Raw genomic sequence first — 57,671 nt, 5'->3', positions numbered from 1 at the left:
TTTCATGTTTTCGAACTTTTGCGTGAGCGGATGCTTTGTCATGATCGCTTTCAGCTTTACTTTGCCCCCTTGCGCGGTTGGTTCCTCCGGCTCGTTGCCGCCGCTGCTGCAGCCCGCCAGCAATGACGTTCCGAGTGTAAGCGCGAGCACGGATGCGAGTATTTTTTTCATCCTTCATCCTCCCCTTGGGTTTTATGAATCCGTTTACACAAGCTTATACTCAATCCGGAGGGGGCAAAATAGTTCAACGATCGAATTTGTGTCAAAAGGTTTGCACTTGCTGATGGTGCCTTTTGATGCGGTGTGATAATTTTAGGTTCTACCGACCCTTCAATGGGTGGAAAAAGGTTAGAAATGGTGGTGAAACTTTAGATGAATGCCCATCAGCTCCGCATCGAGCGTCCGGTCCATATGGAGCTTACCGGCAAGTTCGTTGCTCCCTCTGCGGAATGGATTCATTTAAGCCGTTACTTGATGGATTACGAGCTCATTGTCATGACACATGGAACGCTGTACATTTCCGGAGACGATGAGACCTACGAGGTCTCCCAGGGAGAGTATCTGCTGCTTCCCCCGTTCACGCGCCAGAAAGGAGCCAAGCCGTCGGATTGCAGCTTTTATTGGCTGCACTTTTCGTCTTCGCAGAACCTTCCCCAGCTGGACCTCTCCCGCTATACCCATGTTCACGAGAATGGGCGGATCGTCATTCCCCAATACGGCACCCTGCGCAATCCCGAGAAAATCGTCGTCATGATGAAGCAGCTCCAGGATTCGGTGCGCGGCTACAATGAACAGACCTTAAATGATTACATGTCTACCGTCATCCTTTGCGAGCTCTACAACCAGCTGTTCTTCGAAAAGAACAACCCCGGCAAATCGTTTAAGCAAACCCAGCTGTACAACGATATTCTCGACTACATCAAATGGAGCCGCCACGAGAATATCAAGGTCTCCCAAATCGCCTCGCACTTCGGCTACAACGAGAAGTACCTGTCCCATCTGTTTACAACCGTCTCAGGTATTTCGCTGAAACAGTACATTTTGCAGCAAAAAATGGAGCTGGCCAAATATCTGCTGACCGATACGAACCAGAACGTAAGTGAGATTTCCAGTCAGCTCGGCTACAGCGACCCCCATCACTTCATGAAATCCTTCAAAAAAATCGTGGGGTTGACCCCGACAGAATTCCGCAATGCATACTCGAAGCGGCTGCTATTTTATGAATGATTCTTCGCCGATCATTTTCCAACATTTAGCACTTTGGGGTACAATAAAATATATGAGGAGGAATGATGATGAAACGGATGCCTTTCACACGACCCACCGAGCATTACGATGAACGCCTGCTCCCCATCGACAGACAAATCTGCCAGCTGCTGCAGCAGCGCAAAGAGATTTCGGAAGGGAATCCGGGCTACCCGCCTTTCGTGTACATTGATCAATGGGCGGCTGAAACGGGTCTTTATGAGGATTTTCTAAAAATGATCTTTGGTGCCATCCGATCCGACGAGTATTTCAAACCGATCGTCGAACCTGCCGGTTTTATCAAGCATGTTCCGGTATTAGTATCGCATGAGCATGATGGGTACTTTTTCACGCTGACTTCGGTTCGGCAATACGCCAATGCCAGCGTCGTGACGCTGTATGTGGACTGGGATGTGACGATCCCGGAACGAAATTCGACCGAAATATCCAACTTCGTGTTGGATATGGGAGAGCCCTATGAATGCCGGATGGACACGGGAGGAAGCTGCTCCGGCAACGCAACTTATAATTACGTGGTATCCCCGTCACTGCCGGACAAGCTCTCCGGTCTCGAATTCGTGTTCAGGGAGGAAATCGGATCCCCCTTCGGCGGCGAGCCGACCGGAAAGGAAGTTCGATTCCGCATAGAGGAATAATCAGTCTGGTAAATGACAGGTTGTCAAATTAAGTGCGACAACTCGTCCACGAATGCTTTGCCCAATCCGTCGCAGTATGAAAATCAGGCAGAGAGCCTATATAGACTCCTCTGCCTGATTTGATACATGGGCTTATTAGGAATTGCTTAAATGACAACCCATCCCTTCTGATTCAAGGTCAAACTTGAGCCATACCGCCATCTACGAACAATTCGATGCCGTTCACATAACTGCTTTCCTCCGACGCCAGAAACATCACCGCGCTGGCAATCTCCTCCGTCTTGCCCAAGCGGCTTAGCGGAACGACATTCTTCGCCGAATCAAGAACTTGATTTAGCGCTTCGCCAAAAAGATCATTATACGCTGGCGTGTGGACCGTGCCAGGGCTCACTACATTAAGTCGTATCCCTGTGCCTTTCAAATCCATTATCCAGCTCCTAGCCATCTGACGGAGAGCCGCCTTGGTACCTCCGTAGACACTAAACGCTGCTTCGCCGATCGTACCCGCCGTCGAGCCGGTTAAGATGATGTTTCCTGTCATATTTGGAAACAGCGGCAAAGCCTTTTGGATGGTGAACAAAGTACCCTTTACGTTCACGTTGAAGGTTGTGTCGTACTGCTCTTCCGTAATCTGACCCAAGGGCAGAAAGCTGCCAAGTCCAGCGTTTGCGAATAGAATATCCAGATGTCCTTTCTCCTGCTTTACCGTATCGTACAGTTTGTCTAGGTCCTTCAAATTAGAAATATCACCTTGAACGCCGGTAACCCGGTCACCGATCAATTTTACTGCCGCGTCCAGCTCGCTTTGCCTACGGCCGGTAATGAATACGTAGGCCCCTTCCGAAACGAATCGTTGTGCCGTTGTAAGTCCGATACCGCTTGTTCCTCCGGTAACAACGACTACCTTTCCTTCAAATTTCCCCATATCTATATGCCTCCCATCAACGTCATCACGCATTCGTGATATGACTTCCCCATTCGCCCTTCGGCTGCAACCAGCTGATTCTTCTATCCACAATGAAATCGCCCAGTGTTCGTTCGTAATCCTTACGGTATGGTTTAATAAACTCTTCCGCAAGCCAGCGTTCTCTCGTGCCTTGCCATGTTTCATAAATAATCAAGTCATCCGGCTGATCCAGATCGTCCGAAACAATGGCGCTAATGAATGCCCTCTCGGATGACATCTCCTCAATAAGGGAATACAGCTCCCTGCGGAATTCTTCTTTTTTCCCTGGTTTAACTTTGAATCGAATATTCAATTGGACCCGTTGATTGGACATGCTGACTCCTCCTATAAGCTTCATATTTTGCAGTCATTTCGTTACGGCATTTATCATAACGCTAGATGAATAATTCGACAGTAATGTAGATTACGAAGTTTTTCGGGTCATGAATCAAGCCAGTTCTTTCATCGCTTTTTCGATATGAATCATGACCATTCTGCGGCTGGTCACGATGATACCATCATTGGATAGTTCCTGTAAGGTAAGCGATACCGCTTCTCTTGTGGCACCGATCATATTGGCCAATTCTTGATGAGTCAGGGGAATATCGATTTTTCGGTATCCATTTTCTTCTATGCCGAACTTTTTAGACAATCGGTTGAGAAAGTAAAGCACTTTACCACGCAGATCTCTAAAAACCAATTTTTCCACCAATTCATCCTGATCCCGCAGGCGTTTGCTTATTTCCGATAAAAATCGCAAAGACAATTCAGAATACTTGCGTAAAAGCGGTTCGAATTGTTCAGTCGGAATCGAAAAAACAATCGAGTCTTCCATCGTCTCCACATAAGTTCCTCTATTGCCCAATGAGAACGTTTCAACCTCGCCAAACATGCCGCCTTCGCTTAGGATGCAGACTGTATGTTGTTTGCCGGCCGAATTGGTTTTGTATAAGCGCAGTTTACCGGCGATTACGAAAAATAAGCCATTCCTTTCATCATCGGGCGTCTGAAGAATATAGTTTTTTGGAAGCTTATACGTATTTGATCTGGTTACCAATTGTTCGATTTCACGCATAATTTCTGCCGGAAGCGATTCAAATATCTTGATTTGTGGCAAAAATGAAGTTATGTTTTCCATCGCCTCATCATGTAACATTGTGACCCCTCCTGTCATTGCTGCAAGCGACTACCGCTCCACTCGCCGCGATCATCGTTCCTCATGTAACACCGATAACGGAGTGTTACACTCATCATAAACCACCATAGTTTCCTCTTCTGTAATGCAGATTACTAAAAAAACAAACCACCTTCAAATGAAGGTGGTTGGCTGCTCTAATCCATATCTTTTGACGTTATCGAATGTTCACCTTCAGTCTATGACTTCAAAGCGCTCAGTGCCGCATCCGTCACGTGAATAAATCTTTCGCCACGTGCGATCACATGAATACGCATTTCAGGAAAGTGGTCATATACATAGTCCACGAAATATCCCGGATGCTCAGCATTCCCCGCAAAAATATCATAATGCATCGGGATCGTCATCCCGATCCCGACGGTCTTCGCCAGCTCGGCCGCTTCCCGGTAGTCCATATTGCCGATAATGCCGCGGCTGTTCCGGAATGCGTCGCGGCCATTAATCGGGAGAAGCCCGAGGTCGATCGACTCACCCTGAAGCCGTTCCGTCAATCCTTTATAAATGACTGTATCTCCGGAATGGTATACCGTAACGCCGTTCAGTTTGATCAGGTACCCGACGTAACGATGATAACCCTGCTCATCCGTTTCCAGCTCTTCATGTGCGGCCGCGATGGGGCGTATGATCACTTCATCTCCGTAATCCTTTTCCGTATCGGCGATCACGAAGCGCTCGGGGGCTACGCCCTGCCTCAATATGTCCTCACGGCAAAATGCCGGTGCCATATAGACGGTCTGCGGGTTAGCCTTGGACATGGCCGCAATCGCCTCCAGGTCCATATGGTCCGAATGCTCATGGGTGATCAGGCAGTAATCCGCATTCGTAATATGCTCCGGTCCGATTGGCGCCGGGTAGGTACGATCCAGGTTATGGCTGACATACGGATCGATGTAAATGACCGTCTCCCCTCCCTTAATGATAAAACTGGCTTGTCCAAGCGGCCATACCGCGACCATGCCGTACGGCACGAAGGTTTCCTCGATTTCCTGAATCAGGAGCTGGCCTTGCTTCTGTGGCTGTGACTGGCTCATGCCTTCCTCTCCCTTCCGTTACTTTTCCGGTCATAATTATCATTCCATGGAGAGCCCAAGTAAGCAGCAGATCTCGCTCACCTTATCCAGGTATCTTTTAACCACCCGCTCACACGGGCTAAACGCTTCTGGATCTCTCTCTAAAAAATACCGCTTTCACCGCAAACCGGGGTAAAATCAGCTGTCTTCGCCATCTCGACGGCTGGGAAATCAGCCGGTACAGCCACTCAAGATTTAGACGCTGCCAGGCTGCCGGCGCCCGCTTCACTTTACCGCCGATGATATCCAGACTGCCGCCGACACCGATGGCAATTTTCGCATGCAGCTTGTCCTTATGGCTATGTATCCACTTTTCTGCCCGGGGTGCGCCCAGAGCCACAATCAGAAAGTCCGGCGCGGCATCAGCAATCTCCTGTACGATTCGCGGCTCATCTTCCGGCGTAAAAAAACCGTGATGTCTGCCGCGTATGACGACGCCCGGATACTGCTGGCCAATGTTGATGACGGCCTGCCTGCTCGTTTCCTCATCCGCGCCCAGAAAGTAAAACGACCATCCCTTCCGGTCGCCCTCCTCAAGCAGCTTAAACAGCAGATCGCAGCCGGTTACCCGCTCCGGCAGGCTGCCGCCCCGCACCCGGGAGACCATGACGATGCCGATGCCATCCGCAGTGACCAAACCCGCCTCATTGACGATTTTGCGCAGCTGCGCATCCTTTTGGCAGGACATCACGATCTCCGGATTGCCGGTAACGACGTGAAACAGCCGCTGCTCCTTTTGGTCAATCACGTCTTGAAGAAGCTCTACGCTCTGCTCCATCGTCAATTTCGGGAAAGGGATCCCCATAATAGGCACATGTTGATTCATCTTTCGATCACCTCTTCTGTCTCGGCGTAAACGGAATATACAAGTACTTCTTTGTTCCACTTGACGATTTGTTTTTCCATCGTCATTCCGATCCGTTCGGCCACCCGAGCGGATGGTTGGTTGTTAGCATCGGGAAGCGAAACGATTTTGCGAAGCTTCATTTGCTCAAAACCGTAGTGCTTGCAAGCCGTTGCTGCCTCAGTGGCATAACCGTTCCCCCATACGCGTCTTGCGAACAGGTAGCCGATCTCCATTTCGCGAACCCCTTCCACAATCTGTGGAACGATGCCACACTGTCCCAGAAAATCACCGTTGATCCGGTTCTCTACGATCCATAAGCCGACACCGCATTCATCATAATTTCGCAGGTTCCATTCAATCCATTCCAGCGTTTCTTGGTTGTCTTTGGTGGAGGGATAGTACTTCATGGCGACGGGGTCGGCAAAAATTTGCTGCAGTAAAGGGACATCCTCCCACCCCATTTGTCTCAGGATCAACCGGTCCGTACTCAGCACGACATCCTTCATCCAGGATCATCCCCTTATCTTTTTCACAACGCGTTATATACAACGATGATTTACAACACATTCCGCCTACTCTATACTGCGTGCAATAATGCGGGCCGGAGATGAATCCGCCCGGATGAGTAAAGGAAGTGCCGTTATTTCAAAGGACGTCAAAGATAGCAGCCGGTCGGTGTTGGTCAGGTTTTCGGCAATGAATATCCCATGTCCAAATAAAAATGTATGAACGTCGAACGGGTACTTATCCGGCGACGGCATATCCATACAGACCATCTTCGCCTGCTTGCGTTCCAGCAGCTCGGCAAACGCTTGGGTCAAGACGGGATAGTCCGTAAAGTATTCCGGCTGTCCCCACAGCCTGCCATGGCCCGTATGCAGCACCACGATTTGTCCCATTCCAATCTTCTCTTCGTACATTGGCTTATATTCAACCGACTTTTCGTGTGAGACGTCGAGGATGCACCCGTTTCCAATAAAGCGGTCTAATGAAAATTCGTGTAGATACCGGTTGGAATCCGTCAAATGCATCGGTCCGTCGATATGCGTGCCGGCGTGCATATTGATAGACAGTTGGTGGTTGGTATACGAATTGCTTATCAAATGCCTCGTCTGGGCAAGCACCGTTTCCTGATCCCCCGGGAAAACAGGCAGTCCATCATGGATCAGCCTGGTCAGATCAATCATCATCGGATTCGTCAGCTCCCTATCTCTTGCGTTTGCCTAATTTCTAGGCTTTTAAGGTACCCGATGAAGGGCGGCCAGTGCCTCCTCCCGGTCCTTCTTAAAGAACACATCTTCCCCCTGATTGCATTCGTAGATGAAATCCCGCAGGCTTTTGCTGGAGTAAGCTTCAAAATCACCAACAATGGCAATTTTAAATTGATAGGTCCGATATTTTTGCAGGATTTCCCCTGCCAGCCCGGTTTTCAGCTCAAAAAACGCATCCGGCAAATTCGACTGATTCAGCAGCAGCTTATGGCACGGCCCCGACGGGTCCCACCCAATGCCAGCCATCAGATCCAGAGCCGTCTGGACGTCGGCAATAACGGCATGAGGGTCGTCAAGAATCGCTACCTTCGAGCCGTCCTGTTCAAGTATCGTATAGTTCATACTTTTTGCCCCCTTTCCGCTATATTACCTTGTCTGAGAAGTCTGTTCCAGTCTTTTCCTACGTCTGGTCCGGCTGAACCGCTGCTTGGCGGGCGACGCGGCACACGAGTCGCATCAGTTTGCGGTGGAGCTGCGGAAACAAAGTGAATACGACATCCATGGTGCGGCGCAGCGGCATCGGGCAAACCACAGGCTCGTTCTTGTGAACGCCCTTTATCGCAATCCGGGCGAACTGCTCGGGGCTCATCATTTTCTGTTTCTGCATCTGCTTCAGAACGAGTTCCTGATCCAAATATAGCGCTTCGCCCGTCCGATGGATCGGAGTATCCACGAATGCCGGGCATAGAGCGCTGACATGAACGCCAAACGCTTCCGCTTCATAGTGAAGGGATGTGGTCAGTCCGACCACGGCATGTTTGGTTGCAGCATACGCGGCGGAGGTTGGCGATGGCCCCAGTCCGGTCGCCGACGCGGTATTCGCTATATAGCCGAAGCCCTGCTGCTTCATAACCCGATAGGCTGCCTGAGTTCCATGGATGACGCCCCACAAGTTGACCTGAATGATCCGGTTCCAATGATCAAGTGTCATGTGGTACAGCTCCCCGTAAATGCTGATGCCCGCATTGTTGAACATATAGTCAAGCCGCCCGAACTCCTCATACACACTCTCGATCAGCCCTTCAACCTGATAGGCGTCCGTCACGTTCAGGTGGACGTAACGCCCTCCCCCACCCGCAGCGGTAATTCTTCGGACCGTCTCCTCGCCGCCTGCTCGGTCCACATCGGCTGCCACAACGAAAATACGCTCCCCTGCCAACGCTTCGCAAACGGCCCGGCCAATTCCCGAAGCCCCTCCTGTGACAATAGCCACTTTACTCCATTCTGCCATATCCTTGACTCCTCCTCATCATTTTAACTTTAGAACAATTAGGACGATCGTTCTAATTTACTTAAGCGTAAAACCTCATCGTTTGAGGATTCCGCTTAGAAACAGATCGACGCTTTTTCGGAAAAGACCATGCAGCTGTTCATGTTCCATCGTGTAAATATGCTGGCACAGCGCCCCCAGCAGCGTCCCGAATATAAATGTCGTTCCTTGAAGATCGTCGATCTCAAATTCTCCGGTATCGATCCCGTATTGGAAAATGTCTGAGTATGCCTGCATCGGCGTAACCGCCAGTCCGTACAGCTGCTGGACCGTCTCCGGACTGGTCACCGGATTCGCCGCCAGCTCCTGCCCTACCTTGAGCAGAGGGGTCTGATAATTGTTCATCACGAACGAAGACATCGCATACAATTTATCTCTGGCTGTCTTATAGTTCGGAGATACACCGGCCCACTTCTCGCCCCAAGCCCGCATGCTGTCCAGCGCGAGATAAACGAACAGCTTTTCCTTATTCTCAAAATGATAGTACACATGGCCTTTGCTGAACCCGGAGGCTTTGGATATATCCGAGATCGAGGTTCCGGCGAATCCCTTTTGCGAAAAGAGCTGGGCAGCCTTCTCCGCAATAATCCGCCGCGTTTCTTCACTGTCATAATGTCGTTTCAAAGCGATCTACCTTTCCTTATTTACAGAACGATCGTTCTAAAGTCATCATAAGCGATGAGGCCTGCCGCTGACAAGAAATATTTGGAATGTTCAAAAAGAAGACAAAAAGCACGGCCTAAGCCGTGCTTTTATTCTTAGAAACAAGAACCGCCTCACTCCGCCCCAGGCACACCGTTCGGGTAGACGACAACTTTCAAGCACTCGCTTTTGTGATTTAAGGCCCGCTCCATCGCTTCCTGGGTATCCTGGAGTGAATAACGGTCCGTGACCAGCGTCATCACATCGGCAATGCCGGACTCAAGGAAGCGGATGCCTTTCGGATATGTATTGGCATACCGGAATATTCCGTAAATATCGACCTCGTTATCCGCGATAAAAGGAACATTCAGCGGAATTTCATCCTGTGCCGGCAGTCCGACAACGGCCAGCTTACCGCCCCGGCGCAGCGAGCCCAGTGCCGTTTGCAGCGCTTTGGGATTGCCTGCCGTTTCCCAAGCGACATCGACGCCCTTTCCTCCCGTCAACCGCTGAATTTCCTCCAGCGCGTCCTGTTCTGCAACGTTAATCACGTGATCCGCTCCGAGCTTCTTGGCGGCATCCAGACGCAGCGGCTCCAAATCCGTTACGATGATTTCGGCCGCACCATACGCTTTGGCCGCGACGACGGCCATCAGTCCTACCGGCCCCATCCCCATGATCGCAATGGTGGATCCCGGCGTAAGCTTGCTTCTCGCCGCCGCATGGATGCCGACGGAAAACGGCTCGATCAGCGCCGCTTCTTCATAGCTCAGCGAGTCCGGGATCCGGAACACAAAATCCTGCCGAATTTTGATGTACTGGACAAAAGCCCCGTCTACCGGCGGCGTTGCCAGAAACTGCACATCGGGACAGAGGTTATACCGCCCCTCCTTGCAGGCTTCACAGCGGCCGCAGGTTACCCCGGGCTCTACGGCTACGCGGTCTCCCACTTTGAATCCGGTTACATCTGCGCCCACGGCGGCGACATCGCCCGAGCATTCATGGCCTAGAATAATCGGCTTCTCCACAACATACTTGCCGATTCGCCCATGCGTATAATAATGGAGGTCGGATCCGCAGATGCCTACGGCCATCACTTTGATCAACACTTCGTCTGGTGAAATGTCAGGCACCGGCACCGTTTCAATCCGGATTTGGCGCGGGCTGTGCATCACAGCGGCTTGCATCGTTTGGGGAATGCTGGAGTTCATCATCTGTGTATTTCCTTCCCTTCCTGCAATCTATTATTTTCTTATCATTGTATTATAGAACCCCGCTAATATCTATGAAAACTACGTCTGATCAACAGAAAGAATCCGCTCCCTCTTCGGGAGCGGATTCTTTCTGTGCAGCGAGATGCACCACCATGCAGAAGGAACATAAGTCCCTTCACTCACGGCTATGTAATTGGATAACCGGACGGAAACATGGCAGGCAGGGGCATCAACCGCTTAGGATTCAGCAGGACCTTTGGTCCGTTTGAAGAACAATGCCAGAATCAACGCCACGATGGAGAAGCCAAATCCGATGACAAACGCGTTATGCACGCCGGCTACCATCGCTTCGGCCATTTGCCCAGGCGCGGTTGGATCCGAAGAGCCCTTCAGGAAGCTGGCTTGGCCGTTGGACATGACGCTGATAAAGAAGGCCACACCAATCGCACCCGCCACCTGCTGGAGCGTATTCAAGATCGCCGTACCGTGCGGATAATACCGGGCTGGAAGCTGGTTCATGCCGTTCGTCTGCGCCGGCATCATGATCATAGAGATGGAAATCATCATGCAGATATGCAGAATGAGCAGCGTGACTTTGCTCGTTTCGACCGATACCTGCGTAAAGAACCACATAATGATCACCAGAGCAGCCGTGCCCGGAATGATCAGCGCCCGCGGACCGAACTTATCGAACAGTTTACCGGTAATCGGTGAGATCAAGCCGTTGAGCAAGCTGCCCGGCAGCATCAGCAGACCGGAAGCAAACACCGTCATCCCGAGTGCGCCCTGAAACAGGAACGGCAGCAGCGACATGGAGGAGAACAGCGTCATCATCATAATGATCAGCATGATCGCCGTCAGGGTAAACGCCGGGAATTTGAAGGACCGGATATCCATTAATGGATCTTTCAGCCGGAGCTGACGAATCACGAACAGCAGCAGGGCAACCGCGCCGACAATAATGGTCCAATACACTTTGGGATGCGACCAGCCCGCTCCACCTTCACCCAGACTGCTGAAGCCATAGACGATTCCGCCGAATCCGATCGTTGACAGAATGATCGACAGAACGTCCACTTTGGGTTTGGTAGGCTGCGAGACATTTTTCAAATACACAAACGCGATGATGATCGAAATGATGGCAAACGGCAGAACCAAGTAGAACAGCCATCTCCATTCAAACGAATCGAGAATCAATCCCGACAACGTCGGTCCGATCGCTGGAGCGAACATAATAACGAGACCGATACTGCCCATGGCGGCTCCGCGTTTTTCCGGCGGATACAGTATCAGGATCGTATTCATCATAACCGGAAGCATCAAACCGCTACCTGCGGCCTGAAGCAAACGGCCGATCAGGAGGAATTCAAAGCCAGGGGCAAAGGCACAGACAAACGTTCCCACCGTGAAAATGATCATGGCTCCCAGGAACATTTGCCTCGTCGTAAACCACTGGACCAGCAGCGCTGATGCGGGAACCAGAACGCCGACGACCAGCATGTAGCCTGTGGCCAGCCATTGCAGCGTAGAGGCCGAGACTTTGAGCTCAACCATCAATTCTGGGAAAGCGATATTGAGCAGCGTCTCATTTAAGATGGAAAAGAACGCCCCCACAATTAATGAGACTAATATAGGCAGCTTCTTGATATGGCTGATATCAGCCGGTGCAGATGCAGCTGCGGCACCTGATGGATTCATATATTCTCCCTCCTGTTTCATGCAATATGTCTATATTTGGCATCAGCGAGCCTATTTTACCACATAACTTCATGAAAATGTTTCTTATAAATTGCTTTTTTTAAATGATTTATTATTTTAGTCATTTAAGTATTATTCCACCGATAGAAGTTACTCATAAGCCAGTACAGAATCGCGGCTGATGATCGTACCTTGATGCTTCCCTTCGCACAATTCTCTCATTGAACCCGGCTTGTCAAAGTTGAATACATGAATAGGCAGATGGTAGTCCCGGGCCAGAATAAAGGCTGATTGATCCATGATTTTCAGATCGTGCCGGATGACGTCGTCATAATGCAGCGACTTGAATTTTCTGGCGGAGGGATCCGTCTTCGGATCGGCGCTCAGCACACCGTCCACTCCCTGCTTGGCAACGAGGAGCGCGTCGCAGTTCACCTCGATCGCCCGCTGCACCGAAGGGTAGTCGGTCGTGACGTACGGCTGGCCATTCCCGCCGGCGAAAATGACGATATAGCCTTTCTCCAGATGGTGTATGGCGCGCAGTCGAATATACGGCTCGGCCACCGAAGCGATGGGGAGCGAGGTCATGACCCGGACCTCCTTGTCCGTCTTCGCTTTGAGAACGCCGCGCAGCATCAGGCTGTTGACGACGGTGGCCAGCGTGCCGATATTATCGGCCTCCGCCCTTTCGATGCCCCAGGTTTCCGCCATGTTTCCCCGGAATATGTTGCCGCCGCCAATGACCAGGGAAACCTCCACTCCCATACTTACAACGGATAAAATTTCGTCCGCAATATGCTCCAGCCGGCCCGGATCAAAGCCGAACTGGCTCGTTCCTGCCACCGCTCCGCCGCTTAGCTTAATTAACACTCTTTGGTACGCCGCCATGGATCAAACACTCCTTTCGGTTCCGAAAAAATGACTATCGTGATACGCCCACTTAGATAAATAAGCTTCCTCAGTGTTGATTTGATTTCGAAACATCCAAATTCCTTCAGCCAACACCGCTAATCAGAAGTCCAAAAAGAAAACACTAAAGCCGCTAATGCCTTAGTGTTCAACGCTTCCTACATATGCCGTTTTCTCAATAATGGGATGTATGCACCGCTTGAACACCAGGGATCCTCCTTTGAAATCCGTTTTTTACCAAGCAGATTATATCCTGAAAGGTTCGTCTGAAGCAACTATGGCTGCAGAGAGGGGGTATGGCGGAGTGGACAGACCTACCTTGTGACCAGTGAGCAGTGTATAGGTTGTACGAAAAATGGGTTTGCAGGTCGGAGATAGGTGCGGATTTTTTCGGCTTTCTATTGTGAATTTTTCATATGTTGCAATATGGGTATCAGCGGTTGTTGATTCGCTCTTTTTCCAAAGGTTGGCGTCATCGTTGACGTAAACGTTAACATTATAAGTAGATAGAATGAACTTAAGAAAATTAACGTTAAAGTGACGCATCGCGCCATTATAGGAGGAAGCTCAATGTAAAAACTCCCGAAAAACCGGCCCAAGGCGGTATTTCGGGAGCCTGACGTAAGTATCGCTATAGTTCCTTTTGCTTATGGCAAACCCATTACAATTGAAGCGATATCTGCTTAACGCCCGCGTGTGGCGTTAGAAGTACTCCCTGCCCGGTCACGGAAGAATCGGCGCCTTCGATTTGAGCGATCTGGCTTATGCCGCGCAGAAGCAGCTTCCACGGCTTGGTTCCTTCCGCCTGGACATCGATGCGCTCCCCGTTCCGGGTTACTGTTACCTTCAGATCTTCCTTGCCGTTCGTCCCGTTCACGACGCTTGTCGTTTCCGTCCCGTCCGCAAGTTCAAAGGCGTGAAGGATCACGCCGTCCGCGTAGTCGTAATCCGGGCGCTGGTCATTGTCTCCGACCGGAATGATGCTTCCGGCCCGCGCCAATAGCGGAACCGTAAAGTAGTCGACCTGCCGGCTGATCCACTTGCCTCCCTCTACACTCTCACCGGTTACAAAATCGGTCCAGCGTCCCTCCGGTACATAATACCGTGCCAGTCCCTGGTCGTTCATGACCGGTGCGACGAGAAGCGAATCCCCGAGCATATACTGGCGGTCCAGCACATGGCAGTTCGGATCTCCGGGGAATTCCAGCACCATGGCCCTCATCACGGGCACCCCTGTTGCCGCAGTCTGCACGGCGGAACGGAACAGGTATGGCATCAGCGTGCATTTCAGCTTGGTAAAATAGCGCAGCACATCCACCGCTTCCTCGTCGAAGAGCCAAGGCACCCGATACGACTGGTTCCCGTGCAGCCGGCTGTGCGTGGACAGCATTCCGAAAGCGGTCCAGCGCTTATATAGGTCGGGTGTGGCGGTATTTTCAAAGCCGCTGATATCGTGGCTCCAGAACCCGAAGCCGCTGAGCGACAAGGACAAGCCGCCGCGAAGCGACTCGGCCATCGATACGTATGAGGCGGAGCAGTCGCCGCCCCAATGCACCGGGAACTGCTGGCCGCCGGCCGTGGCGGAACGGGCAAACACCGCCGCTTCATTTTTACCGAGCGTCTCCTCCAGCACCTCAAATACCGTTTGGTTGTACAGGAACGTGTAATAGTTGTGCATTTTCACCGGATCGGAGCCGTCGTAATAAACGACGTTCGTCGGAATCCGCTCGCCGAAGTCGGTTTTGAAGCTGTCGACGCCCATGTCGAGCAGCTCCTTCAGCTTCCCCTGGTACCAGCGGACCGCTTCCGGATTGGTAAAGTCCACGAGCCCCATGCCGGACTGCCACCGGTCCCACTGCCAGACGCTGCCGTCCGGATTTTTCACCAGATAGCCGTTCTCCTTGCCTTCCTTGAACAGGTACGACTTCTGCCCGATGTACGGGTTGATCCAGACGCAGATATGAAGGCCTTTGTCTTTCAGCCGCCGCAGCATCCCCTGCGGGTCCGGGAACACGTCGGGATCCCATTTGAAATCGCACCACTGGAACTCCTTCATCCAGAAGCAGTCAAAATGGAACACATGCAGCGGAATGTCCCGCTCAAGCATGCCGTCTACAAAACTGTTGACCGTGTCCTCGTCATAGCTGGTCGTAAACGAGGTCGTCAGCCACAGGCCGAAAGACCAGGCAGGCGGAAGCGCCGGTTTCCCGGTCAATGCCGTGTAGTTTTGCAGAACCTCTTTCAGATTGGATCCGCCAATGATGTAATACTTCAGTTTTTCGCCGGGAACGCTGAACTGCACCTTCGAGACGTTCTCAGAGCCGACTTCATAAGAAACGCGCTCCGGATGATCCACAAACACGCCGTATCCTTCGCTGGAAACGTAGAACGGGATGTTCTTGTAGGCCTGCTCACTGCTGGTCCCCCCGTCTTCGTTCCATAGATCCACGACCTGACCGTTTTTCACAAAAGGCGTAAACCGTTCGCCAAGCCCATACACATATTCGCCGACCCCCAGGTCGAGCTGTTCCCTCATATATACATCCGCCGATTCGGAGGATTTGATGTAAGCCGGTCCTTTATAGCCGGTGCCGGTGAGGCGGCGTCCGTCATAAGCATACGCGACGTTCCACCCTTCGTCTGGGCGAACGGTAGCGGTCAGCTTGCCGCTGGTGAGTGTAACGGCGCCGCCGCGCTTCTCGACCTGAACTTTCAGGTCCGGCTGCTTGTAGATTTGGAAGGCTGGGCCCTTATCGTCCATGCCGTCATGATGGATGTATTCCACGCAGATGACGCTCTCCATCGGGGAAGAATAGCGGACCGTAAGCAGCGTCGTATTCAGCGTATCGCCTTTGTGGACGATTTTTTTGGTGGATGCATACACCGTCATTTCGTCTTCGCGGGTCTCGATATCCCTTACCTCAACCGGATACAATACCTGCAGCCCCTGCCGCACATGCCAATAGCCGTCTGTAAATTTCATAGTGGATCTCTCTCCTATCCATATCTTCTAATTAAAATTGTCAGTCTTTCATGGAACCGGCGGTAATGCCGCCCACGACGTAGCGCTGCAGGCCGATGAAAATGATAATGATCGGAAGTGCAGCCAGCGTGGCGACCGCCATCAGGTTGTTCCACTCCGTGCCGTACTGCCCGATAAAGCGGTACAGTCCAAGCGTCAGCGGACGTACGCTGTCCTCGGTCGTCAAGGTCAGGCCAAAGATAAAGTCGCCCCAGCCAAAAAGGAAGCAGAACACCGCGACTGTCATCATACCGGGCACAACGAGCGGCAGAATGATTCGCGTAAACGCCGTAAACTGGTTGCAGCCGTCAATCTTCGCCGCTTCCTCCAGCCCTTTGGGCAGTGCCATGAACGACGGCCGGAGGACGAGGACCGCAAACGGCAGCGCATGGATCATGTCCGCCAGGATGAGCCCGAAGTAGCTGTTCACGAGATGAACCTTCGAGAACATGATGAACAGCGGCATCGCCATCATAATACCGGGCAGCATCTGGATCGCGAGAAGCAGAATCATGATCAGTGATTTGCCTTTCAAATCCAGTCTCGCCAGTGCATACGCCGCGGGCGTGGCGAACAGCAGCGACATGATCATCGTCCCGATGGCGATAATAAAGCTGTTGCCGATATACCGGAGCATATCCGTGTTGTGAATGAAGTTGTCATAGTAAGCCGTAAAGGTTGCGTTCAGCACGCCAAAATGGGGCGGTGACGAGAACAGGTCCGTAATAGGAGTTATCGACGTTTTGACCATCCAATAGACGGGAAACAAAAACAACAGGGTGATGACGGCACCGATCACAGTCATGCCGGCGCCCTTCCATTGAGCTCGCTGGTTCATCATGCAGCCTCCCCCTTACTGGACATCCGGAGATAGATCACGGCCAGCACGGTAAGAATCGCGAACATGATCATGGATACCGATGCGCCCTGGCTGAACTGGAACTTGGTGAAAGAGAGCTGGTAGGCGTATATCGGCAGGACGTTCGACGAGTTTACCGGACCGCCCGCCGTCATGATGAAGATCATGTCAAACACCTTGAACGTGTTGATGATCCCCAGCATGAGCAAAATCAGTATCGTCGGTCGCATGAGCGGCAGCGTAATGTGGCGGAACTGCAGCATTTTCCCCGCACCGTCCAGCTTGGCCGCCTCGTACAGCTGCTCCGGCAGCCCCTGAAGTCCGGACAGCAGGATGATCATGTTGAACGGAATGCCGACCCAGATGTTGGCGACGATCGTGGAAAGCAGCGCCGTACCGTTTTCGCTGAGCCAGCTGTGCGGCTCGTGAATGATCCCGAGGCTTTGCAGGATGTAGTTAACCACCCCGTAGTCGCCGTTCAGCATCCATTGGAATACCGAAGCCGTGATGACGACCGGAAGCATCCAGGCGAGCAGCATGAGCGAGCGCATCAGTCCCCGGCCCGGGAAACTGCGGTTGAAGAACAGGGCCAGCGCAAAGCCGATCGAGAACTGAAACACGAGACTGAGAACGGTGAACAATACCGAGTTTCCAAGCGCGGTGTAAAAAACCGGATCTTTGAATGTCTTGATATAGCTCGCCAGACCCGCAAAAGCATGATGCCCCTTAAAGTTGTATACCGTCACATTTTGAAAGCTGAGAATCAGGTTGTACACGATCGGGAAAATAATGAACACCAGCAGGAACAGGATGACGGGCAGAACGAACAGATACCGGGTCCATGCTGTACTTCTTAAACGCTTGGACGTTCTCGGCGCTGCCGCAGAATAGGATTGGTCTGACATATGGTTCCTCCTCCTTCTCAATATTTAGGGTGCAAGCGGCTTGATCTTGCCGGCGGCCGTTTGAACGGCCTGTTCGGGAGAAGCCTGCCCGGTCAGTACCTGCTGAAGCATCGTCTGGATCGCTTCGGAAATTCCCGCATAATCCGGTCCGTAGGCACGTGCCTTGGCCACCTCCATCGCATCCGCAAACACCTTCATCTGCGGATCCTTCTGCCAGAACGGGTCCTGCAGCAAATCTTTGCGGCTCGGCAGACGGCCGTTGGTCTGAAGAAGCTTTTTCAGCCGGTCCGGCTCGTTGGCGAAACGAATGACGTCAAAGGCAGCATCCTTATGCTTGGAGGCTGCAGAGATCGCCCAGTTTTCTCCTCCGAGCACGGTTGCTCCCGTTTTGCCCTTCGGCAGCGGCACGACGCCCCAATTGACTTTGCCTTCCTTCTGCAGGAACGGGATCTGCCACGTTCCGTTCACCATCATCGCCACTTTGCCTGCGGCGAACTGCGTCGCGGTGTCGGATTGCTTCTGCGTGATCACTTCCTTGGACATGTAGTTGTTTTTGGCCATGTAGTCATACAGGTTGACCGCATCGAGCGTGCCCTGACTATCAAAGTCGGGAACGTCCGAGCCGGCCTGCAGGAGGAACGGCAAAAACTGAAACGTCCCTTCTTCCGTCTTCACCGCACTGACCGCGAAACCGTATACATTTTTCTTGGTGAGCAGCTTGGCGTCTTCCTTCAGCTCATCCCAGTTGGTGGGCGGCTTGATGCCCGCTTCATCAAACAACTCTTTGTTATAAAACAGAGCCAGGTTGTTGCTTCCGACCGGAACGCCGTAATTTTTGCCGTCGTACACCGTCGAGGACCATGGTCCGTCATAATATTGATCCGCCTGCCCCCACGCTTTAACCTCGGAGGTGATGTCGGCCAAAATGCCGGCAGCGGCGAACGTCTGATGGTCTGCGCTGTCGATCCATACGATATCCGGCCCCTGATTCCCGATCGAACCAAGCAAAAGCTTGTTTTTGATATCGGAAGAAGATACGTAGGTGCGTTTGATTTTCACGTTCGGATGGGCCTTCTCATATTCGCTGATGATGTTATTGATCGCGGTAACGCTGCCGTCCGTCGTCATCGTATCCCACCAGGTCAAGGTGACTTTTCCCGAATCGGTACCGGAACCTGCCGAGCAGGCGGTCAGCGCCAGGGCAAGCAGCGAAAAGGCGAGAAAGAGCGCTTTCATTTTGCCGCGCATAAGCATGTCCTCCTTACGAAATCATCTAGTATTTGGGCTTTCTTGATTATAAAAATCACAAAATGATGTACGTACATCATTTTGCTCGTGGGAAGCCCGGCATCCTATACCCTTAGATATAGTACCGTGCGTTCTCCCTCGTAACCAGTTCCAGCTTGGAGATGTTCTCCCGCAAATTCACCTTCTCGCCGCTGGCTGTATGGTTAAACAGCGTCTTGACCGCCAAATAGCCCTGGTTTACCGGGTCCTGGCAGATCGTCGCCGTGACCGTGCCGCGGTCCAGATCCTGATAAATATCCTCCGTCATGTCATGGCCGATCAGAGCCACGGTGCCGCCAAGACCCGCTTCTTCCAGGTGGCGCGCAATGACATGCAGCTTGGCGCTCGTGACATAAATGCCGTCGACCAGGCTGAAGTACTCGCCAAAGCGGTCCGGATGATCGTATTCCTCATGCTTCAGCTTCAGCGGCGGTGCCATTTCGATGTTCCCCTGCTCGGCAATGACTTCGCGGAAGCCGGTAATTTTCTGCTGCATCTGAAATGTAGTCGCCGACGGCAGGCTGCTGGCATCCGATGTAATCAGTCCGGCCCGTCCGCCGCTTCCGATCAGCTTGCACAGCATGTCCGCAGCGAGTCTTCCGGCGATCCGATAGTCGCAGCCAACGTAAAACAGACGCTTGCTGAGCGGCGCGTCGTTATTGAATGTGCATACCGCCATTCCTTTATCGATCGCCTGGTCTATGGGATCCTCCATCTGCTGGGAGTCGTTGGGAGACAAGGCCAGCGCGTCGTAGGCGCCGCTGTCCACGATCTCCTGCACGATCTGTCTCTGCTTCTCTGTGTCGTAGCTCTCCGATTTAAAAATTTCAATCCGCAGGCCGTAATCCCGCAGTTCCTCATACGCAAGGCGGATGCCGCGCTCAATCTGTGTCCAGAAATAATCCGGATGCTCCGGAAACACAATCGCAAAGGAAATTTCAGTCCCCCGTGACAAGAATCTCGCCGATTTGTTCGGCGTGTATTCCAGTTCCTCCAGCTTCTCCATAACCTTCCGGTACGTTTCCGGCTTCACATTGCCGCGATTGTTGAGGACCCGGTCCAGCGTGGCGACCGAGATACCCAATTGCTGGGCGATTCCTTTTAACGTCAGTCTTTTATGATCCTTCATAAGTATACCTCTTGTCTTATTCTGCAGAATGAAAGACGTTTGATCTTTCAGGCAGGTTTATTGTAACTCCGCGGCTTCCCGCGTGTCAACGCTTTCATGATGGATTGATGCAGAAAATGATGTTCGATAATCATTTTACCTCTTCTAGTCCTTCTCATCGCCTTCCTCTTTGCACCAGCCAGGATCATGGTTATTTAACTTTACAATCTCCAGTTGTTCCATTGCAAAAAGGGATCTCCGCATGAATCCCGGAAGTCCCTGTATGCTTACAAATTCAACTGATATAGTTAGTTAGCCGGGCTCTGCTATGGAGAACGACGTTAAGATCCGGTCGTAATCATCCAGCGGATGCCAAACTTATCTTCCAATTGGCCGAATAAAGAACCCCAAAAAGCCGGTTTGATCGGGTCGCGAACCGTTCCGCCTTCAGACAGTTTCTCAAATGCAGCATACGCTTCCGGCTCCTGTTCAAACTCCAGTACCAGGTTGATCGCTGTTCCTTGCTGCACCAGTTCGAATACCGCGTCAGACATTAGAATATTCACGCCGGCGGCAACCAGGCTCAAGTGCAACACCTTATCTTTGTATTCTTCCGTAGCGTGAGGCAATTCCCCATGGGTCTGTACCGATACAATTTCTCCTCCGAGCGCCTGAACATAAAACTCAGCCTGCGCTCTGGCATCCTCAGAAAATATGTAAGTCATGTGCTTTGCCATCGTCATTCATCCTTTCCTGAAATGGTTCATTTAGAAGCAGGATTGGTACCCTTGACATGTGACATGGCAGCGGACGATGAATTTATGCTTGTCCCTTCCAAGAAAACAAGCCGCAGCCGAAAAAGTTCGGGATTACGGAGTCCGAAAAGGCGCAACATTGTATGAATCGTTATGTACATGGATGACTTCCTGCCCCGCTGTCTCTACTATAACACCGCGATTAGGAACGGATTTCTTACCGATTGCTGAGTTGATTGTTGATATGAAGAAAATTGTTCATCAACAGCGGCAGCGATATCAGGATGGGCGGATCGTCCGGATGCGGAACCCGCATGTGTACCCGTTGAAACGGAACCGATTTATCAGGACCGACGACAATCGGGACCTTATGCTTGGCGCGAAGTGTCGTCTGCGGCACCAGAAAATCGACGGCCCTCATTCCCCACGGAACGGAAGTCGCCAGTAAATAATAGGTTCCTGGGTTTACGCCCGTGAAACGAAAGCGCCTGCTCGCAGACGATAACAACGTACCGTAAGGAGGCAGTCCTTCTGGAATAGGTTTTGAGAACAAACCGATCAGAACGACCCCTTCGAACGGAACCTCGAACGATATGGACCCCTCCACGGTTCCCATTGGCGTCATCAGTGCCGGCAGATCATCCCAGTTGTCGAGCGTTTTCAGCGAGGTCAAATGATTGTCCGCGATCTCCCTGGAATTCCGGAAAAGGGAAGGCGTAACCCCTACCTTCTCGGTAAATCGGGAAGTAAAAGTGCCCAGGCTCTGCTGTCCGATTTCCAGGCTGATGTCGCGAATGCTGAGATTCGTGTGCAGTAGCAGCTCTTTGGCCCGGTGCAGGCGGAGCGATGATACGTAATAGAGCGGCGGAAGCCCCATCCGCGCTTTGAATATCCGGGCAAAATGGTACGGGCTGTACCCTGCGTACTTCGCCAGCATGTTCAGCTCCAGCGGTTCATCCAGCCGGTTCTGAATATAAGTAATGACTCCATCCAGTTCAGGAAACTTGTTGGTCATACCTTACCTCCCTTAAGTCCCGGATGGATGAGGCACAATGAGTCTGGGCTAACCCCTGCCAAACCAGGAACAACTGTTCCCGTTCATATTACCATATTTTGCTCTTCAAATAAAAGACAAATTTCAGTTTTTGGACAAGGAAGTTTCCTCTTCTAACGCAGGTTGATCCATTTCGGTGGCGAGGCCGATGTCCTTATTGTTCAGAATGTTATCCTCCAATACGGCAAACTTGTCACCATACTCTTTAATAATGTGATTCTCCCCCCAAGAGCATAAGGAGTCCAGGATCGGTTTCAGGCTCCACCCGTATTCGCTCAGTTCGTACTCCACCTTCGGCGGAACCTGGTGATAGATGATACGGTTTACGATCCCGTCCTCCTCCAGCTCACGGAGCTGTTGGGTAAGCATTTTCTGCGTGATAGACGGCATCAGCCGCCGCAGATCGCTTGTCCGTTTCTTTCCATGCGTCAAGTGGCACAGGATCACGCACTTCCATTTGCCGCCGATCACTTCCAGCGTTGCTTCAACTGAAATGTTGTATTTCTTTTTTTCCATCCAAGACCCTCCTCGAAATCTATGGGCACTTTTTGGTGCCTATCGTACTAAAAAGTACGTACTGTTCAAATTTACTTCACGGGTACATAATAACATTCACCGGCCGGTAATGACTACCCTGTAGCTTGATCACAGCATCAAATAGATAGAACAACATATAGGAGTGAGATGATACCATGTCTTTGGATAAAAAACGCGCAACCTTTGCCTTATTAGCTTTAGCCATCAGCGCGTTCGCGATTGGTACCACTGAATTTATCAGTGTGGGGCTGCTTCCCCTGATCGCCAATGACCTGCACATTTCGGTAACCCTTGCCGGGTTGACCGTTACGTTATATGCGCTCGGTGTCACCTTTGGAGCGCCGATTCTAACCTCTTTAACGTCAGGTGTGCCGCGCAAAATTCTGCTTATCGGCATCATGATCGTATTCATTGCCGGCAACAGCCTGGCAGCCGCATCCACCGGGATCGGTCTGCTGCTTACGGCGCGCATCATTTCGGCCTTGTCCCACGGCGTGTTTATGTCGATCGGGTCAACGATTGCCGCCGATCTGGTCGCGGAAAACCGCAGAGCCAGCGCCATTTCCATCATGTTCTCCGGACTGACGGTCGCGACCGTCACCGGGGTGCCGCTGGGAACATTCATTGGTCAGCAGCTCGGCTGGAGAGCCGCGTTTGTGGCGATCGTAATCGTCGGCGTTATCGCGCTGATTGCCAACCTGATCCTTGTACCGGGCAACCTGCGCAAAGGCGTCCGGACGCCGGTCCGTGATCAAGTCAAAATCGTGGCCAACGGCCGCTTGCTGCTTGCTTTTCTGATTACTGCGCTTGGCTATGGAGGAACCTTTGTGGTATTTACCTACCTGTCGCCGCTGCTGCATGATGTTACCGGCTTTAAAGAATCAACCGTCGCCCTGATACTGCTTCTCTACGGTATCGCCATTGCCATTGGTAATGTGATCGGAGGCAAAGCGGCCAACCGCAAGCCTTTATCCGCCTTATTGTATATGTTCCTGATCCAGGCGGTCATTTTGCTTCTTCTCACATTCACGGCTCCGTTTAAGGTCGCCGGGCTGATTACGATTTTCGGCATGGGGCTCCTTGCTTTCATGAACGTGCCTGGACTTCAGGTATACGTCGTCATGCTTGCGGAACGGTTTGCGCCGAAGGCCGTCGACGTCGCTTCGTCTGTGAACATTGCCGCATTTAACGCCGGCATAGCGCTGGGTGCGTATTTGGGCGGAATCGTGACCGATCATCTCGGCTTGATTCATACCGCATGGATCGGCTCGATCATGGTTGCGGCAGCCGTTCTGCTCACCTGGTGGAGCCGTGCCCTCGAACGCAAGGATACGGCGTCATCCGATAGTGACAACAACATGCTCAGTGCGTAATCCTGATCCTTTTTTAGCTATCGTATCTAATGCGGATAAGTTCTATACAATTCCGGTAATGATAAGCGAATGGGTTTCGAATTGCGGAGGCAACACAAATTTATATCATGACAAACAACATCTAGGAGGCAATTTATAATGACTCAACATGTACAAAGCAAAACCCGATTGAATAACGGCATCGAAATGCCTTGGCTGGGCCTGGGCGTCTTCAAAGTGGAAGAAGGCAGCGAGCTCGTCGAAGCGGTAAAAGCCGCCGTGAAGCATGGTTACCGGAGCATCGACACCGCTGCAGTTTATGCCAACGAAACGAGCGTCGGTCAGGGAATCCGCGAGGCGCTGGCCGATAGCGGACTGAAGCGAGAAGACCTTTTTGTTACTTCAAAAGTGTGGAACGCAGACCTCGGTTACGATTCGACCATCGCCGCCTACGAGACAAGCCTGAAGAAGCTGGGTCTCGATTATCTGGATCTGTACTTGATCCACTGGCCGGTTGCCGGCAAATATAAAGAGGCATGGAGAGCGATGGAGCAGCTGTACAAGGATGGCCGCGTCAAATCCATCGGCGTCAGCAACTTCCAAGTACACCACCTGGAGGATTTAATGAAGGATGCGGAAATCGTACCGGTCATCAACCAGGTGGAATTCCATCCGATGCTGACCCAGAAAGAGCTTCGCGACTTCACGAAGCAGCACAACATTCAGCTCGAGGCGTGGTCTCCGCTGATGCAGGGCGAGCTGCTGAACCATCCGCTGCTGAAAGAAATCGCTGAGAAGTACGGTAAGTCCATCGCCCAGGTGATCCTCCGTTGGGATCTGCAGCATGGCGTCGTGACCATCCCTAAATCGACCAAAGAGCACCGTATCGTTGAAAATGCATCGCTGTTCGACTTTGAACTGTCCCAGGAAGACATGGACCGGATCGACGGGCTGAACGAGAACCGCCGCGTGGGTCCTGATCCGGACAACTTCGATTTCTAATTCTGCTTCATCATTCGCAATACGAAACACCATCCCTCCGGATTCGGAAGGATGGTGTTTTTTTAATTTCATCGTTTTTGAACACAGTTAAAACCGTGCTCTGGAGCTACACGCGGTCTCTAAGAATGTATCCCTGCTCCGGCTGCACCTGTATAAAACCTTCCAAACCATTGACTTCCTCTGCGGCCGGCGTTTCCGAGCCCAGGAACAACACGTTCCGTTCTGCATCCCGTTCCCCTTCTGTCAGGGCGAATGCTCGAACTGAAGCAAACACCTGCTCCATTGTGGTATGAATGGCATTTAGCACGGGGTCCCGCTGCAGCCTGCCAGCTGCGTTCATGATCAGCATCCCGCCTGCCCTCAGCTTTTGCCGGGCCAGCGCAAAAAATTCCTCGGTCGTCAAATGATGAGGCGTCCCTTCGCGAGTAAACGCGTCTAAGATCACATAATCGAAGGAGCCGTCGGCCTGCTGCTCCAGCAGGGCCCTTCCGTCTCCGATCTCGACATTGTTCCAGCCGTATTGAAAATAGCTTCGGCTCAGCTCCACGATATCCGCGTTGACCTCGGCCACGAGGCATTGGTCTTCGCGAAAATGGCCGGCAATCGTTCCAATTCCGTGTCCGATCATAAAAATTATGCCGTTTTCGGGCGTCCGCTTGCGAATCAGCCGGACAATTTCGCGCGGATACTCCAGTACGATGCGGTCCGGATCCCGAAGGTCGATGGCACCTTGAACCGCGTTGTCTCCAAATTGCAGCATACGGAAGCGGCCCGTTTGACCAAACAGCTCATGCGCTTCGTAGACGACGATTTCCTGACTTCCGTTCGATTTTCTCGCTAATTCATACAATTCCGTCTTCTCCTTTCCTACCGAAAAGAAGGCCATCGTCTTCTCAGACAATGGCCTTCTTCCGGCAAATCGCGTCACGCTGATTAATCTTCAAGCTCCACGTTGTGGTACACATTCTGGACGTCCTCCAGGTTTTCGAGCGCATCGATCATTTTCTCGAATGCCGGCTGGGACTCGGCCGGAAGCTCCACATAGTTCTGCGCGATCATGGAAACCTCGGCAACCGAAAATTCGGTTACGCCAGCGTTCTGGAAGGCTTCCTGCACGGCATGAAACTGCTCCGGATCGGCATATACGATGACGGAATCGTCTTCCTGGATGATGTCGCGAACGTCGACATCCGCTTCCATCAGCAGCTCCAGAACTTCTTCTTCCGTCTTATCTTCAACGCCGATGACTGCGGTGGAATCGAACATGTAGGCGACCGATCCGCTGACGCCAAGGTTGCCTCCGTTCTTGCTGAATGCAGCACGGACCTCAGAAGCGGTGCGGTTCACGTTATTCGTCAAGGCATCCACGATCACCATGGAACCGTTCGGCCCGAAGCCTTCGTACCGCAGCTCGTCATAGGTCTCATCAGAGTTGCCTCTCGCCTTCTCCAGCGCGCGGTCAATGATCGCCTTCGGCACATTGTACGTCTTAGCGCGTTCGAGAACGACCTTCAACGCCCGGTTGGATTCCGGATCCGGCTCGCCCTGCTTGGCGACGACATAAATTTCACGCCCGAAGCGGGCATATATACGACTAGTGTTTGCGTCTTTCGATGCTTTCTTCTCTTTAATGTTATTCCACTTACGACCCATACGATCCGCTCTCTTTCACTAATATCAGATTCTATCGTTCCTTGTAGAAGACGTGTTCTATTATATCGCAAAAACGGTCTATTGAACAAGCTTCTGCCTTACGAATCGCTCTTCTCCCGTGTCGGCAATATTCTTGGCGGCACCCCTTCAAAGGTCAGCTTCACAGGCCTAATCCGGCCTTCGGGGTCAAACTCCATCCGATCGATGCAGACTTCACGGTGATTCGCTGCGGTTTCGGTCAGCGGACGGCGGTGGTAAACGATGTACCACTCGTCTTCACCCGGAATCTGAATGACGCCGTGATGTCCCGCTCCTGTAGCCACCTCGGGATCCTGCTGCAGTATTTTGGCCTCCCGCACAAACGGTCCCAGCGGTGAATCCGAGACGGCGTAACCCACCGAATAATCCGGGCCTCCCCAACCGCCTTCGGCCCACATAAAGTAATACTTGCCTTCGCGCTTGATCATGCAGGGACCTTCCACGAAGTTCTCCGGCGTAATCTCCTTGTATACCTCCCCGTCTGAAAAGGGGGCGATGCTGACCATGTCTTCGTTCAGCTTTACGACGTTGCAGTGCTTCCATCCCCCGTAATACAAATAAGCCTGACCGTCGTCATCGATAAACACATGAGGGTCGATCGGCTGAGCGCCATGGTAAAACTGGTCGATCAGCGGCTTCCCCAGGGCATCCCGGAAAGGTCCTTCGGGCCGGTCAGCCACGGCAACACCGATGCCGCCCAGCTCATCATTACTCTGGATGTCGTTCGCCGCAAAATAATAATAGTAGCGTCCATTTCGCTCGATCGGGGAAGGGGCCCACATCGCCCGTCTTGCCCATGAAATGTCCTTCATCTCCAGAATCCGTTCAACCTTGGTCCAGTGAACCAGGTCATCGGAGTAAAACGCATCGAAAAACGTCTGGTCATCGTAAGCTGCCGAGTATGTAGGATATACCCAGTACCGGCCCTCAAAGATTCGGGGTTCGGGATCGGCATACCATCCGGAAAAAATCGGGTTGCCTGAACGGCGGTCGTTACCTTTAAGATCCACAATGCTGCTCCTCTCCACAAGTGACTTGTCCTGTACATCATTTTACCAAACTATGGAACCGTTTTCCTAGGAAAAACGTCTAACGACGTACCTTCAAAGAAGACAGACCGCGTTTAAAAGAAGTTTTTTTGCGAAATCAGGAACCAGCGGCTTTCGAAACTTATACTTTCTGATCTCTTCAAAAAAAGGCACAGGCTCGGCAGCCTGCACCTTCTTTTCTATGGTATCTGTTGAATCGCTTACTGCTGCTGCACGGCACTTGGATCCATATACATGACTTCCCACAAATGGTTGTCGAGATCCTGGAAGCTCCAGCCGTACATAAATCCGTGATCCTGTTTGTCATTGGACGGCTTGCCGCCCGCTTCCAGCGCCTTGTTCACGATTTCGTCCACCTGCTCGCGGCTGTCGGCGGACACGCACACGATAACCTCGTTTGTCTTGGAGGCGTCGGCGATTTCTTTATTGGTGAACGTTTGATAATACGGCTCAACCAGAAGCATGACATAGATATGATCACTGATGACCATGCAGGTTGCATTGTCATCCGTAAATTGAGGATTAAAGGCAAATCCGATTTTGGAGAAGAATTCGATCGAGTTTTTCAGGTTTTTAACCGGGAGATTCACGAAAATTTTGTCCAATTGCAGCGCCATTTAAAATTACCACCTTTTCTCGGAATATTCACGGTAACTTGAGCATGATCAGGCTCAACATTTGCTCCGCCAAGCGGAGATTCCTGAGTCTAGTCTGCCTTCACAGATCGTGATACCGTTTGACTTAATTGCATTCTATCATGGAAATGACGCCTGCATTTCTTATAAATTGCTATCATCTCTGATTTCTCGCAAAAAAATGAAAAAATCCGCGATAAACGCGGATTTTGCTTTAATACCAGCCCCGGTCTCCCGGTTCATCGGGCTCCCGGCCCCGCCTGCCCCTCAGGCACCGCAGGCAGCGCCGACGCTCTTCTGCGCTGGAACCGTACGTTGACGAGCACAATGCTGGCAAGAACCAGAATAAGGCCGGCTACAAGATTTATCGTCACTTGCTCGTTCAGAAAAAGCACGCTCGAAAAGATCGAAACGATCGGAATCAGAAACGTAAACGAACCGATTTTGCTCGCTTCCCCTTCGCTGATCAGTTTAAAATAGACGAACCAACCTGCCGCGATGACGAAAACGGCGATAAACAGCGTATCCCAAATGAACGTCCCGTTCCACTGGATCTTCGACCAGTCTTCCATCCCCGAACCGGCCAGCAGCAGAATGACACCGCCGATCGTAATTTGCATCGCCGTCAGCCAGGTCGAGTCGACCTTGGGTCCGATCTTCTTGACATAAGCCGTGCCAAGCGCCCAGGAGAGGGCCGTGACCAGCGCCAAAATAATACCGACGGCGGAAACGTCCCCGGTAAACCCGCCCGCGCTCATGGTGGCGACACCGGCAAAGCCGACGATCAGGCCAAGCATCTTCTGCTTCGTCATGGCCTCTCCCAGCCATAACCACGAGAACAGCCCAAGCAGCACAGGCTGGAGAAACACGATCGCCGAGAACAATCCGGCCGGCGTATACTGCAGTCCGATGGTTTGGACACCATAGTATATAACGATGCTGAGAAGCGCGGAGGTCAAATAGATCGGCCAGGTCTGACGCAGCCGCAAGTGCTTCGCTTTCGGCAGAGCCACCAGCACGAGCAGCACGCCGCCGATCAGTGCCCGCAAGCCGGCGAACAAGATTGGCGGCGCATAGTCCAGAGCTATTTTGGATAATGGCCAGTTGATTCCCCATACCAATATTAAAAAGATTAATAGAAACAATGTATTCTTCTGCATTCGCACGGAAGGTCACTCCTTGAATCATGGTCAATCACCATGATACAATACGTTGAACTATAAATAAAATGCATATTCCTCAAAGGAGGTATAACATATCCGTTATGAATGAGACGCAGATCAGATTATTCGTGGCTGTCGCGGAAACGGGAAGCTTTACGAAAGCGGGCCAGATGATGAATATGACCCAGCCGGCGGTCAGCCGCGCCATATCCAGCCTGGAGTCGGAGCTCGGAGTTACCCTCCTGAACCGCCATCCGCGAAACGGTGTCGTCCTGACCGATATCGGCAAACGGATCGTGGTCACTGGCAGGGAAATTTTGCTGCAATACGAAAAAATTTCACAGGAGGTTGCCGCCGAGAAAGGGCTCGAGACCGGAAGCATCCGTGTCGGAGCCTTTCCGGCCGCCGCATCCTTTTATTATCCGAAAATCGTCCGGGCCATCAACGACAAGTATCCGAACATTCATATTCAGATGTATGAAGGCACCGTGGAGGAAGTCCGGCATTGGCTCGATGAGCTGGTCGTGGATGTCGGCTTCCTCATTCCACCGCTGAACGATCTGGACACAAGGCTGCTGCGGAACGAAGCGCTTCACGTCGTTTTCCGTGACGATCACCCCTTCCGCAATTTCAAGGAAATCCGGATTCAGGATCTTTCCGATGAGCCGATGCTGGTCTGCAAGGGCGGCTATGAGCTGCCGGTTATGGAGCTGTTCCGCGCCGGGGGAGCGAATCTGAACGTGAAGCATATTACGACCAACTATCCGACCGCCCTGAACATGATCAACGAAGGACTTGGCATCTGCATCATGTCGGAGCTGTCCCTGCAGAGCGTGCCTGAACATGTCATGAGCCGGGAGTTGACTCCCAGAGCGTACCGCAAGCTGCATCTTGCCGTTCCGTCCTTCAAGCAGGCATCCATTGCCGTCAGATTGTTTGTGGATACAGCATTCCGGCTGTTCCCGCCTGCAGCAGCGCATCCCGACGAGCAAACTTAGGCGGCGGGATGCCGCACGGCATCCACGCCTTCAAACCGACTTTCGTCTGACCTGCTGGGGTGAGGCGTGATGCACCTTTTTGAACATTTTGGAAAAATGCGAAAAATTGTAGTATCCGAGAGACTTGGCCACATCAGAAATCGGCATGCTGGACTCCCTGATCATCTCTTTGGCGGCCTCCATCCGCTCACGAAGGATGTAATCCGTAATGGACTCTCCCGTTTCCCGCTTGAACAGACGGGACAAGTATGCCGGATTCAAATGCACACAACAGGCCAGCTGCTCCCTTGTGATCGGTTCATGGAGATGCTCGGCAATGTAGCCTTGGACACGCTGAATGACCGATGGATGGCTTTCTTTCTCGGACAACGCCGGAATAAGACGCTGGGCGGCGAGGCAGGTCTTCAGATCCCGCTCTACATCCTCAAGCTTTCCCAGCTCCAGCAGCTGTATCCAATTCCGGAGCTTGGAAGCAGGCACCTGGCCGCTCTCCGGTACGAACCCGGCCAGCCGGTACACCTCATTCGATTTGTTCAGATTGACGTACTCCATCTCAAGCAGCTTTTGATAGGTTTCGCCAATTTCGAATAATGTCGAAGGCTCCCCGATGTAGCAGGATAAGGTGCAGTGAAAATAACGCCGGCAGGACTCCAGGTAGGCCATGCAGCGGTCATACAATGTATCTTCGCGTATCTCCCCATCCTCCGGACCGTACAAAATAACAACGTTAACCCCCTGCTTGGTTTGGATCACCTCACCGCGGCCGGGATCGAGCAGTATCTCCTCCGCTGCTTTGCGGATGTTGTATTCCATCATTTCCTCATCACGGGTGCTGTACTCCCGCATCCACGATTCCACGCTGACCAGAACAGGCATGAAGGTCGTCCCCGATAAAGAAAGCAGCTCATGCTCCTGCAAAATTTTAAGCACGTTATCCGGTGTGCAATGGATGCGCCGGGTAAGGACGTCGTTCCAGAATTTCTCGGTGATCAGCCCTTTTCTCTTCTGCCAGGTTTCATTGTACCGTTCCCTCAGCTCCGTCATCTCCCGTTCCTGCCTGACTGACTCCAGCGCCCTGGCGATCGACGACTTCAGCACGTCGTACTCTATCGGCTTCAGCAGATAGTCAAATCCGTCGAGCTGAATCGCCCGCTGCATAAAATCAAAATGGGCATGAGCCGTCAAAAATATCGTTTCGGTTTCCGGCGAAATGTCATTAACGCGCTCCAGCAGCTCAATTCCGGTACCTTTCGGCATTTCAATATCACAGATCATCACGTCGATCGCCGCACGCTCGAACACTTTCAGCGCGTCCCTGAGATTATAAGCCTCGTAAATCTCTGAAACCTGCAGCGCCTCCCAATCGACACCGCTCTTGATTCCCATAACGGCATACATTTCATCATCCACGATCAGCACTTTATACATCAGGTTCCCTCCAGTTCTGTTCAAGATTAGGAAGCGAACTCCTCCACCCTCCGGTGGGGAATCGTCAGCGTGACGACGGCGCCGCCCTCAGGAGCATTCCCAAAAGACAGTCCTGCTTCGCTGCCAAAAAAATGCTTCAAGCGGTACAGGACGTTCGTCATGCCCAGATGCTCGCCGCTCCGGCTCTCCATATATGCTCCTGTCTGCAGCACTGCAGCGTCTCTTCGTCAAACCCGGCGCCGTTGTCGGCAATAACGACCGTCAGCTCTCCCGTCCCTGCGTGATCGATACGGATATCGATATGAAACGGATGGTCCATAAAATCAAAGCCGTGTTTTATCGCATTTTCGACAAACGGTTGAATGAGCAGCGGCGGAACCGCTGCCTGGGCAAGCTCCTCCGGCAAATGGCAGGCATATGTCACCTGGTCCGGAAAGCGGACCTGCTGAATCCGGATATAGCTCTCCAAATGTTCCATTTCCTCCGCCATTGTCACCGCCACCTGGTTCGTACGGGTCGCAAAGCGGAAATATTGAACGAGATTCAGGCACATCAGCTGAATGACGCCGTAATTTTGAATTTGGGCCAAATTGTATACGATATTGATGGAGTTCAGCAGAAAATGGGGATTGATCTGAAGCTGCAGATGCTTCAGCTCCGCTTTGTGCGCCTTGATCTGCTCCTCGTACACGCTGATTTTCAGTTCTTGAATTTCAGAAGCCATATTGTTAAAGGTTTCATTGATGATCATAAATTCCTTCGATTTGGAAGGCTTCAGCCGGTAAGCCAGATTGCCGTTCTTGATGCTCCGCATACCACGGATCAAGCTGTTCATCGGCTTCAAGATGATATCGTTCAAGTAGATCAAATAAATGATCAGGACGATGACCGCCAAGACGGAAATCATCAGGATCCCCCGTCTGAAATGGTATAGATTCTGCAGCATCCGGGCTTCCGGAATAAAGGCGCCCAGGCTGAGTTCCGTACTCTGGATCGGGTGCTGGACCACGATATACCGTCTTCCATCCGCCTTTACGGCCTGGTAGGTATCGGTTGTTTCTTCGAGCGGCGGGATGTCCAGCTTGGGCGAATCGGGAGACGCCGAACTGGTGATCAATTCGCCCGCTTCGTTCAAAAAGCCGGCGTAGCCGTCCTTCCCGAGATGAACCAGATCGAGCGGGATCATCAAGTTTTTCAGCTGAACGAACGCCCCTAAATAGAAACCATCACCCGCATCCACAAGCCGGATCAGGGCGTATTTGCCCTTGCTGTATGGAATCGCCTTCCACTGCATGAACACAGGGCTGTCCGGACGGGCATTTTTCACCACTTGCTGAATAGCCATTTGGATCGACTGCAGTTCGTCATAAGACTGCGTCTTGATCGGCGTATTGAACAAATCATGGTTCTGCACCGAATAGATGAACTGAAGGTCCACGCTGTTATCGAACCGGTGATAGCGCGTAAGGCTGTTCAGGATCCGGGCCTTGGCCAGAACATATTCGTCTCCATCGTTCAGCAGCTGGGACAGCGCGGCAATGTTGGGATCCTCGACGGCAAAGTTGTACAAAAACTTGATCTCCTTGTTGAGCGCCGCCTCGATCTGGCTTGAATAGAGGATGATCGAGTTTTTGTTCGAATCGGCCACCTGTTCCCGGACCGTGTTCATCGCGTAGTAATTGTTATAGAGCAAAAGCAGGAAGAGCGGAAGCGTAATGGCAATGAAGCCGATCACTAATTTGCTGCGCAGCGAACGTTTGATATTCATAGCTCTGTCGGTCCTTTTTGTCAAAATAAAGTGTTTCAGGAAGGGGAATAGGGAATCCCCATCCCCGGTTTTAAGCTATACCGGTTGGAGATTCCCTCGTAACTGCCGATGTTATGGATTCGCCTTCGCCCATTCGGCGAGCTGTTTGTCTACTTCCGCCTTGACTTTGTCAAAGCCGGCCGCCTTGCGTTTTTCCTTCCACTTGGCAATGATTTTCTCCGGATCCGCGGCACCGGAGCGGAGTGTGGCGTCAAACTCTTTTTCCACGTTGGCGATGGAGGCCAGCTCCGATTTGACCGGCTCCTGGTCAAAAGCAAATCCGAGGGCGATCGACCGTTCCGCCCGCTCGTTGAACTTCTCGAATTCCTTCCACTTGTTCGGATCCTCGTTCGCCCACAGATAAGAATTGAACTGGTTGCCGAACATCCAGCCTCCCGGATTCGGGTAGGTTTGCGTGTCCGCATTGACGCCTTCCGGATAATCGATGACCTGGTCGGATTTTTTCACGTAATGCTTGCCCTCAATGCCCCAATCCAGCATATTGAGCAGTTTCGGATCGTTGTACAGCAGATCCAGGAACATCATGGCCCGCGCCGGATCCTTGGATGTCCGGGAAATGCCGAGCATCGCCCCCTGCGCATCTCCCGTCGTCGTGAACGGCTCCGCCGTCTCGACCTGTACCAGGTCCACGCCCGTCGTGACGCTCATCTCCTTGTCTTTGCCCGGTTTCAGGGATTGGGCCACGGCGAACGCCTTGCCGGCTTTAATCATATTCATTCCCTGGTCGGCGTCAGAGGTCAGAATGTCCTTGTCGAACCAGCCGTTCTGATACCACTGATGCATCCGTTTGAAGAAGTCGATGAACTTGGGATCCTCAAGCGTATCGATCGCTTTAGGTTCCTTGCTTCCCCGCGGAACGGCCAGATTCGCCACGATCCCGTCGTAATTGGCCGCACTCCAAACATTCGTGAACTTGCTGGAGACGACCGGGGTCACGCCAGGCTCGTTGTCTTTAATCGTTTTGAACATCGCTTCCATATCTTCCAGCGACTTGACGCCATTGATATCGAATTTGTATTTGTCCACCAGCTTCTTGTCGAGCAGGAAACCGAAGCCCTGTCCGAATTCCTTCTTCGTCGGCAGCGCGTACAATTTGCCGCCGATCTTCGAGCCCTTAATGAAGTCATCTCCGAGAATTCCCGGAATGTCCTTGCCGTACTGCGCCATCAGCTCATCCAGTTCCACGAACTGGCCTTTGGCCACATCCTTGGCATACGAGAACCAGCTTGCCGTAAACAGCAGGTCGAACGGCTCGTTGGAAATTTTCATCAGGTTGGTCTTGTCATCCCATGACGCCCATTCAATCGGCCTAAGCTCGATCGTCGCGTTGATTTTTTCCGTCAGGTATTTGCTCATCTCATCCTGGACCAGCTGCAGATCCTTGGGTGCGGACGCCGGATATACCAGCGTAATTTTATAAGGCTTCAGACCGGTGCCGCTGTCCGAACCGGAGCCGCCGGCGGCCGTGCCTGAAGCTTCGCCGGAGTCACCTGCACCTCCTTTGCCGCAGCCCGTCAGGGCAAGCATTCCGCACAGCATCATGATCAGCACCAAATGGTAGGCTTTTTTCATTGTCGACGCTTCTCCTCTCAATGATTAAATGATGTAGAGTCAGCCCTTGACGGCGCCGCTCGTTATCCCGCTGATGTAATATTTCTGGAAGAACGGGTAAGCGAACAGCAGCGGGGCAATCCCGACGATGGCCAGCGCCATCCGGACCGTTTCCCGGGGCATCTTGGCCAGCAGCTCGCCCACCTGGGCGGAGCTTCCCGATTTCATCAGCAGGTATTGGATATTGGTTAACGTTTTGGTCATCAAGTACTGAATGTTGTACAGCTCAGGCTTATCAATAAACAGCATGCAGTTATACCAGTCGTTCCAATAAGACAGCGTGTTGAACAGCCCGATGGTCGCCATGATCGGCAGCGACAGGGGCAGGACGATGCTGAAAAATATCCGGATTTCGCTGGCTCCGTCAATGGTCGCCGACTCCACGACCGACTCCGGAATAGTCGATGAGAAGAAGCTTCGCATCAAGAGCACGTTGAAGGCGCTCAGCAGCAGATTGGGAATGATCATGGCGAAAATCGTATTTTTCAGGTCAAACATGTTGACATACGTCATATACCAGGGCACCATCCCCCCGCCGAACAGCATCGTAAAGAAAATATAAAAGGATAACGTACGCCGCAGGGGCAAATCCGGACGGGACAACGGATAGGCGAACAACGCGGTCATGAGCAAACTGACCACTGTTCCGATCAGTGTCGTCAGGATGGTGACGCCGTAGGCCTTAGCGATTTCCGAGAAATCGTTAAACAAAAACTGGTACGCAGCAAAGCTGATTTCCTTGGGGAACAAGGAATACCCCTTTTGCAGGATTGAATCCTCACTCGAGATCGACACCATAAAAATCAGTATAAAGGGAATCAATGATGCCAGTGTAAAAGCCCAGAAAAACAGGTGGATCAAAGAAGGGCCGATGATTTTTTTCACGCTTGCTGTCCTCATGACGTTCCTCTACCTTTCTTGGAAAAATCAATGACGCTTGCACACATCCCTTGCGACGAAAAACGCGGCTCCCTAAAACAAAGCGTCACGCTTGTTGATCCGCCGGACGGCTGCGTTAGCTGCCAGAATCAGGACAAAGCAGACGACCGATTGATAGAAGCCCGCCGCCGAGGACATCCCGATGTCGCCCGACTGCGTCATCGCCCGGTACACGAATGTATCGATCGTATTCGTGGTCGGGATAAGCGCGCCCGTGTTCATCGGCACTTGGTAGAACAAGCCGAAGTCGCTTCTGAGGATTCCGCTGACCGCAAGCAGTGTCATCGTAGTAATGACGGGCGTGATCAGCGGGATCGTAATCCGCGTCATCTGTTTCCACTTGCTGGCGCCGTCGATGGTTGCCGCCTCGTAATACTCCTTGTCAATCCCGATAATTGCGGCGAAATAGATGACCGACAAGTACCCTACGTTCTTCCACGCATTAACGATCACGAGGATATACGGCCAGTAGCGGGGCTCGCCGTACCAGGAAACGGCTTCAGCGCCGAACCATTTGGCGATAAGCCGGTTCACCAGACCGCTTTCAACATTCAGAAAGCTGTAGACCAGGTACGCCACAACGACCATGGAAATGATGTGCGGCAGCAGAAAGGTGCTCTGGTAGAACCGGGTGATGACCTTGTCCCTGATTTCGTTAATCAGCAGCGCTGCGAGGACGGCCAGCACCAGATTCAGGACGATAAACACGAAGTTGTATAGAAAGGTGTTTCTCGTAATGACATAGGCGTCCTGGGAGTTGAACAAAAATTTAAAGTTGTCCAGTCCCGCCCATTCGCTTCCCCAAATGCCGTCAACATAATTGTAATTTTTGAAAGCCAGGATGACGCCGTACATGGGGATATAGTTGTTGATGAATAAATAAATGACTCCCGGCAGTGTCATCAGCAGCAGCCATTTGTATTTCTTCAGTTGTCTCCGGAACGTGGAAACCCGCCGGATCTTTGCCGGGCTCACCGCATTCCGGTCAAGCTGCACCGCCTCTTGCATGATCTCACTCCTTTTTGTCGTTTCGTGACCTGTAACCCCTTACAATTCCGATTCTATATGGTGCAAGCAAAGACCGGCTACCACGATGATGACTTCCTGCTAACGCTCTGATGACTTGTTTGCTTATTTCCCAATCGGTGGTTGACACCCCGTACAGGAATCTTTATGCTAGGGGCGTGATCGATCCTATGAAAGCGAAATCATCTTTGGGGAGGTTGACCCATGAGCAATGCAAATGCCGTTTCGCGCGTGTTCATTCTGGGAATGGACGGCGCAGGCAGCTTTATTCAGCACACGGCTACACCGGTCATCGATGCTTTTCTGGCAAAAGGGGCCGTCACCTATGACGCCCAAGCACAGTCGCCGACAATCAGCGCGGAATGCTGGGGCTCCGTGCTCCACGGCGTCGTGCCGGAGAAGCACGGACTAACGAACGAGGTCGCTGCGAGCGAGCCTTATCCTGCCGAATCGCCTTACCCTTCCGTATTCCGGCTTGCAAGGAAGGCATGGCCCGAGGCCAAGCTCGCCTCCTTCACCAGCTGGAGCCCGATCAATGACGGGATCGTTGAGGATGGCATCGGAATACATAAGGAATCTCTGCCGGATGCCGATCTGGTTCAGGCCATCCAGAACTATCTGGAACAAAACCCGGACGTCAAACTGCTGTTCATGCAGCTGGATGAACCCGATGCAGCCGGACATAAGCATGGCTATGGACCGGACTCGCCGGAATATTTGAATGCGATTACACAAAATGACGTCCTGTTCGGTCAGGTCCTAGGTACCCTTGAGCAGCTGGGACTTCTTGAAGACAGCCTGGTGATTGTATTGACCGACCATGGCGGCGGAGGCGACGACAAATTCAGCCACGGCAGCGATCATCCAATGGACAAAAATGTGTTCTGGGGCTGCGTAGGACCGGGAATCGAGCCGGGAACAACCATCGGGGAAATCTCGATTGTGGACACCGCGGCTGTCGCCGCAGCCGCTCTAGGCCTGGATATTCCGGATGCCTGGGATGCTGTTGTCCCTGCCGGCTTGCTCCAGACCCGCACGGTGCCGGGAAACGGTTAACAGGAGGAACAGATGAGGAAAACGTTTCGATTTCGCGAGGACGGCACGTTCACCATTCTCCAATTTACGGATACGGAGTTTTGCGAGCCTGATGATGAAGAGCTTCAAATGAAGGATATGATGCGATGGATTATAGAGGCGGAACAGCCCGATCTGGTCGTCTACACCGGTGACGTGATCGCCAGCAATAAAAGCCCGAACCCGGCCGCAGCGTTCCGGGATGCGGTGTCGGTTCCGGAGCTGATGGGCATCCCCTGGGCAGCCGTCTTTGGAAACCACGACTCCGAGGCTCCCGATATGACGCGGGAACAGCTTCATGCCCTGCAGCTGTCCCACCGATACTGCTATGCGATTCCCGATCCGCCCCACGTCAAGGGCACAGGCAACTATTGTCTGGAAATCCGGGATTCACACCGGGACAACACGGAGGCCGCCCTTTACTTTTTGGATTCAGGCAGCTACTCGCCGCTGGAGCATCTGCGCGTCGGATTTTACGACTGGATCCGCCGCAGCCAGATTGAATGGTATACACAGCAGTCCTACCGTCTTACGGCAGGCAACGGCGGAGTCCCGCTGCCCTCGCTTGCCTTCTTCCATATCCCGCTGCCCGAATATAACGATATTTGGGATTTCTCGGTCTGTTATGGGAACAAGCTAGACCGCCACTGCTGCGCGCCCTGGATCAACACCGGTTTTTTTGCGAGCATGGTTGAGATGGGCGACATTCTCGGTACGTTTGTCGGCCATGATCACGGCAACGATTTTTGGGGAACGCTGCACGGTATCCGCCTGTGTTACGGACGGACCACCCGCAACGCTTATCTGGATCAGCCATTCATGCCCGGTGCCCGGGTCATCCGGCTCACGCAAGGGGAGCGGAGTTTTGACACCTGGCTGCATCTGCAGGACGGGTCCGTCATACGCGATCAGCTTGTCCATGCACCGACAGGCAGACCCGTCCAGGCGGGAATGCCGGCAGCAGCCGAATAACAGCCTAAAAAAGCCGTTCAAGCGATGCGGATTGCATCCGCTCTTGAACGGCTTTGTTTGGGTTCAACCCGTGATTTCGGCTTTCTTCTCGTAGTAGCTTGCCGGAATGATTTTAAAAACCTGAACATACAAAAGCGAGCTGAGGATCGTTGCCAGGAGGATGAAGCCGAACACGACCACCGGCGGAAACCACGACGACAGCATAATCGTGACCGGCGCGATAAACCGGCCGACCGAGAACTGCAGATTCGCCGCCCCCATGTATTGCCCTCTCGCGTGTTCAGGCGCATATTTGCTGATAAAGCTGTCGGTGACGGGGCTCCGCGAAAGCTCGCCGATCGTAAACACAAACGTAAACACCAGCAGCAGCCACACCTGCGTCGTCAAACCGATCAAGAACATTCCCCCGCCAAACAGCAAGGCCGACATGATCAGGATGTTCCGTTCGGACCAGCCTTCGAACAGCTTGGTTACGGGAAGAACGCACAGCACGAACAGCAGACCGTTCAGCCCCAGCATCAACCCGAATACCTGCGCGCTGCTCAGGTTGAACGTCCAGCCGCTGAAGGACAGCAGCGCCTGTCCCGGCACGTATTCTTTGACATACATAGCCAAATACATATCCAGCTGCATAAAAGCAATCGTCACCAGGATGCCCGCGGCAATATAGAGCGCAAATACCTTGTCCTTAAAAATGACGCCGTAACTCACCACCTGCTCCTTCAAGATAGCGGTCAGCTTGCTGCGGGTACGATTCATCCTTGCCGATGCCGGAAGCGTCTCCCTGCTGAACAATAAAATGGTCAAAAAGTACAGAAGCGTTACCGACGTGCAGGTCCACAACAGCTCGTGCCGGTACTGGAAAAAGAATACCGAACCCAGCGCCGGGCCAAAGACCGCCCCGATATTTCTGCCCGTCACGAAGGTTGCGAATACCATCCGCCGGTCCTTTTCCGGAGTCACGTCGGCTACCATGGCCGAGCTTCCCGGGGAATAGATCGCCCCTCCCAGCCCGAGTCCGATATATGCGGCATAGTCGAGCCAATGGGACGGGGATAGCGCAAAGACGGCAAACATGCAGGACTGCATGCAGGCCCCGAGCAGCATGGCAGGCCTCCGCCCGAAGCGGTCCGCCAAATACCCGCCGAACAAGCTCCCGAGCAGGCTGACCAAGGGGGGAACAGCCATCAGCATACTGGCCGCGGTCTTGCCGAATGCGTCGCTGAAAAACAGGGTGATGTAAGGAAAGTACATCCAAAACAGCAAATTGAAGAGTGTGTCGCCGATCAGCCGGATTTGCAGGTTCAAATCCCATTTAAGCCAGTTCACAACAGAGGTTCCTCCTGTTTTATGATGGGGTCGTTTCTCTTCCTGGAGAATCATTGGCGGTGAAATAGCCGGTCATGTGGAAAAAATGGAAGGAGTTTTAATATATCACAGGAATATGGAGCCGGGCAACGTTTTTTTTGCAAGCGATAACAATCCCGTTCCGATATGTGCTTGTGACACGGCGAGAACACAAAAAAAACTCCTGAAGGCATCTTTCCTTCAGGAGTGTATATCATCGCTATCGGCAGCCAGGAATGCTGACGGCAGGCCGCAGCTATTCAATCCGCGCACAGGCGATCCGGTTGCCGGAGTTCCCCGACGGGTCGGTCACGTAATCGTCCGCTTTCTCATGGATGATGATCGCGGTTCCGCCCGGCTTCAGGAGCGAATTGGCGGCTCCCTTGTTAAGCGTTACGGACTGGGTTTCCAAATCGGCGGTTACCGTCCCGTCCTGCTTCACCTGAATGTTCAGCAGGTCTCCGGCATGATAGCCCTTCGGATTATGGAAGCCGTGCTGCTTGCCGGTCGGGTTGAAATGGGCTCCAGCTGTTTTAAAGTCAGGCGGATCACACTTGCCGTTTTCGTGGAAATGAATGCCGTGCTCACCTGGCGGCAGATTCGCGGCTTCGATATGGATTTGAACTGCGGCTCCTTTTTGAGTCAGAAGCGCCGTCCCTACTTCTCCGCCTTTGGAATCCACGATTTTCACCTTCAGCTGCGGCTCTTCCGAATTGGCATAAACAGCCGGTGTTACGGCGGCGGATCCGAGCAGAAATCCGGCGCTGAGGCAGACGGACATCACCATTTTTTTCATACTTGCAATCGTCCTCCTGTATTCTGGTTTTAGGTCTCCCAAAATCAGGTTTGCCTATTTCCCGAAAAAGATAACACCTGTGCCGTACAGAAGTCCGAAAAATAAAAGCAGCCCGAAGATCCCAGAGCGGGAAATTCGGACTGCTGTAACCATGCGGGTTAAAGCAATGGACTTGGTTAGCGCGGTTACACGAGATCAGGAATATGAATCTCGACTTCCTTCTTCGTCTGCGCGGAGCGGATAATGCCGTCGATAATGGCCTGATTCCGCAAAATTTCCTCGCCCGGAATCGGAGCCGGCGTGCCTTCACGCAGCGCGCGGACAAAATCCTTGATTTTCTCCTCAAACACGTTGATTTCATGCTTGATGAGCGGAATATTGCTCTCGGTATGATGTCCCTGGATGTCATGGAACAGCGAGATGGAGCCGACATGCCCATCCCATACCCCGCTCCAAGGGCCGCTGCCTGCCGGAAGCACCTTCATGCCCGCATCCGTGCCGAGGAACATCGTCGCACCAAGCGTATCCATATGCATCGCCCAGGACGTCTTGAAGTTCAGGACCAGGTCTCCTTCGAACCGGACCATGGCCAGGCCGAAATCCTCAACGTCAAATTGTCCGGCTTCCGCGTGGTATTTCGGATTGGTGCCAAAATAGTTCGAGGTATAGGCGGAGACGGTCAGCGGCTTCGGATAGCCAAGCGTGTTGAGCGCCAGATCCAGCGAATAGCAGCCGATATCGGCCATGGCGCCTGCGCCGGCGATATCTTGGCGGATAAACGTTCCGCCCGGCATGCCGCGGCGGCGTCCGCCCCCGGTTTCCACGTAATACACTTTACCCAGTTGTCCGTTCTGGACCATGTTTTTAATGATGGCCATGTTCGGGTCGTAGCGCGGCTGGAAACCGACATTCAGCATCTTTCCGGTTTTCTTGGATACCTGCACCATTTCGACCGCTTCGTCCAGCGTGACCGACATCGGCTTCTCCAGCATGACGTTTTTGCCGGCCGACAGGGCGTCCACCGTTGTACGGTAATGCGCCACGTTCGGCGTACAGATGCTTACGCCGTCCAGATCCAGCTCGAGCAGCTTGCGGTGGTCGTCAAAGCCGGTCGCATCCGGCAGGTCCCAACGCTCAATGAATTGCTGCGCCTTGTCTGGCAGAATATCCGCTACCCCGACGATTTGAACATCCTCGATTCCTTTGTAAGCCCGGGCATGCGCTCCGGCAATGCCCCCGCTTCCGATAATGCCAATCCGAATTGTTTTTCCCACGAGATCGTAATCCTCCTATACTTTCGCGTTCTTTCTCCGGTATTCCGACGGCGTGTAGCCGTACCTCTTCCGAAAAACGGTATGCAGATAGCTTCCGCTGGAAAATCCGCCCTGAACGGCGATTTTCTCGATGGACCAGCGCGTCTCCACCAGCTGGCGGCACACTTCCTGCAGGCGGAAATCCTCCAAAATTTCGCTGAAGGACCGCCCGCCCCCCTGATCCTTAATGATCCGCTGCAGCTGCCTCGAGCTGATATGCAGCTTGTCGGCCACATCCTCCAGCACCACTTCGCCGGAAGAGTTGGCGTGGATGTACTCCAGAGCCAGCTGGTACCGGTAGGCCTTCATGTCCCGGGACGGAAGCTCCGCCTCCCGTGGTTCCGGCTCGTAAGCGCGCACGGCACGGAGCAGAATTTGAATGATGCAGTTTTTGATCGTAGTATACAGTCCTAAATATTTTTGCTGTGAGGCGTTGAAGGCCTCCAGGAAAAACGGCATCGCCCGGTACGTATCCATCACGGGCTTCAGCGGCAGCGTCCGCAGCTTCTCGATGCAGTCATGCGCCTCGGCCGCCTCCCACGGATCGGCGTATGGACGCGGCGACTGGCCGGCATCCTGGACCTGCGACAGGTCCCGGATATCCACATGCAGACACAGCTCATCCATCGATTCCTCGGGATCCGCTTCCTGGTAATGGAGCACCTCCGGCCCCGTCAGGTAGAACATGCCCTCCTGAAGAGCATAGGGTTCATCCACCAGGATCACCGTTCCCTTGCCGCGTGGTATAAAATGAAACTCAAACTCGGCATGCTTGTGAAAGGACACGATTTTCCCCGGAGGAAAAGAAGTCAAATGAAAACGTATCACCCGAATCTCATAATTTCCCCAATAGATGCGTAAATCCAGACGCTCCAAAGCATCCTGGCGTCCCTGCATAGTTTCGTATGGAAAATTATTCATCATTGCAGCAACATCCTTATGTCTGATAAGTTCTGTGATGGTTAGCCTTGCAGTTCGTTCAGTTTAACGGCGCGGCGCTCCGCGTACGACAGATTGGCCGCTTCCATGAGCTTCGTCAATTCGATCGCCATCGCGATGTTTTCGTCGGCAGTTGTGCCTTGTTCGATATGGCTGATCCACTGCTCAAATGCGCTTTCGCGGTTGGCCGGAACCGGAATCTCGACCCAGGCATCCTTGTATTCCTCATTGCGGGTCGTACGAAGCAGCAGCTTGCTGTCCGGCGTTCCGAACAGGATCGTTCCTTCGGTGCCGTGCACCTCCACGGTAAACGGCGAAAAGTTGTTCACGAATCCGGCTTCAACGACGCCTACTGCGCCTGATTTCGTAGACAAAGTCGCAACCGCGTTGTCTTCCACTTCTTTTCCGGTTATGTATCCAAATTGCGCGCTCACGTCCACAGGCTCTTCTCTCAAGAAAAGTCGCGTCAAATACATTGGATGGCAGCCGAGATCGATCAGGGCGCCGCCGAGCGTCTCTTCCTTCTTATAAAAATGCGCAGGCAGCCAATTGGCCGTCGCCCCATTGTGGGACAGCCGCACACGTACATAAGTTACCTTGCCCAGGAGCTCCTGGTCCAGAAGTTCCCGGATCGCCAGCGTATAGCCGTCGTTCAGTCGGGGAAGGGATACGGTCAGCTTCACGTTATTTTTCTCCACAGCCGCAATAATGTCGTTGACCTCGCTAAGTGTTGCGGCAATAACCTTTTCCGTAAAGATATGCTTGCCGGCTTCTGCGGCTTTGATCATGACTTCGCGGTGCATGTTCGTTGGCGCATCCACGATGACCCCATCGATATCGTCACGGCTGAGCATTTCATCCAATGATGCGTAAAAAGTCACGCCCTGCTTATCGGCGGCTTCTTGCCCACGCTCCGGATTTTCGTCCCACACAGCCACGATTTCCGCACCCGGATGAGCCTCAGCCTGTTTCGTATAGTCCCATGCATGCACATGCCAATAGCTTATTTTACCGATTCTGATCATATCCAGCGCTCCTCAGTATTTAATATTAAGACATCATGCCCTTAATCTAACACATGAAAAACCGTTAATACAGTATAATATTACGACAATTTTATATAAAATCGCGCCGCAAGAAAAACCTGGTCTAAAGACGGGTTTCCGCCCCAACCGGAGACGGTTTTGTTCCGGCAAAAATTTGCGTATCATGGGAATACAAGTTCTTCCGGACTGTTAAGAATTCGGGCAGACGGCTTAATACTTTCTTAAGCTTTCTGTTCATCCGTTCTTAATCTTTGCTAATTAAAATGGAAAGCACAAGTACAATCACGATAAGGAGATTTTTATGGATGTGCTGGGATATATCGAGCGGCTGTTCGGACAGTACGGATATTGGGTCCTGCTTCTCGGACTTCCGCTAGACGCCATCGCTTTGCCGATCCCGCCAGGCAATACGACGCTTACCTACACCGGGTATTTGTCCTATAAAGGCGTACTGGACCTGCTTCCGGCTTTAGGTGCCGCCTACCTCGGCTCCATCGTCGGGCTGACGGTTACTTACGTGCTAGGGTACAAGCTGGGTCAGCCGCTGATTGAGCGCTACGGGAAATGGCTTTTTCTCAAACCGGAGCATGTGGAAAAGACCGCCAGAGTATATCACAAATACGGCAACAAGCTGCTGCTGTTCAGTTATTTCATTCCGGGAGTCAGGCAGTTTATCGGCTACTTTACAGGGATCATCCGCGTCCCTTACCGCACCTTCGCCTTGTACGCCTACACGGGATCCGCGCTCTGGGTTACCGTCTTTGTCGGGATCGGCTACATTTTCGGCAATCAATGGCAGCTGGTCTTGACCTGGACGGAGCATTTTTTGAAATACGTCGTGGCCGCAGTGTTCGCCATTCTGGCCGTATACGTTTACCTGAAATGGCGCAAGCGTACCAAGGTTCATTCGAGGCAATGAGGCAATAGGGTTAAGCTTCGGACGCTGACGACCATTCGATGCAAAAAAAATATTTTTGAGGAGGACCGTTGCATGATCATCACCCGTTATATGGAGCAGGCGCACGGCTGGGACCGGCGCATATTCCACTGGATTAACCGCACTCAGAATCCGACCATACTCCATGCTGCGCTGCGCATGCTGACCCACCTGGGCGGCGCGCTGTTTACGATTACCCTGACGCTGTCCGTGGCGCTGTTTGCTCCCGAGCCGTGGCGGACAACGAGTCTGCAGAGCTTTGCCGCGCTGGCCATCAGCTTTTTGATTACGACCCTGATTAAACGCAAGGTCCAGCGGATTCGCCCCTACCTCGCCCTCGAAGGCGTTAGGGTTGGCAAAAACCCGCTGAAGGACCCCTCGTTCCCGTCCGGGCATTCAACGGCCATATTTTCCATCATTACGCCGTTTCTGTTTATGGGCTCTTGGGTCGCCGTCCTGCTGCTTGTTATGGCACTCATCGTCTGTATTTCCCGGATTTATCTCGGACTGCACTACCCTTCAGACTGTCTGGTCGGAAGCTTCGTCGGCGGCGTGACGGCGGTGCTCACAGTCGCCGTGATCAATCTATGAGTTTATATACAGCATAAAAAGTGCAGTCCGCTGGGGACTGCACTTTTTTGAGCTGCCGTTATGACCGCCAGCGGCGTACCGAGCCACTGCCGATTCGGCTGCTTATGCCATCAGGCGTGGAAGAATTGTCCCGAGCGGACTTCCTTCACATAACCGGCGCGGATGGTAAAATCGCCGAAATGCTCGCCGTCCCGGCGTTCCTTGGCATAATGGAAAATAATCTGCTTCAGGGAATCCAAAATTTCGGCCTCGCCGATATTTTCCTTGTAAAGCTTGTTGAGCCGTTCTCCGGCAAATCCGCCGCCGAGGTACATGTTGTATTTGCCCGGCGCCTTGCCGATAAAGGCGATTTCCGCCAGGGCCGGTCTTGCGCAGCCGTTCGGGCAGCCTGTCATACGGATGACGATTTCTTCTTCACGGAGCCCCGCTTCCTCCAGGATCGGCTCGATTTTGCCGAGCAGCGTTGGAAGGTAGCGTTCGGATTCAGCCATCGCCAGACCGCAGGTCGGCAGGGCCACGCATGCCATCGAATTACGGCGCAGCGCCGAATAATGGATGCCGTCGGTCAAACCGTACTGCTGCACCAATTCGGTGATCTTCTTCTTTTTCTGGCTGCTCACGCTGCCGATGATCAGATTCTGGTTTGGCGTGAGCCGGAAATCCCCGGTATGAACCTTGGCGATTTCGCGCAAGCCGGTCATCAGCTCATACCCTTCTTCATCCTTAATCCGTCCGTTCTGGATAAAGAGGGTCAAATGCCACTTGCCGTTGCTGCCTTTGACCCAGCCGTACCGGTCGCCGTTGCTTTCGAAATGGAACGGTCTTGCCGGCTCCAGCTCCCACCCGAGACGCGCGGTCAGCTCCTGGATAAACCAGTCGATGCCGCGGTCGTCAATCGTGTACTTGAAGCGCGCGTGTTTCCGCACGGAACGGTCGCCGTAGTCGCGTTGGATCGTCACGGTTTTCTCTGCCAGATCGATCACCTGCTCCGGCGTGCAGAATCCGATGACCTGCCCTACCTGCGGGTACGTGGCCGGATCGCCGTGGGTCATCCCCATGCCGCCGCCGACCGAAACGTTGAATCCGGCCAGACGTCCGTCCTCTACAATGGCGATCAACCCGAGGTCCTGCGAAAATACGTCGACATCGTTGGAAGGCGGGATCGCCATGCCGATCTTGAACTTACGCGGCAGGTATACCGGACCGTAGATCGGCTCCTGTTCCTCGTCATGATCGTGGCTGTCCACCACCTTTTCTTCGTCAAGCCAGATCTCATAATAGGCCCGGCTCCGCGGATCCAAATGGGCACTCAGCTTGCGGGCCCAGTCGTACACCTCCGAATGAATCTCCGACTCGTACGGATTCGGATTGCACATGACGTTCCGGTTCACGTCGCCGCAGGCGGCCAGTGTGCTGAGCAGCGATTCGTTCACCTCGCGGATCGTGTTCTTGAGGTTCCATTTCAGCACCCCGTGCAGCTGAAACGACTGGCGTGTCGTCAAGCGGATCGTCCCGTTCCCGTACTTCTGGGAAATCCGGTCCATCATCAGCCATTGCTGCGGGGTAACCACGCCGCCCGACGCGCGCACCCGGAGCATAAACTGGTAAGCCGGCTCAAGCTTCTGCTTCTGCCGTTCGTTGCGCAGGTCCCGGTCATCCTGCATGTAGCTGCCGTGATGCTTCATCAGCCGGTTATCGTCCTCGGGGATCGACCCGGTGATCGGATCCTTCAGCGTTTCCACCAGGCTTCCCCGCAAATAGTTGCTTCTGCGTTTGATATCCTCCACATCGCTGTGGGGCGCGCTGTTTGATGACATCAAATTGTTTTCAGACATGTTTGCTCTCTCCTTCTCGCTTGCCTATCGGATGCGCTTAATAGACATCCCGCTGGTAACGTTTCTCCTGCTGCATGCGAATCATATATTCGGCAGCTTCCTCAGGACTGAGACCGCCTTCCTGTTCAAGGATCGTAATCAGCGTGGAATGGACGTCATGGGCCATTCGTTTCTCGTCGCCGCACACATATACCACAGCGCCTTCCTGCAGCCACTGATACAGTTCCCTGCTCTTCTCCAGCATGCGGTGCTGGACGTAAACCTTCTGATCCGAATCCCGCGAGAATGCCACGTCCATGCGCGTCAGGACGCCGTCCTTGAGCCAGCGCTGCCATTCGATCTGGTACAGGAAGTCGGTCGCGAAGTGCTGGTCGCCGTAGAACAGCCAGCTCTTGCCTTCGGCTCCGGTCTCTTCCCGCTCGCTCAAAAATGCGCGGAACGGGGCGACGCCTGTGCCCGGGCCGATCATGATGATCGGGGTATCCGGATTTTGCGGAAGCTTAAAGTTCGGATTATGCTGGATATAGACCGGCAAAGCCGATCCGGGTTCGCTTCGTTCAGCCAACTGTACGGAGCAGACGCCGTACCGCTCTCTTCCGCGGTTCTCGTAGCGGACGGTCCGGACCGTTACATGCACCTCGTCCGGAGACGCCTTCAGGCTGCTGGCGATCGAATACAGACGGGCCGGAATTTTGCGCAAAATGGCTACAAATTCCCTGGCCGGGATACCCTTCAGAGAATAATCCTGCACCAGATCGAGCAAATCGCGTTCCTCGATGTAGGCTCTCAGCTCATCATGACCCGATGCGAGCAGTTCGTTCAAAGCACCGTTAGAAGTGAGCGCGGCTGTCTTTTCCAGCAAAGGCTTGGTGAGCACCGTGATTTCATAATGGCGGAGCAGCGCCTCGCGCAGCGCAGCCTCGTCGCCGTTTTTGTTAACCGGTACGGATTCTTCGCCGGACCAGCCCATCGCCTCGATCAATTCATCGACAAGCCGCGGATGGTTTTCCGGGTAGATGCCCAGACTGTCTCCGGGTTCATACTCCAGGTTCGATCCCTCCAGCGAAATTTCCAAGTGCCGGGTTTCGCGGTCGGAACCGCGGCCGTTCAGGTTGATATTCTCCAGAACCTCGGCCTGGAACGGATTGGTTCTGGAATATTCCGATTCCGCGGATGCGAGCAGCGAATCAGCCGTGACAGGCACGGCCTGCGGTGCAGCTCCGGCTCCTGCTCCGGCAAGCTCGGCAAACGCACTGGCCACGCTGTTGATCCATTCCGCCGCCGGCTCGTCGAAGTCCACGTCGCAATCGACGCGCGGAACGAGCCGCTTGCCGCCCAGTTCTTCCAGCCGCTTGTCAAAATCCTTGCCTGTCTGGCAGAAGAACTCATAGGAGGTGTCTCCCAGCGCCAGTACAGAGAACGGCATGCCTTCAAGCTGCGGCGCCCGCTTGCTGTGCAGAAACTCATAAAAGGATATAGCGTTGTCCGGCGGATCCCCTTCGCCATGCGTGCTGACCAGAATCAGCAGGTTTTCCACCTTTTTCAATCCGTTCGGTTTAAAATCGCTCATCGAAGATAGCTTGACCTCAAAGCCCTGATCCTGCAGTCTCTTGGTCACTTTCTTGGCCAGCGACCCGCAATTGCCGGTCTGCGACCCGTACAGGACGGTAACCTCTTTCGGCGCAGCCGGTGCCGTGCTTACCGGAGACGCAGCCGGCGCATTTGCGGCAGCCGCCATGGGGGCGGTTCCCAGCACAGCGCTACCCGTTACGGCGGCCGCTGCGATATATCCGCTCAACCAGATGCGCTGGGCATCGGTTAATGTGGGCAGCAGACGGTTGAGCAGCTCGACCTGCTCTTGGTTAAAAGGGCTGTTCGTTACTTGAAGTTCCAACAAATATCCACCTCGCGTAGCATGCATTAGTGATAATTCCTAGTAGATTACTCATATTTTCTCTCTTGAACCTATCACAGCAGGGGGGAACGGTCAATTAGAATGATCTTATAGGTTTTATCAGCTTTACTGATAAAGTGGCTTCGTGACGATTATTCCTCTTGAAACCGCCGTTCGATGACAAAAAAAGCCCGACCGTAAAACAAGCCGGGCCCTTCAAACGAAGGAATAGAATTCAATTTACGTATGACAAAGTTTCTCGCGGATCAGATCCGTTACCAGCCGATCCGGAGACCGGTCTCCCCGCCCAACCTTCATCCGGTTGCACAGCACCGCCACGGCAAGGCCGTTCGACGGATCGGCGTATCCGATCATGCCGCCCAATCCGGCATAACCGAAAGCCGCCCGGCTGCCGCCCATGGCATCGCCGTCTTGGCTAAGCGAGTAGCCCAGCCCCAACCGAACGGGAGCGAGCGCAACTTCGTCGATCCCTTCAAATTGCAGCTGTGCTGCCTCGGTCATGGTGGCCGGCTTGAGCAGGCGTCTGCCGTCCACGCCCTCGCCAATCAGTGAAGCATACATGCGCGCTAACGCCTGAGCATTTGCGACGGCATTGACGGCTGGTACGGCTGCTGAATGGAAGCAAGCCGAGTTCCATTCCGGATTGGCAACCGGAACCAGTGCCGGAGGCAGCACCCGCTTGAACAGCATGTCATCGGGCATGGAAGCAATAGGTACGGCTTCGCCGCTAATTTCGGCGATCCGGGTTTCCGCTTCCGCTGGGGCTCCTAAATACAGATCCCCCTCCATTCCTAATGGCTTGCAGATCTCGTCCTGAATGATCTGGCCAATCGCTCGGCCATCCGCTCTGGCGGCCGTTTCCCCTAGAATCCATCCAAAGGTCAAGCCGTGATAACCTGCCTTGGTGCCAGGCTCCCAGATAGGTTGTAACTGTTCCATCTCGTGCACCATCGCTTGCCAGTTGGTAACCAGCTCCATATCCGCGTGCGCAGGCATCAAAGGAACTCCTGCCGTATGAGTCAGGACCTGGCGGAGCGTAATCTGTTCCTTCCCATTCGCCCCGAACTCGGGCCAATAATGAGAAATCCGCTCATCATACGCCAGCTTGCCCTGCTCGGCGAGAATATGAATCGCCGTGGAAATCAAACCTTTGGAGCAGGACTGCATCACGAAGAGCGTATCCGGATGGACGGGATTTTGTCCTAAGACATCGGCGCTGCCTGAAAAGGCATTCACCACCAGTTCACCGTGCCAGTAGGCTGTGGCTTGGAATCCTGCACCGATATCGTCTTGCGCAAGTTCATCCAGCAGCCGCTGGACCTGTGTTTGAAGATTGATGAGATGCTGACGTTTGTTTATCCATGGATTGGTCAATGCATTCAACTCCCTTATTATTTAAATTGAGAAAATAAGGTGCAAAGCCCATCCAATAAAACATCCTGAGGGCGAACTGTTAAACTGATCGTCCGCCCATGCAAAGGTTCGCCCTATGAATAGGCTTTGCATGAGCCGCTTGGCATACTGGCAAATTGATTTGCCATCGAGATCGACCGCCTTTCTGCTTGGAATTGTAGCAGAGAACTCCGGCCGCCTCAACGCCAAAAATAAATATAGCCAAACTTTATAAAGACACGGAAAGCATAAACCAGAGTCTAATCAAGCAGCTATTGCGGGGTGCCTCTGCGCCAACGGACGATCGGCGTTGAAGGTCCGAAAAAAAGCCCGCTTCATCAGCGGGCGATCCTTAGCTATTGTGTGCTTTTCGTGATATCTATTCTTTTCGCTGGAGGGATTTCTCTCTCAACGCTTCCGGTATTTCCGCGTGCGCTCGTCTTCGATAACGCCGCCCCAATTCAAGCCAAAGCCAAAATCGTACGTGTTGCCATCAGAGTCCACATGGCATTCCATATCATGAGCCACGTCCTCCAGCTGCTCCTCAACCGTCTTCATATGGGCCGGCATCTGCATCGGCAGCAGACCCGAAGGCTCCGCACTGCCAGTCAGGATCTCCATGATCACCTGCGCCTGAACGCCAAAATCGGCTACAATCGCATCCGCTTCGGACTCGAATTCGTTCACGACCGCTGGATTCGAGAGCAGAATCGACACGATAACCGGCTTGCCCTTCATCGCCTTCCGGGTGTCCAGCACCGCGTCCAGGTCGGACGTATTCTGAGGCGTGACGCTTTTCCCCTTATAAGAACGGTTCAGCACATCTTCCGGACGCGGGTCGCCGGCCAGGCTTACATCCCGTGCATGCTCGGCCGTGTAACTCCGGTACTGCAGGCTGATCGGTACATAGCCGCTTCCCCCTTGCTCCGCGTCCTCCTGGCTGTAACCGAAGCCCGATTTCGGGGAGGTGATGAAGACCAGGCCAAAGTCCGCCTCATCCGGTTGATCCGTCACCGTAAAATATTTGGAAACCAGCTCCAGACTGACCGGATACTCCAGCTTCTCCGGGGTTTGGTTGCCAAACCAGTCGGTTCCTGCCGGCGTATAGCGCTTGGGAATATATACCTTTTTTCCGGCCGCAAGCGGCAGCACCGCATTTTTATTTTTCAGCAGCACCACCGACTTCAGCTGAGCCTCATACCCCTCGCGCATAAATTCGGCGTTTCCGACAACTCGGGCGCTCGTATCCGGGTCAAGATACGGATTCTCGAACAATCCGAGCCGGAACATATTGACCAGAAGCCGGACGGCGGACTGCTCGAACCGCTGCCGCATCCAGTCTTCTCCGTGCTCGCGCACCCCGATTTCGTAGGCTTCCAGCACCGGTCCGATTTCGTTGTTGCCGCCGAACTGGTCCACCCCGGCCATCAGCAGCTTGTAATGCCGTTCACCGACGGTCAGTTCCTCCACGCCCCACGGCTTGCCGCTGAGGAAAGAATCCTTGGCAGGGGACTCGTCGGCTGTAATCATCCAATCGGTGCACACAACGCCATCGTATCCATACTGATCGCGTAGAAGATCTCCGATCAACCAGGCGTTATAGGAATTGCCTACATTTTCACCGTTCACCGTATCCTGGTTCGCCGAAATGGTGTAATACGGCATGACGGCCGAGGCTTTGCCCGTCTTCCCGGACAGCTTGAAGGCGCCTTCCGTAAACGGGATCAGATGCTCGCCGAAATTATTCCCGGGATAGACCGCATACTTGCCGCAGCCGAAATGAGCGTCTCTGCCGCCTTCACCGGATCCACCCCCCGGCCAATGCTTCACCATGGCGTTGACGCTGTCATAGCCCCAGCCTTCCCGAATTTCGCGTTCTTTTTCCGAAGTCTGGAAGCCGTCGACGTACGCCCGGGCCATATCGGCCGCCAGCGCCGAATCTTCCCCAAACGTTCCGTTGAAGCGGAACCAGCGCGGGTCGGTGGCGATATCGATCTGCGGGGACAACGCCGTCGACAAACCCAATGCGCGGTATTCCTTCGAGGCGATCTCCCCGAATTTCCGCGTCACCTCCGGGTCAAAGGTCGCCGCCAGGCCCAAGGTTTCCGGCCACATGGAGATGGCGCCGCCGGAGCCTGCGTTAAACTCCGAACTGGAGTCGGAACCATGCCGCGGATCGGAGCTGTTGTTGGCCGGGATGCCGAGGCCATGCCCTTCGGCAAACGCCTGCACCCGATTGTTCCACTTGGCAGCGGTCTCCGGGCTCTCCACAGTGGTGACCAGGATATGCCGCACGTGATCCTGAGCCAGAAAATGGAGCTGTTCATCGGTCAGCTCCCAAGGCTTGACGCCGCTCTCTTCAAAGGCTTTGCCTCCGTAGGTTGCGGAGAACCAGCCTCCGCTCGCCGCAGGCACCGCCTGATGGCGGCTGTACAGCATCAGACCGGCAATTTGCTCGGTCGTCATCTTGGACGCCAGATCTTTGGCCCGCTCTACAGGCGACAGCCTCCAATCCTCATAAGGATCCAGTTGACCGTCCCTGCTCAGGTCCTTGAAATAAAGGCCGTCCTGTTCCAGGATCTTTACGCCCGAGGCGACCGAATAGCCCAGCGTCGGCCCCTCGGTATTGTTCACATAACGAATTTCTTCTATATTTAGTGCAGCTTTTGTATTCGACATATTCCCTTTCCCCCACTCCATCATCCGGATTACGAATTTAGTTTCAGCTTGGTGTTCAGATCGTCGATGATTTTCGATAAATCCGCTTCCGACGTTCCCCCGCCCATCATGCCGGACAGCGAGCGCAGGGCGTCATACTTCCGCCACTTCACCACGGCCTCGAACAGCTCGGCGATTCCGTCGTCGCCCATGCTCTCCGCAAACATAGCTCCCATCTGTTTCAGGCGCTCCAGGCTGCCCTCCATTGCTTCCTCGGCAAACGCAGCCGTTTCGGGAATGGCCATCAGCTCGTAGAACTTGGTGTTGCGCCCCACTTTGCGGAACGGAATCCCGGTCGATTCCAGGCTAAGGGTGACTGACAGGGGCGTATCCACCGATGATGGACCTGCAACGATGTCGTAAGCCCCGGATTCAGCGAACCAGTCATGAATATCGGTATTGAAGTAGGCAAAAGCCCGTTGATCCAGCGCAAAATGGACCGTCTTCGCTTCACCCGGCTGCAGATGAACCTTGGCAAACCCCTTCAGTTCCTTGACCGGTCTGACGACATGGCTCTCCAGCGGCTTGACGTACAGCTGCACGATTTCCTTGCCCGCAACCGCACCAGTGTTGCGAATGGTAACGGACACGTTGACGGTGTCGGTATCCTTCATAGACGTTCGGTCAGCCCTGATATCTTCATAAGCGAAGGTTGTGTAACTAAGTCCGTAACCGAACGCGAAAAGCGGCTCCTCTTTTTTCGCTTCATAATACCGGTAGCCTACGAACAAGCCTTCCCCGTACGTCACTTCGCTTTTGCCTCCCGGGAAATTCAGGAACGCCGGCGTCTGTTCCAGCCGAACGGGAAACGTCTCCGCCAGCTTGCCGCTTGGGTTCACCTTCCCGTACAGCACGTCGGCCGCTGCGCTTCCCGTCGCCTGCCCGCCCAGATAGCCTTCCAGCACCGCTTGGACTTGCGGAAGCCAAGGCATCGTCACCGGCGATCCGTTGGACAACACGACAACCGTGCTGGGCTGCGCCGCCGCGACCGCCTCGATCAGGCGGATGTGCGAGGAAGGCATATCCAGCCGTGTGCGGTCTACTCCTTCCGATTCGAACGAATCCGGCAGGCCGGCGAAGATGACGGCCACGTCTTTGCTTTGCGCCAGCTTCACGGCTTCTTCGATCAAGCTGTCGTCGGCCTCGCCGCCTTTGAGCAGATAGCCCGGGGCAAACGAACAGTCAGCAGACATTCCCGCAATTGCATCGAACGGAGCATCCATCCGGGTCGGAGTAATGTGCGAGCTCCCGCCGCCCTGGTATCGCGGATGCTTGGCGAATGCGCCGATGACGGCGACTGATTGCTCCGGCTTCAGCGGGAGCAGACCTCCCTCATTCTTTAAGAGAACCATACAGTCCGCGGCCGCGCGCCGGGCCAGTTGGTGATGGGCTTCCGCATCGTAGGTGAAGCCTTCCTTTTTACCGTCGTATCCTTTGAAAATGACAGTGAGCAGACGGCGAACCGCCTCATCCAGCACGGCCTCGTCCAGTTCTCCGGACTGGACAGCCTTCACGATCATCCGGTCATGCTCCGGACCGACATAAGGCATTTCCAGCTCCAGTCCGGCCTTTAGTCCTTTCACCCGTTCGTTAATGGCGCCCCAATCGGTCATGACCAGTCCGCCGTGGCCCCATCTTTGCTTCAGCACCTGGTTCAGAAGGTAATCGTTCTCCGAACAGTAATCGCCGTTCACCTGGTTATAGGCGCACATCACGGTCCAGGCATCACCTTCGATAACCGGACCCTCAAAGCTGCGCAGGTAAATTTCGTTCAATGTCCGCTCGTCGACCACGGCGTTAATCGAGTTGCGCAGCGTCTCCTGATTGTTGGCGGCAAAATGCTTCACCGACGTTCCGACGCCTTGGCTTTGGACGCCTTTCACATGGCTCGCACCCATTTCCGAAGACAGGTACGGATCTTCCGAGAAATATTCAAAGTTTCTGCCGCATAGCGGTGACCGCTTAATATTGACCGCAGGCCCGAGGATAATCTGCACGTCCTCCTGCTGGCACTCCTCGCCGATCGCGGCGCCGACCTCCCGGATCAGCTCACGGTCCCAGGAAGAGGCCAGACCCGCTCCGCTCGGGAAGCAGGTGGCCGGCACCGTCTTGCTCGACATGTCCCCCGGATTGGCCTGCTTTCGCAGGCCGTGCGGACCGTCCGTCATCACAATGGACGGAATGCCAAGGCGCTCAACCGGTTTGGTCTGCCACATATTCAGCCCCGAGCATAGGCTGGCTTTTTCTTCTAAGGTCATTTGAGAGATGATGTCTGTCAGATTTCGTTTCATGATACGCTTCTCCCCATTTCCAGATTGGTTGGATTACTTTCACCGGCGTGCTCCCCGACTTCAGGCAGCGGCTTGAGCGCGGCCACCCCGGCCACGACGCAGACCGCAAGCACGATATAGAAGAAGGACCAGCCGCCGATGTTCAGCAGCAGCGGTGCAATGGCCGGCACGATCGACTGCGGCAGCGCGTTGGCTACGTTCATAATGCCAAAGTCTTTGGCCGCGTCTTCCTTGTTCGGAAGGATTCGCGAAACCAGTGCCATATCGACCGCCGTGAAACAGCCGAACCCGAGTCCCATCACGGCGGATGCTACGATAAATGCCGTGTTATGCGCGATAAAAGCATAGATGAGAATGGCTGCGATAATAATGAGAGCCGAAATATACAGGAACGGCTTTTGCTTACGGAACTTATCGGATAAGACGCCGCCAAAAATACTCGTGACCGCCATCGCCACCATGGACACGATGTTAATGGTAGCCACGGCTGCGGTTGCAGCGCTTTCACTATAGCCCATGCGGTTAACCAACATAACGGTCAGATACAAGCTGCTGCAGTACCCCATCATTAACAAAAACTTGGATACGACCGCCCAGCTGAACGCCGGAAATTTTCGCGGGTTTGGGTAGACTCTGCTCAGCTTTTCGCCAAGCGTCATCTTTTCCTGCGCCATGTGTTCGATCTGCACTTTTCCGTCCTGGATGATAAACAGGCTAATGATGGGCCCCACGATCCCGATCGCCGCAAGCAGGCTCCATTTCGTCGTCGAGGAGGCGTCCGTCATGGCCGTCATCAGCACCATGCCCAGCGCCATAGCTACCGGTAACACGGTACCCAGCAGCCCGGAGATCGTTCCCTGCTTCTCGGGAATCAGCGCTGTGTACGCGGCCATGCCGAAGTTGAAGAACAATTGGGCGATCGCCCAGCCGATGATGATTTGCCAGATCTGCGTGGACATTCCGACCCACAGCAGTGCGGCACAGCCAAACAGCGGGCCGAGCAGTATCCATGTGCGACGGCGGCCGAAGGAGATGTTGGTCCGGTCGCTGATCGCTCCGCCGAGCGGGTTGCCGATTAGGGCAAAGAAGGCGCCAATCCCGGATACCAAGCCGTAGGAGGAGGTATAGCCGTTCGGATCGATTTCGACCATTTTAAAAGTTAATAGAAGCGTAGCAGGTGTCATGAGAGCCAGCATCATGCAGGCATATCCGAACATGATACCGAAAGTGAGCCGTTTGAATGGCGTGATCGTTTGACCGATAATTTTTGCTTTAGCCATATGGGTTGACCT

General features: G+C 53.4%; 53 protein-coding genes (1 of these 53 running past the window's edge). 9 read left to right on the top strand and 44 right to left on the bottom strand.

Annotation, left to right across the window (positions count from 1 at the left end; genetic code table 11):
* Window positions 1-171, bottom strand: the 5' portion of a protein-coding gene (locus BCV73_RS09600; RefSeq protein ID WP_089546917.1) for an extracellular solute-binding protein. It extends 1,443 nt beyond the left edge of the window; 171 of the gene's 1,614 nt are visible here — the first part of the coding sequence; the start codon lies at window positions 169-171; the stop codon falls past the left edge of the window.
* A 201-nt stretch (window positions 172-372) separates the two neighbouring features.
* On the opposite strand from BCV73_RS09600, the gene BCV73_RS09595 reads away from it, so the two are divergent.
* Together BCV73_RS09595 and BCV73_RS09590 are read left to right on the top strand one after the other, a co-directional pair.
* Window positions 373-1,227 carry an AraC family transcriptional regulator gene (locus BCV73_RS09595; RefSeq protein WP_089546916.1) on the top strand — a complete coding sequence of 285 codons (855 nt, stop codon included), beginning with the start codon at window positions 373-375 and terminating at the stop codon, window positions 1,225-1,227.
* A 68-nt stretch (window positions 1,228-1,295) separates the two neighbouring features.
* The gene (locus BCV73_RS09590) at window positions 1,296-1,901 is read left to right on the top strand and encodes a hypothetical protein (RefSeq protein ID WP_076167088.1); all 606 of its coding nucleotides are present in this window, start codon (window positions 1,296-1,298) and stop codon (window positions 1,899-1,901) included.
* A gap of 178 nt (window positions 1,902-2,079) precedes the next feature.
* Here BCV73_RS09590 and BCV73_RS09585 read toward each other — a convergent pair whose 3' ends face one another.
* From BCV73_RS09585 to BCV73_RS09485, 21 genes are all read right to left on the bottom strand, one after another.
* Window positions 2,080-2,826 carry an SDR family oxidoreductase gene (locus BCV73_RS09585; RefSeq protein ID WP_076167091.1) on the bottom strand — a complete coding sequence of 249 codons (747 nt, stop codon included), beginning with the start codon at window positions 2,824-2,826 and terminating at the stop codon, window positions 2,080-2,082.
* A gap of 25 nt (window positions 2,827-2,851) precedes the next feature.
* Window positions 2,852-3,181: an antibiotic biosynthesis monooxygenase family protein gene (locus BCV73_RS09580; RefSeq protein WP_076167093.1), complete on the bottom strand. Its 330-nt coding sequence runs from the start codon at window positions 3,179-3,181 to the stop codon at window positions 2,852-2,854.
* A gap of 114 nt (window positions 3,182-3,295) precedes the next feature.
* Complete coding sequence (locus BCV73_RS09575) at window positions 3,296-4,003, bottom strand: Crp/Fnr family transcriptional regulator (protein ID WP_076167096.1); 708 nt, start codon at window positions 4,001-4,003, stop codon at window positions 3,296-3,298.
* 218 nt (window positions 4,004-4,221) lie between these two features.
* Complete coding sequence (locus BCV73_RS09570) at window positions 4,222-5,073, bottom strand: MBL fold metallo-hydrolase (RefSeq protein ID WP_089546915.1); 852 nt, start codon at window positions 5,071-5,073, stop codon at window positions 4,222-4,224.
* A 118-nt stretch (window positions 5,074-5,191) separates the two neighbouring features.
* Window positions 5,192-5,938, bottom strand: coding sequence for a WecB/TagA/CpsF family glycosyltransferase (locus tag BCV73_RS09565; RefSeq protein WP_089546914.1), 747 nt, complete (start codon window positions 5,936-5,938; stop codon window positions 5,192-5,194).
* Window positions 5,935-6,465, bottom strand: a complete 531-nt coding sequence (locus BCV73_RS09560; protein ID WP_089546913.1) for a GNAT family N-acetyltransferase — start codon at window positions 6,463-6,465, stop codon at window positions 5,935-5,937. Before BCV73_RS09560 ends, BCV73_RS09565 begins: the two co-directional genes overlap by 4 nt.
* 66 nt (window positions 6,466-6,531) lie before the next feature.
* Window positions 6,532-7,149, bottom strand: a complete 618-nt coding sequence (locus BCV73_RS09555) for a cyclase family protein (RefSeq protein ID WP_089546912.1) — start codon at window positions 7,147-7,149, stop codon at window positions 6,532-6,534.
* Between the two features lie 48 nt (window positions 7,150-7,197).
* Window positions 7,198-7,572: a DUF4180 domain-containing protein gene (locus BCV73_RS09550; protein WP_089546911.1), complete on the bottom strand. Its 375-nt coding sequence runs from the start codon at window positions 7,570-7,572 to the stop codon at window positions 7,198-7,200.
* 58 nt (window positions 7,573-7,630) lie between these two features.
* Window positions 7,631-8,461, bottom strand: coding sequence for an SDR family NAD(P)-dependent oxidoreductase (locus BCV73_RS09545; RefSeq protein WP_089546910.1), 831 nt, complete (start codon window positions 8,459-8,461; stop codon window positions 7,631-7,633).
* A gap of 75 nt (window positions 8,462-8,536) precedes the next feature.
* The gene (locus BCV73_RS09540) at window positions 8,537-9,124 is read right to left on the bottom strand and encodes a TetR/AcrR family transcriptional regulator (RefSeq protein WP_089546909.1); all 588 of its coding nucleotides are present in this window, start codon (window positions 9,122-9,124) and stop codon (window positions 8,537-8,539) included.
* Between the two features lie 152 nt (window positions 9,125-9,276).
* The gene (locus BCV73_RS09535; protein WP_089550179.1) at window positions 9,277-10,353 is read right to left on the bottom strand and encodes an NAD(P)-dependent alcohol dehydrogenase; all 1,077 of its coding nucleotides are present in this window, start codon (window positions 10,351-10,353) and stop codon (window positions 9,277-9,279) included.
* A gap of 240 nt (window positions 10,354-10,593) precedes the next feature.
* Window positions 10,594-12,054, bottom strand: a complete 1,461-nt coding sequence (locus BCV73_RS09530; RefSeq protein ID WP_076167114.1) for an MDR family MFS transporter — start codon at window positions 12,052-12,054, stop codon at window positions 10,594-10,596.
* Between the two features lie 150 nt (window positions 12,055-12,204).
* On the bottom strand, window positions 12,205-12,942 hold the full coding sequence (pyrH, locus tag BCV73_RS09525; protein ID WP_076167116.1) for a UMP kinase: 738 nt from the start codon (window positions 12,940-12,942) through the stop codon (window positions 12,205-12,207).
* Between the two features lie 682 nt (window positions 12,943-13,624).
* Complete coding sequence (gene yicI, locus BCV73_RS09520; protein WP_089546908.1) at window positions 13,625-15,946, bottom strand: alpha-xylosidase; 2,322 nt, start codon at window positions 15,944-15,946, stop codon at window positions 13,625-13,627.
* 40 nt (window positions 15,947-15,986) lie between these two features.
* Complete coding sequence (locus BCV73_RS09515; RefSeq protein ID WP_076169418.1) at window positions 15,987-16,823, bottom strand: carbohydrate ABC transporter permease; 837 nt, start codon at window positions 16,821-16,823, stop codon at window positions 15,987-15,989.
* Complete coding sequence (locus tag BCV73_RS09510; RefSeq protein WP_089546907.1) at window positions 16,823-17,749, bottom strand: carbohydrate ABC transporter permease; 927 nt, start codon at window positions 17,747-17,749, stop codon at window positions 16,823-16,825. The genes BCV73_RS09515 and BCV73_RS09510 overlap by 1 nt, the downstream gene beginning before the upstream one ends.
* A gap of 24 nt (window positions 17,750-17,773) precedes the next feature.
* The gene (locus tag BCV73_RS09505) at window positions 17,774-18,997 is read right to left on the bottom strand and encodes an ABC transporter substrate-binding protein (protein ID WP_179231940.1); all 1,224 of its coding nucleotides are present in this window, start codon (window positions 18,995-18,997) and stop codon (window positions 17,774-17,776) included.
* Between the two features lie 112 nt (window positions 18,998-19,109).
* Window positions 19,110-20,165, bottom strand: coding sequence for a LacI family DNA-binding transcriptional regulator (locus tag BCV73_RS09500; RefSeq protein ID WP_089546905.1), 1,056 nt, complete (start codon window positions 20,163-20,165; stop codon window positions 19,110-19,112).
* A gap of 320 nt (window positions 20,166-20,485) precedes the next feature.
* Window positions 20,486-20,881: a VOC family protein gene (locus BCV73_RS09495; RefSeq protein ID WP_089546904.1), complete on the bottom strand. Its 396-nt coding sequence runs from the start codon at window positions 20,879-20,881 to the stop codon at window positions 20,486-20,488.
* Between the two features lie 235 nt (window positions 20,882-21,116).
* Window positions 21,117-21,914 carry a helix-turn-helix transcriptional regulator gene (locus BCV73_RS09490; RefSeq protein ID WP_089546903.1) on the bottom strand — a complete coding sequence of 266 codons (798 nt, stop codon included), beginning with the start codon at window positions 21,912-21,914 and terminating at the stop codon, window positions 21,117-21,119.
* A gap of 123 nt (window positions 21,915-22,037) precedes the next feature.
* On the bottom strand, window positions 22,038-22,469 hold the full coding sequence (locus BCV73_RS09485) for a winged helix-turn-helix transcriptional regulator (protein WP_089546902.1): 432 nt from the start codon (window positions 22,467-22,469) through the stop codon (window positions 22,038-22,040).
* 176 nt (window positions 22,470-22,645) lie between these two features.
* Between BCV73_RS09485 and BCV73_RS09480 the strand changes: the two genes are divergently transcribed.
* Window positions 22,646-23,863, top strand: a complete 1,218-nt coding sequence (locus tag BCV73_RS09480) for an MFS transporter (protein ID WP_089546901.1) — start codon at window positions 22,646-22,648, stop codon at window positions 23,861-23,863.
* Between the two features lie 138 nt (window positions 23,864-24,001).
* The gene (locus tag BCV73_RS09475; RefSeq protein ID WP_089546900.1) at window positions 24,002-24,844 is read left to right on the top strand and encodes an aldo/keto reductase; all 843 of its coding nucleotides are present in this window, start codon (window positions 24,002-24,004) and stop codon (window positions 24,842-24,844) included.
* Window positions 24,845-24,950: 106 nt separating this feature from the next.
* On the opposite strand, the gene BCV73_RS09470 is transcribed toward BCV73_RS09475, so the two are convergent.
* From BCV73_RS09470 to BCV73_RS09450, 5 genes are all read right to left on the bottom strand, one after another.
* Window positions 24,951-25,694, bottom strand: coding sequence for a spermidine synthase (locus tag BCV73_RS09470; RefSeq protein ID WP_256992796.1), 744 nt, complete (start codon window positions 25,692-25,694; stop codon window positions 24,951-24,953).
* 83 nt (window positions 25,695-25,777) lie between these two features.
* The gene (locus BCV73_RS09465; RefSeq protein WP_076167139.1) at window positions 25,778-26,497 is read right to left on the bottom strand and encodes a YebC/PmpR family DNA-binding transcriptional regulator; all 720 of its coding nucleotides are present in this window, start codon (window positions 26,495-26,497) and stop codon (window positions 25,778-25,780) included.
* Between the two features lie 98 nt (window positions 26,498-26,595).
* Window positions 26,596-27,546, bottom strand: a complete 951-nt coding sequence (locus BCV73_RS09460) for a glycoside hydrolase family 43 protein (protein ID WP_089546899.1) — start codon at window positions 27,544-27,546, stop codon at window positions 26,596-26,598.
* A gap of 239 nt (window positions 27,547-27,785) precedes the next feature.
* Window positions 27,786-28,202 (bottom strand): VOC family protein, encoded by a 417-nt coding sequence (locus BCV73_RS09455; protein WP_089546898.1) that lies wholly within the window; start codon window positions 28,200-28,202, stop codon window positions 27,786-27,788.
* A 257-nt stretch (window positions 28,203-28,459) separates the two neighbouring features.
* Window positions 28,460-29,380, bottom strand: coding sequence for a DMT family transporter (locus tag BCV73_RS09450; RefSeq protein ID WP_089546897.1), 921 nt, complete (start codon window positions 29,378-29,380; stop codon window positions 28,460-28,462).
* A gap of 104 nt (window positions 29,381-29,484) precedes the next feature.
* Here BCV73_RS09450 and BCV73_RS09445 point away from each other — a divergent pair, with 104 nt between their 5' ends.
* On the top strand, window positions 29,485-30,381 hold the full coding sequence (locus BCV73_RS09445) for a LysR family transcriptional regulator (protein WP_089546896.1): 897 nt from the start codon (window positions 29,485-29,487) through the stop codon (window positions 30,379-30,381).
* A 30-nt stretch (window positions 30,382-30,411) separates the two neighbouring features.
* Here the strand turns inward: BCV73_RS09445 and BCV73_RS09440 are convergent, their stop codons facing one another.
* From BCV73_RS09440 to BCV73_RS09420, 6 genes are all read right to left on the bottom strand, one after another.
* A complete protein-coding gene (locus BCV73_RS09440; protein WP_089546895.1) occupies window positions 30,412-31,809 on the bottom strand; it encodes a response regulator in 1,398 nt (465 codons plus the stop codon).
* A gap of 26 nt (window positions 31,810-31,835) precedes the next feature.
* The gene (locus BCV73_RS35740; protein WP_256992795.1) at window positions 31,836-32,000 is read right to left on the bottom strand and encodes a sensor histidine kinase; all 165 of its coding nucleotides are present in this window, start codon (window positions 31,998-32,000) and stop codon (window positions 31,836-31,838) included.
* A complete protein-coding gene (locus tag BCV73_RS09435) occupies window positions 31,967-33,577 on the bottom strand; it encodes a sensor histidine kinase (RefSeq protein WP_256992794.1) in 1,611 nt (536 codons plus the stop codon). Before BCV73_RS09435 ends, BCV73_RS35740 begins: the two co-directional genes overlap by 34 nt.
* A gap of 111 nt (window positions 33,578-33,688) precedes the next feature.
* Entirely contained in the window at window positions 33,689-35,209 is a 1,521-nt protein-coding gene (locus tag BCV73_RS09430; protein WP_089546894.1) for an ABC transporter substrate-binding protein, read from the bottom strand.
* A 39-nt stretch (window positions 35,210-35,248) separates the two neighbouring features.
* Window positions 35,249-36,148, bottom strand: coding sequence for a carbohydrate ABC transporter permease (locus BCV73_RS09425; protein WP_076167155.1), 900 nt, complete (start codon window positions 36,146-36,148; stop codon window positions 35,249-35,251).
* Between the two features lie 72 nt (window positions 36,149-36,220).
* On the bottom strand, window positions 36,221-37,090 hold the full coding sequence (locus BCV73_RS09420; RefSeq protein ID WP_244867372.1) for an ABC transporter permease: 870 nt from the start codon (window positions 37,088-37,090) through the stop codon (window positions 36,221-36,223).
* Between the two features lie 327 nt (window positions 37,091-37,417).
* Here BCV73_RS09420 and BCV73_RS09415 point away from each other — a divergent pair, with 327 nt between their 5' ends.
* Both BCV73_RS09415 and BCV73_RS09410 read left to right on the top strand, forming a co-directional pair.
* Entirely contained in the window at window positions 37,418-38,269 is an 852-nt protein-coding gene (locus BCV73_RS09415) for an alkaline phosphatase family protein (protein ID WP_089546893.1), read from the top strand.
* A 12-nt stretch (window positions 38,270-38,281) separates the two neighbouring features.
* Entirely contained in the window at window positions 38,282-39,259 is a 978-nt protein-coding gene (locus BCV73_RS09410; RefSeq protein WP_089546892.1) for a metallophosphoesterase family protein, read from the top strand.
* 63 nt (window positions 39,260-39,322) lie between these two features.
* Here the strand turns inward: BCV73_RS09410 and BCV73_RS09405 are convergent, their stop codons facing one another.
* The 5 genes from BCV73_RS09405 to BCV73_RS09385 all read right to left on the bottom strand — a co-directional run bounded on the left by BCV73_RS09405 (window position 39,323) and on the right by BCV73_RS09385 (window position 44,679).
* Window positions 39,323-40,588: an MFS transporter gene (locus BCV73_RS09405; RefSeq protein ID WP_089546891.1), complete on the bottom strand. Its 1,266-nt coding sequence runs from the start codon at window positions 40,586-40,588 to the stop codon at window positions 39,323-39,325.
* Window positions 40,589-40,862: 274 nt separating this feature from the next.
* Window positions 40,863-41,402 (bottom strand): superoxide dismutase family protein, encoded by a 540-nt coding sequence (locus BCV73_RS09400; RefSeq protein WP_089546890.1) that lies wholly within the window; start codon window positions 41,400-41,402, stop codon window positions 40,863-40,865.
* 185 nt (window positions 41,403-41,587) lie between these two features.
* Window positions 41,588-42,676, bottom strand: a complete 1,089-nt coding sequence (locus tag BCV73_RS09395) for a Gfo/Idh/MocA family protein (protein WP_089546889.1) — start codon at window positions 42,674-42,676, stop codon at window positions 41,588-41,590.
* A 15-nt stretch (window positions 42,677-42,691) separates the two neighbouring features.
* Window positions 42,692-43,639, bottom strand: coding sequence for a helix-turn-helix domain-containing protein (locus tag BCV73_RS09390; protein ID WP_089546888.1), 948 nt, complete (start codon window positions 43,637-43,639; stop codon window positions 42,692-42,694).
* A gap of 38 nt (window positions 43,640-43,677) precedes the next feature.
* Complete coding sequence (locus tag BCV73_RS09385; RefSeq protein WP_089546887.1) at window positions 43,678-44,679, bottom strand: Gfo/Idh/MocA family protein; 1,002 nt, start codon at window positions 44,677-44,679, stop codon at window positions 43,678-43,680.
* Window positions 44,680-45,001: 322 nt separating this feature from the next.
* On the opposite strand from BCV73_RS09385, the gene BCV73_RS09380 reads away from it, so the two are divergent.
* Together BCV73_RS09380 and BCV73_RS09375 are read left to right on the top strand one after the other, a co-directional pair.
* Window positions 45,002-45,619, top strand: coding sequence for a DedA family protein (locus BCV73_RS09380; RefSeq protein ID WP_089546886.1), 618 nt, complete (start codon window positions 45,002-45,004; stop codon window positions 45,617-45,619).
* 72 nt (window positions 45,620-45,691) lie between these two features.
* The gene (locus BCV73_RS09375) at window positions 45,692-46,228 is read left to right on the top strand and encodes a phosphatase PAP2 family protein (protein ID WP_256992793.1); all 537 of its coding nucleotides are present in this window, start codon (window positions 45,692-45,694) and stop codon (window positions 46,226-46,228) included.
* Window positions 46,229-46,338: 110 nt separating this feature from the next.
* Here BCV73_RS09375 and cysI read toward each other — a convergent pair whose 3' ends face one another.
* The 6 genes from cysI to BCV73_RS09345 form a co-directional block, all read right to left on the bottom strand.
* Entirely contained in the window at window positions 46,339-48,063 is a 1,725-nt protein-coding gene (gene cysI, locus BCV73_RS09370; RefSeq protein ID WP_089546885.1) for an assimilatory sulfite reductase (NADPH) hemoprotein subunit, read from the bottom strand.
* A 37-nt stretch (window positions 48,064-48,100) separates the two neighbouring features.
* Window positions 48,101-49,957 (bottom strand): assimilatory sulfite reductase (NADPH) flavoprotein subunit, encoded by a 1,857-nt coding sequence (locus tag BCV73_RS09365; RefSeq protein ID WP_089546884.1) that lies wholly within the window; start codon window positions 49,955-49,957, stop codon window positions 48,101-48,103.
* Between the two features lie 240 nt (window positions 49,958-50,197).
* A complete protein-coding gene (locus tag BCV73_RS09360) occupies window positions 50,198-51,352 on the bottom strand; it encodes a serine hydrolase domain-containing protein (protein WP_256992792.1) in 1,155 nt (384 codons plus the stop codon).
* Window positions 51,353-51,778: 426 nt separating this feature from the next.
* Window positions 51,779-54,049: a glycoside hydrolase family 3 protein gene (locus BCV73_RS09355; RefSeq protein ID WP_256992791.1), complete on the bottom strand. Its 2,271-nt coding sequence runs from the start codon at window positions 54,047-54,049 to the stop codon at window positions 51,779-51,781.
* A 29-nt stretch (window positions 54,050-54,078) separates the two neighbouring features.
* A complete protein-coding gene (locus tag BCV73_RS09350) occupies window positions 54,079-56,379 on the bottom strand; it encodes a beta-glucosidase (protein WP_089546882.1) in 2,301 nt (766 codons plus the stop codon).
* Entirely contained in the window at window positions 56,376-57,659 is a 1,284-nt protein-coding gene (locus BCV73_RS09345) for an MFS transporter (protein WP_089546881.1), read from the bottom strand. The genes BCV73_RS09350 and BCV73_RS09345 overlap by 4 nt, the downstream gene beginning before the upstream one ends.
* Window positions 57,660-57,671 lie beyond the last annotated feature (12 nt).

This window comes from Paenibacillus sp. SSG-1 (genome assembly GCF_002224835.1).
Lineage (GTDB): Bacteria > Bacillota > Bacilli > Paenibacillales > Paenibacillaceae > Paenibacillus_AQ > Paenibacillus_AQ favisporus.
Note: the sequence above shows the minus strand (reverse complement) of the source record. Positions and strands in the feature narration are given on the sequence as shown.

Excerpts from the sequence above, each read along its gene's own strand:
- BCV73_RS09595 (WP_089546916.1), top strand. The coding sequence starts at position 373 with ATGAATGCCCATCAGCTCCGCATCGAGCGTCCGGTCCATATGGAGCTT.
- BCV73_RS09590 (WP_076167088.1), top strand. The coding sequence starts at position 1,296 with ATGAAACGGATGCCTTTCACACGACCCACCGAGCATTACGATGAACGC.
- BCV73_RS09585 (WP_076167091.1), bottom strand. The coding sequence starts at position 2,826 with ATGGGGAAATTTGAAGGAAAGGTAGTCGTTGTTACCGGAGGAACAAGC.
- BCV73_RS09580 (WP_076167093.1), bottom strand. The coding sequence starts at position 3,181 with ATGTCCAATCAACGGGTCCAATTGAATATTCGATTCAAAGTTAAACCA.
- BCV73_RS09575 (WP_076167096.1), bottom strand. The coding sequence starts at position 4,003 with ATGTTACATGATGAGGCGATGGAAAACATAACTTCATTTTTGCCACAA.
- BCV73_RS09570 (WP_089546915.1), bottom strand. The coding sequence starts at position 5,073 with ATGAGCCAGTCACAGCCACAGAAGCAAGGCCAGCTCCTGATTCAGGAA.
- BCV73_RS09565 (WP_089546914.1), bottom strand. The coding sequence starts at position 5,938 with ATGAATCAACATGTGCCTATTATGGGGATCCCTTTCCCGAAATTGACG.
- BCV73_RS09560 (WP_089546913.1), bottom strand. The coding sequence starts at position 6,465 with ATGAAGGATGTCGTGCTGAGTACGGACCGGTTGATCCTGAGACAAATG.
- BCV73_RS09555 (WP_089546912.1), bottom strand. The coding sequence starts at position 7,149 with ATGATGATTGATCTGACCAGGCTGATCCATGATGGACTGCCTGTTTTC.
- BCV73_RS09550 (WP_089546911.1), bottom strand. The coding sequence starts at position 7,572 with ATGAACTATACGATACTTGAACAGGACGGCTCGAAGGTAGCGATTCTT.
- BCV73_RS09545 (WP_089546910.1), bottom strand. The coding sequence starts at position 8,461 with ATGGCAGAATGGAGTAAAGTGGCTATTGTCACAGGAGGGGCTTCGGGA.
- BCV73_RS09535 (WP_089550179.1), bottom strand. The coding sequence starts at position 10,353 with ATGAACTCCAGCATTCCCCAAACGATGCAAGCCGCTGTGATGCACAGC.
- BCV73_RS09530 (WP_076167114.1), bottom strand. The coding sequence starts at position 12,054 with ATGAATCCATCAGGTGCCGCAGCTGCATCTGCACCGGCTGATATCAGC.
- pyrH (WP_076167116.1), bottom strand. The coding sequence starts at position 12,942 with ATGGCGGCGTACCAAAGAGTGTTAATTAAGCTAAGCGGCGGAGCGGTG.
- yicI (WP_089546908.1), bottom strand. The coding sequence starts at position 15,946 with ATGAAATTTACAGACGGCTATTGGCATGTGCGGCAGGGGCTGCAGGTA.
- BCV73_RS09515 (WP_076169418.1), bottom strand. The coding sequence starts at position 16,823 with ATGAACCAGCGAGCTCAATGGAAGGGCGCCGGCATGACTGTGATCGGT.
- BCV73_RS09510 (WP_089546907.1), bottom strand. The coding sequence starts at position 17,749 with ATGTCAGACCAATCCTATTCTGCGGCAGCGCCGAGAACGTCCAAGCGT.
- BCV73_RS09505 (WP_179231940.1), bottom strand. The coding sequence starts at position 18,997 with ATGCGCGGCAAAATGAAAGCGCTCTTTCTCGCCTTTTCGCTGCTTGCC.
- BCV73_RS09500 (WP_089546905.1), bottom strand. The coding sequence starts at position 20,165 with ATGAAGGATCATAAAAGACTGACGTTAAAAGGAATCGCCCAGCAATTG.
- BCV73_RS09495 (WP_089546904.1), bottom strand. The coding sequence starts at position 20,881 with ATGGCAAAGCACATGACTTACATATTTTCTGAGGATGCCAGAGCGCAG.
- BCV73_RS09490 (WP_089546903.1), bottom strand. The coding sequence starts at position 21,914 with ATGACCAACAAGTTTCCTGAACTGGATGGAGTCATTACTTATATTCAG.
- BCV73_RS09485 (WP_089546902.1), bottom strand. The coding sequence starts at position 22,469 with ATGGAAAAAAAGAAATACAACATTTCAGTTGAAGCAACGCTGGAAGTG.
- BCV73_RS09480 (WP_089546901.1), top strand. The coding sequence starts at position 22,646 with ATGTCTTTGGATAAAAAACGCGCAACCTTTGCCTTATTAGCTTTAGCC.
- BCV73_RS09475 (WP_089546900.1), top strand. The coding sequence starts at position 24,002 with ATGACTCAACATGTACAAAGCAAAACCCGATTGAATAACGGCATCGAA.
- BCV73_RS09465 (WP_076167139.1), bottom strand. The coding sequence starts at position 26,497 with ATGGGTCGTAAGTGGAATAACATTAAAGAGAAGAAAGCATCGAAAGAC.
- BCV73_RS09455 (WP_089546898.1), bottom strand. The coding sequence starts at position 28,202 with ATGGCGCTGCAATTGGACAAAATTTTCGTGAATCTCCCGGTTAAAAAC.
- BCV73_RS09450 (WP_089546897.1), bottom strand. The coding sequence starts at position 29,380 with ATGCAGAAGAATACATTGTTTCTATTAATCTTTTTAATATTGGTATGG.
- BCV73_RS09445 (WP_089546896.1), top strand. The coding sequence starts at position 29,485 with ATGAATGAGACGCAGATCAGATTATTCGTGGCTGTCGCGGAAACGGGA.
- BCV73_RS09440 (WP_089546895.1), bottom strand. The coding sequence starts at position 31,809 with ATGTATAAAGTGCTGATCGTGGATGATGAAATGTATGCCGTTATGGGA.
- BCV73_RS35740 (WP_256992795.1), bottom strand. The coding sequence starts at position 32,000 with ATGGAGAGCCGGAGCGGCGAGCATCTGGGCATGACGAACGTCCTGTAC.
- BCV73_RS09435 (WP_256992794.1), bottom strand. The coding sequence starts at position 33,577 with ATGAATATCAAACGTTCGCTGCGCAGCAAATTAGTGATCGGCTTCATT.
- BCV73_RS09430 (WP_089546894.1), bottom strand. The coding sequence starts at position 35,209 with ATGAAAAAAGCCTACCATTTGGTGCTGATCATGATGCTGTGCGGAATG.
- BCV73_RS09425 (WP_076167155.1), bottom strand. The coding sequence starts at position 36,148 with ATGAGGACAGCAAGCGTGAAAAAAATCATCGGCCCTTCTTTGATCCAC.
- BCV73_RS09420 (WP_244867372.1), bottom strand. The coding sequence starts at position 37,090 with ATGACACTGCCGGGAGTCATTTATTTATTCATCAACAACTATATCCCC.
- BCV73_RS09415 (WP_089546893.1), top strand. The coding sequence starts at position 37,418 with ATGAGCAATGCAAATGCCGTTTCGCGCGTGTTCATTCTGGGAATGGAC.
- BCV73_RS09410 (WP_089546892.1), top strand. The coding sequence starts at position 38,282 with ATGAGGAAAACGTTTCGATTTCGCGAGGACGGCACGTTCACCATTCTC.
- BCV73_RS09400 (WP_089546890.1), bottom strand. The coding sequence starts at position 41,402 with ATGAAAAAAATGGTGATGTCCGTCTGCCTCAGCGCCGGATTTCTGCTC.
- BCV73_RS09390 (WP_089546888.1), bottom strand. The coding sequence starts at position 43,639 with ATGATGAATAATTTTCCATACGAAACTATGCAGGGACGCCAGGATGCT.
- BCV73_RS09385 (WP_089546887.1), bottom strand. The coding sequence starts at position 44,679 with ATGATCAGAATCGGTAAAATAAGCTATTGGCATGTGCATGCATGGGAC.
- BCV73_RS09380 (WP_089546886.1), top strand. The coding sequence starts at position 45,002 with ATGGATGTGCTGGGATATATCGAGCGGCTGTTCGGACAGTACGGATAT.
- BCV73_RS09375 (WP_256992793.1), top strand. The coding sequence starts at position 45,692 with ATGATCATCACCCGTTATATGGAGCAGGCGCACGGCTGGGACCGGCGC.
- cysI (WP_089546885.1), bottom strand. The coding sequence starts at position 48,063 with ATGTCTGAAAACAATTTGATGTCATCAAACAGCGCGCCCCACAGCGAT.
- BCV73_RS09355 (WP_256992791.1), bottom strand. The coding sequence starts at position 54,049 with ATGTCGAATACAAAAGCTGCACTAAATATAGAAGAAATTCGTTATGTG.
- BCV73_RS09350 (WP_089546882.1), bottom strand. The coding sequence starts at position 56,379 with ATGAAACGAAATCTGACAGACATCATCTCTCAAATGACCTTAGAAGAA.
- BCV73_RS09345 (WP_089546881.1), bottom strand. The coding sequence starts at position 57,659 with ATGGCTAAAGCAAAAATTATCGGTCAAACGATCACGCCATTCAAACGG.